The sequence below is a fragment of the Maridesulfovibrio sp. genome (assembly GCF_963677005.1).
GTDB lineage: Bacteria > Desulfobacterota > Desulfovibrionia > Desulfovibrionales > Desulfovibrionaceae > Maridesulfovibrio.
In genome coordinates this window covers 2,595,685-2,653,355 of record NZ_OY781616.1, presented here as the reverse complement: position 1 = coordinate 2,653,355, position 57,671 = coordinate 2,595,685, and the positions used below count along the sequence as shown (strand labels likewise).

The 57,671-nt window shown below is 49.3% G+C and carries 45 protein-coding genes and 1 tRNA gene (2 of these 46 only partly in view); 19 read left to right on the top strand and 27 right to left on the bottom strand.

Annotation, left to right across the window (positions count from 1 at the left end; all coding sequences use genetic code 11):
- The 5 genes in view from ACKU4E_RS11745 to modA (ACKU4E_RS11725) are tightly spaced (at most 9 nt apart) and all read right to left on the bottom strand, a layout consistent with a single transcriptional unit that may run on beyond the window.
- Window positions 1-251: the 5' portion of an ABC transporter permease subunit gene (locus ACKU4E_RS11745; protein ID WP_320171262.1), read on the bottom strand. It extends 421 nt beyond the left edge of the window; 251 of the gene's 672 nt are visible here — the first part of the coding sequence; its start codon is at window positions 249-251; the stop codon falls past the left edge of the window.
- A 9-nt stretch (window positions 252-260) separates the two neighbouring features.
- Window positions 261-980 carry a molybdate ABC transporter substrate-binding protein gene (gene modA, locus ACKU4E_RS11740; protein WP_320171261.1) on the bottom strand — a complete coding sequence of 240 codons (720 nt, stop codon included), beginning with the start codon at window positions 978-980 and terminating at the stop codon, window positions 261-263.
- A complete protein-coding gene (locus ACKU4E_RS11735; protein ID WP_320171260.1) occupies window positions 980-1,684 on the bottom strand; it encodes an ATP-binding cassette domain-containing protein in 705 nt (234 codons plus the stop codon). Before ACKU4E_RS11735 ends, modA (ACKU4E_RS11740) begins: the two co-directional genes overlap by 1 nt.
- The gene (gene modB / locus ACKU4E_RS11730; RefSeq protein WP_320171259.1) at window positions 1,681-2,346 is read right to left on the bottom strand and encodes a molybdate ABC transporter permease subunit; all 666 of its coding nucleotides are present in this window, start codon (window positions 2,344-2,346) and stop codon (window positions 1,681-1,683) included. Before modB ends, ACKU4E_RS11735 begins: the two co-directional genes overlap by 4 nt.
- Entirely contained in the window at window positions 2,346-3,080 is a 735-nt protein-coding gene (modA, locus tag ACKU4E_RS11725) for a molybdate ABC transporter substrate-binding protein (protein WP_320171258.1), read from the bottom strand. The genes modB and modA (ACKU4E_RS11725) overlap by 1 nt, the downstream gene beginning before the upstream one ends.
- Before the next feature lie 165 nt (window positions 3,081-3,245).
- Between modA (ACKU4E_RS11725) and ACKU4E_RS11720 the strand changes: the two genes are divergently transcribed.
- The 4 genes from ACKU4E_RS11720 (at window position 3,246) to ACKU4E_RS11705 (ending at window position 6,549) form a co-directional block, all read left to right on the top strand.
- Window positions 3,246-4,292, top strand: a complete 1,047-nt coding sequence (locus ACKU4E_RS11720; protein ID WP_320171257.1) for a TOBE domain-containing protein — start codon at window positions 3,246-3,248, stop codon at window positions 4,290-4,292.
- A 152-nt stretch (window positions 4,293-4,444) separates the two neighbouring features.
- Window positions 4,445-4,960 (top strand): thiol peroxidase, encoded by a 516-nt coding sequence (gene tpx / locus ACKU4E_RS11715; RefSeq protein ID WP_320171256.1) that lies wholly within the window; start codon window positions 4,445-4,447, stop codon window positions 4,958-4,960.
- Window positions 4,961-5,376: 416 nt separating this feature from the next.
- A complete protein-coding gene (locus tag ACKU4E_RS11710) occupies window positions 5,377-5,694 on the top strand; it encodes a DUF190 domain-containing protein (protein ID WP_320171255.1) in 318 nt (105 codons plus the stop codon).
- A gap of 129 nt (window positions 5,695-5,823) precedes the next feature.
- The gene (locus ACKU4E_RS11705; RefSeq protein WP_320171254.1) at window positions 5,824-6,549 is read left to right on the top strand and encodes a DUF554 domain-containing protein; all 726 of its coding nucleotides are present in this window, start codon (window positions 5,824-5,826) and stop codon (window positions 6,547-6,549) included.
- A 188-nt stretch (window positions 6,550-6,737) separates the two neighbouring features.
- Here ACKU4E_RS11705 and ACKU4E_RS11700 read toward each other — a convergent pair whose 3' ends face one another.
- Window positions 6,738-7,949 (bottom strand): glycosyltransferase family 2 protein, encoded by a 1,212-nt coding sequence (locus ACKU4E_RS11700; RefSeq protein WP_320171253.1) that lies wholly within the window; start codon window positions 7,947-7,949, stop codon window positions 6,738-6,740.
- Window positions 7,950-8,122: 173 nt separating this feature from the next.
- On the opposite strand from ACKU4E_RS11700, the gene ACKU4E_RS11695 reads away from it, so the two are divergent.
- Window positions 8,123-8,199 (top strand) — tRNA-Asp (locus ACKU4E_RS11695).
- Window positions 8,200-8,480: 281 nt separating this feature from the next.
- Entirely contained in the window at window positions 8,481-9,437 is a 957-nt protein-coding gene (locus ACKU4E_RS11690; RefSeq protein ID WP_320171252.1) for a hypothetical protein, read from the top strand.
- Window positions 9,438-9,905: 468 nt separating this feature from the next.
- Here the strand turns inward: ACKU4E_RS11690 and ACKU4E_RS11685 are convergent, their stop codons facing one another.
- Window positions 9,906-10,874, bottom strand: coding sequence for a GlxA family transcriptional regulator (locus ACKU4E_RS11685; RefSeq protein WP_320171251.1), 969 nt, complete (start codon window positions 10,872-10,874; stop codon window positions 9,906-9,908).
- A 158-nt stretch (window positions 10,875-11,032) separates the two neighbouring features.
- Between ACKU4E_RS11685 and ACKU4E_RS11680 the strand changes: the two genes are divergently transcribed.
- On the top strand, window positions 11,033-11,587 hold the full coding sequence (locus ACKU4E_RS11680) for a cysteine hydrolase family protein (RefSeq protein ID WP_320171250.1): 555 nt from the start codon (window positions 11,033-11,035) through the stop codon (window positions 11,585-11,587).
- 91 nt (window positions 11,588-11,678) lie between these two features.
- On the opposite strand, the gene ACKU4E_RS11675 is transcribed toward ACKU4E_RS11680, so the two are convergent.
- Window positions 11,679-12,455 carry an IclR family transcriptional regulator C-terminal domain-containing protein gene (locus ACKU4E_RS11675; protein ID WP_320171249.1) on the bottom strand — a complete coding sequence of 259 codons (777 nt, stop codon included), beginning with the start codon at window positions 12,453-12,455 and terminating at the stop codon, window positions 11,679-11,681.
- Between the two features lie 423 nt (window positions 12,456-12,878).
- On the opposite strand from ACKU4E_RS11675, the gene dctP reads away from it, so the two are divergent.
- Genes dctP through ACKU4E_RS11655 form a run of 4 tightly spaced genes read left to right on the top strand, consistent with a single transcriptional unit; the run spans window position 12,879 to window position 16,551 of the window.
- Window positions 12,879-13,898: a TRAP transporter substrate-binding protein DctP gene (gene dctP, locus ACKU4E_RS11670; protein ID WP_320171248.1), complete on the top strand. Its 1,020-nt coding sequence runs from the start codon at window positions 12,879-12,881 to the stop codon at window positions 13,896-13,898.
- 2 nt (window positions 13,899-13,900) lie between these two features.
- The gene (locus tag ACKU4E_RS11665; protein ID WP_320171247.1) at window positions 13,901-14,401 is read left to right on the top strand and encodes a TRAP transporter small permease subunit; all 501 of its coding nucleotides are present in this window, start codon (window positions 13,901-13,903) and stop codon (window positions 14,399-14,401) included.
- On the top strand, window positions 14,398-15,681 hold the full coding sequence (locus ACKU4E_RS11660; RefSeq protein WP_320171246.1) for a TRAP transporter large permease: 1,284 nt from the start codon (window positions 14,398-14,400) through the stop codon (window positions 15,679-15,681). Before ACKU4E_RS11665 ends, ACKU4E_RS11660 begins: the two co-directional genes overlap by 4 nt.
- Window positions 15,682-15,699: 18 nt before the next feature.
- Window positions 15,700-16,551 carry a M15 family metallopeptidase gene (locus ACKU4E_RS11655; protein WP_320171245.1) on the top strand — a complete coding sequence of 284 codons (852 nt, stop codon included), beginning with the start codon at window positions 15,700-15,702 and terminating at the stop codon, window positions 16,549-16,551.
- Between the two features lie 102 nt (window positions 16,552-16,653).
- Here ACKU4E_RS11655 and ACKU4E_RS11650 read toward each other — a convergent pair whose 3' ends face one another.
- Both ACKU4E_RS11650 and ACKU4E_RS11645 read right to left on the bottom strand, forming a co-directional pair.
- A complete protein-coding gene (locus ACKU4E_RS11650) occupies window positions 16,654-18,348 on the bottom strand; it encodes a hypothetical protein (protein WP_320171244.1) in 1,695 nt (564 codons plus the stop codon).
- 129 nt (window positions 18,349-18,477) lie between these two features.
- Window positions 18,478-20,943 (bottom strand): hypothetical protein, encoded by a 2,466-nt coding sequence (locus tag ACKU4E_RS11645; RefSeq protein WP_320171243.1) that lies wholly within the window; start codon window positions 20,941-20,943, stop codon window positions 18,478-18,480.
- Window positions 20,944-21,266: 323 nt separating this feature from the next.
- Here ACKU4E_RS11645 and ACKU4E_RS11640 point away from each other — a divergent pair, with 323 nt between their 5' ends.
- On the top strand, window positions 21,267-21,953 hold the full coding sequence (locus ACKU4E_RS11640; protein WP_320171242.1) for a Crp/Fnr family transcriptional regulator: 687 nt from the start codon (window positions 21,267-21,269) through the stop codon (window positions 21,951-21,953).
- A gap of 44 nt (window positions 21,954-21,997) precedes the next feature.
- A complete protein-coding gene (locus ACKU4E_RS11635) occupies window positions 21,998-23,086 on the top strand; it encodes a tRNA-dihydrouridine synthase family protein (protein ID WP_320171241.1) in 1,089 nt (362 codons plus the stop codon).
- A gap of 208 nt (window positions 23,087-23,294) precedes the next feature.
- On the opposite strand, the gene arsB is transcribed toward ACKU4E_RS11635, so the two are convergent.
- From arsB to ACKU4E_RS11610, 5 genes are all read right to left on the bottom strand, one after another.
- The gene (gene arsB, locus ACKU4E_RS11630; RefSeq protein WP_320171240.1) at window positions 23,295-24,353 is read right to left on the bottom strand and encodes an ACR3 family arsenite efflux transporter; all 1,059 of its coding nucleotides are present in this window, start codon (window positions 24,351-24,353) and stop codon (window positions 23,295-23,297) included.
- Window positions 24,354-24,701: 348 nt separating this feature from the next.
- On the bottom strand, window positions 24,702-25,049 hold the full coding sequence (locus tag ACKU4E_RS11625; RefSeq protein WP_320171239.1) for a metalloregulator ArsR/SmtB family transcription factor: 348 nt from the start codon (window positions 25,047-25,049) through the stop codon (window positions 24,702-24,704).
- A 116-nt stretch (window positions 25,050-25,165) separates the two neighbouring features.
- Window positions 25,166-27,001 (bottom strand): diguanylate cyclase domain-containing protein, encoded by a 1,836-nt coding sequence (locus tag ACKU4E_RS11620; RefSeq protein WP_320171238.1) that lies wholly within the window; start codon window positions 26,999-27,001, stop codon window positions 25,166-25,168.
- Between the two features lie 265 nt (window positions 27,002-27,266).
- Complete coding sequence (locus ACKU4E_RS11615) at window positions 27,267-27,890, bottom strand: response regulator transcription factor (RefSeq protein ID WP_320171237.1); 624 nt, start codon at window positions 27,888-27,890, stop codon at window positions 27,267-27,269.
- Window positions 27,880-29,820: a sensor histidine kinase gene (locus tag ACKU4E_RS11610; protein ID WP_320171236.1), complete on the bottom strand. Its 1,941-nt coding sequence runs from the start codon at window positions 29,818-29,820 to the stop codon at window positions 27,880-27,882. The genes ACKU4E_RS11615 and ACKU4E_RS11610 overlap by 11 nt, the downstream gene beginning before the upstream one ends.
- Window positions 29,821-30,099: 279 nt before the next feature.
- Here ACKU4E_RS11610 and ACKU4E_RS11605 point away from each other — a divergent pair, with 279 nt between their 5' ends.
- Window positions 30,100-30,714, top strand: coding sequence for a C40 family peptidase (locus tag ACKU4E_RS11605; RefSeq protein WP_320171235.1), 615 nt, complete (start codon window positions 30,100-30,102; stop codon window positions 30,712-30,714).
- A 21-nt stretch (window positions 30,715-30,735) separates the two neighbouring features.
- Here the strand turns inward: ACKU4E_RS11605 and ACKU4E_RS11600 are convergent, their stop codons facing one another.
- The 8 genes from ACKU4E_RS11600 to ACKU4E_RS11565 form a co-directional block, all read right to left on the bottom strand.
- Window positions 30,736-31,941, bottom strand: a complete 1,206-nt coding sequence (locus ACKU4E_RS11600; protein ID WP_320171234.1) for a tetratricopeptide repeat protein — start codon at window positions 31,939-31,941, stop codon at window positions 30,736-30,738.
- 30 nt (window positions 31,942-31,971) lie between these two features.
- Complete coding sequence (locus ACKU4E_RS11595) at window positions 31,972-33,309, bottom strand: hypothetical protein (RefSeq protein ID WP_320171233.1); 1,338 nt, start codon at window positions 33,307-33,309, stop codon at window positions 31,972-31,974.
- 33 nt (window positions 33,310-33,342) lie between these two features.
- Window positions 33,343-34,485: a hypothetical protein gene (locus ACKU4E_RS11590; RefSeq protein ID WP_320171232.1), complete on the bottom strand. Its 1,143-nt coding sequence runs from the start codon at window positions 34,483-34,485 to the stop codon at window positions 33,343-33,345.
- Between the two features lie 74 nt (window positions 34,486-34,559).
- Window positions 34,560-36,593, bottom strand: coding sequence for an AsmA family protein (locus tag ACKU4E_RS11585; RefSeq protein ID WP_320171231.1), 2,034 nt, complete (start codon window positions 36,591-36,593; stop codon window positions 34,560-34,562).
- A 119-nt stretch (window positions 36,594-36,712) separates the two neighbouring features.
- Window positions 36,713-37,057, bottom strand: coding sequence for a hypothetical protein (locus ACKU4E_RS11580; RefSeq protein WP_320171230.1), 345 nt, complete (start codon window positions 37,055-37,057; stop codon window positions 36,713-36,715).
- 35 nt (window positions 37,058-37,092) lie between these two features.
- The gene (locus ACKU4E_RS11575) at window positions 37,093-37,455 is read right to left on the bottom strand and encodes a DUF805 domain-containing protein (protein WP_320171229.1); all 363 of its coding nucleotides are present in this window, start codon (window positions 37,453-37,455) and stop codon (window positions 37,093-37,095) included.
- A gap of 158 nt (window positions 37,456-37,613) precedes the next feature.
- Window positions 37,614-37,994 carry a septal ring lytic transglycosylase RlpA family protein gene (locus ACKU4E_RS11570; RefSeq protein ID WP_320171228.1) on the bottom strand — a complete coding sequence of 127 codons (381 nt, stop codon included), beginning with the start codon at window positions 37,992-37,994 and terminating at the stop codon, window positions 37,614-37,616.
- A gap of 422 nt (window positions 37,995-38,416) precedes the next feature.
- Complete coding sequence (locus ACKU4E_RS11565) at window positions 38,417-39,085, bottom strand: hypothetical protein (RefSeq protein WP_320171227.1); 669 nt, start codon at window positions 39,083-39,085, stop codon at window positions 38,417-38,419.
- Window positions 39,086-39,594: 509 nt separating this feature from the next.
- Here ACKU4E_RS11565 and ACKU4E_RS11560 point away from each other — a divergent pair.
- Genes ACKU4E_RS11560 through ACKU4E_RS11540 form a run of 5 tightly spaced genes read left to right on the top strand, consistent with a single transcriptional unit; the run spans window position 39,595 to window position 50,297 of the window.
- Window positions 39,595-44,442: a DUF4347 domain-containing protein gene (locus tag ACKU4E_RS11560; RefSeq protein ID WP_320171226.1), complete on the top strand. Its 4,848-nt coding sequence runs from the start codon at window positions 39,595-39,597 to the stop codon at window positions 44,440-44,442.
- Between the two features lie 46 nt (window positions 44,443-44,488).
- Window positions 44,489-45,991: a TolC family protein gene (locus tag ACKU4E_RS11555; protein ID WP_320171225.1), complete on the top strand. Its 1,503-nt coding sequence runs from the start codon at window positions 44,489-44,491 to the stop codon at window positions 45,989-45,991.
- A gap of 1 nt (window position 45,992) precedes the next feature.
- Window positions 45,993-46,748, top strand: a complete 756-nt coding sequence (locus tag ACKU4E_RS11550) for an efflux RND transporter periplasmic adaptor subunit (RefSeq protein ID WP_320171224.1) — start codon at window positions 45,993-45,995, stop codon at window positions 46,746-46,748.
- Window positions 46,749-46,790: 42 nt separating this feature from the next.
- Complete coding sequence (locus ACKU4E_RS11545; RefSeq protein ID WP_320171223.1) at window positions 46,791-48,146, top strand: HlyD family efflux transporter periplasmic adaptor subunit; 1,356 nt, start codon at window positions 46,791-46,793, stop codon at window positions 48,144-48,146.
- A gap of 12 nt (window positions 48,147-48,158) precedes the next feature.
- The gene (locus ACKU4E_RS11540) at window positions 48,159-50,297 is read left to right on the top strand and encodes a site-2 protease family protein (RefSeq protein ID WP_320171222.1); all 2,139 of its coding nucleotides are present in this window, start codon (window positions 48,159-48,161) and stop codon (window positions 50,295-50,297) included.
- Between the two features lie 67 nt (window positions 50,298-50,364).
- On the opposite strand, the gene ACKU4E_RS11535 is transcribed toward ACKU4E_RS11540, so the two are convergent.
- The 4 genes from ACKU4E_RS11535 to ACKU4E_RS11520 form a co-directional block, all read right to left on the bottom strand.
- Window positions 50,365-51,081 carry a response regulator transcription factor gene (locus ACKU4E_RS11535; protein WP_320171221.1) on the bottom strand — a complete coding sequence of 239 codons (717 nt, stop codon included), beginning with the start codon at window positions 51,079-51,081 and terminating at the stop codon, window positions 50,365-50,367.
- A 12-nt stretch (window positions 51,082-51,093) separates the two neighbouring features.
- Window positions 51,094-53,406, bottom strand: a complete 2,313-nt coding sequence (locus ACKU4E_RS11530; RefSeq protein WP_320171220.1) for a transporter substrate-binding domain-containing protein — start codon at window positions 53,404-53,406, stop codon at window positions 51,094-51,096.
- 272 nt (window positions 53,407-53,678) lie between these two features.
- Window positions 53,679-56,966 (bottom strand): response regulator, encoded by a 3,288-nt coding sequence (locus ACKU4E_RS11525; RefSeq protein WP_320171219.1) that lies wholly within the window; start codon window positions 56,964-56,966, stop codon window positions 53,679-53,681.
- A 63-nt stretch (window positions 56,967-57,029) separates the two neighbouring features.
- Window positions 57,030-57,671: the 3' portion of a hypothetical protein gene (locus ACKU4E_RS11520; RefSeq protein ID WP_320171218.1), read on the bottom strand. It continues 303 nt past the right edge of the window; only the last 642 of its 945 coding nucleotides appear in the window; its start codon lies off the right edge, out of view; the stop codon is at window positions 57,030-57,032.

Here is a 57,671-nt window from a genome sequence, read left to right as displayed (position 1 = left end):
AGTGCCGAGGCCGGTCCGTTGCGTCCCAGCAGGAGCAGCAGTACGAACCCTGTGGCTACCGGCGGAAACACCAGTGGCAGTGTTACAGCCGTATCTACCAGATTGTGCAGCAGTCCCCTTTTTCTGGCCAGCCAGAAGGCCAGCGGGACCCCTGCCAGCAGCTGCAGGGTTCCCGATGCGGCCAGAACTTTTGCAGAAAGGGTTAGGGGAGTAAGTGTTGCACTGTCCGTAAGGATCGCTGCTAAATCCATTTCATTCGCCTACATCCCATGAGCTGCGACAATTTTGCGGGCAGCGTCTGTTTTCAGAAAGTCCATGAACTGGACGCATTCTTCAGGATGTGTGGACTGGGACATCTGTTCCACTATAATGGTTATGGGCGTGTATGCCGATTCGTCCACAACCACGAATCCACCGATTGAATTTTTGATTTTGCGGGCATGGGTCATGTTGATAAAAGCGTAGTCCACTTCTCCTGCGACAACGTAGGAAGCCGACTGCGGTACCGTGGCAACCATGAGCAATTTCGGTTCTACCTTATCAAACACACCCTTGGTGTGCAGGTACTGCATGGCAGCTTTGCCGTAGATGGCCCGTTTGGTGTCAGGGAGAGCTATGCGTTTAACATCGGCTGCAAGCAGATCGTCAACACCGGTAAACTTGCTTCCTTTCGGAAATGCGATAACAAGTTTGCCCCGGCCAACTTTCTGCTGTGCGCAACAGTCCAGTTTCGACTTGTCGAGAAAACTCTTGTCGCCCAGGACCATGTCCACGGTTCCGCTGTTTTTGGCCTGTGCGGTTACACGGGCCATGTTGCCGTATATCCGTTCAACCTCATTACCGGTTTTTGCTGTATATGCATCGGCAATCTTGTCTACCAGCGAACGGTAACCGGCGCCGGAGGCAATGACTATTTTTGCCTGTGCTGCTGCGGGGATGCTTAATGCCAGCAGAAGCAGCAGCAAGATTATTTTTTTCATTACATGTTCTCCACGAGTTCAAGATGCGGCTTTTGATGGTTGGAATTGCAGAACCTGTTCTTCTGGCGTTCCAGCCACTGCGGTGAAGGCTTGCCGTTTTCCATTACGAATATTGAGTCGGCCAGATAGAAGGCTTCCTCAAGGTCATGTGTCACGTGTATTATGGGGATATTCAGTTCGCTTTTCAGGTCCAGGAGTTCTTTGCGAAGGCCTTCTCTGGTTGCTATGTCCAGAGCGGAAAAGGGCTCATCAAGCAGCAGCAGTACCGGTTCCCGTGCCAGAGCCTGGCAGAATGCCGCTCTCTGGCGTTCTCCGCCGGAGATGTTGGCAGGCTTGCTTTCCGCAATGTGGGATATCCCGAATTTCTGCAGCAGGCCGGAAACACATTCCGGGTCCACTGCCGCAAAAGCAACGTTCTTGCGGACGTTGAGGTGGGGGAACAGGGTGTACTCCTGGAATACCAAACCCAGCCCTCTTTTGCGCGGGGGGAGGAACTGCTTGCTATCCGTATCACACCAGACGGTGTCTTTCAGGGAGATGAAGCCGGAGTCTGGCTTGTCAAGACCGGCGATGATGCGTACCAGGGTACTTTTGCCGGCTCCGGAAGGTCCTACAATCGCGGTAAGAGTTCCCGGTTTACATGCAAGGGAGACGTCCAACGCAAAGTTGGGCAGCTGTTTCCTGATCTTGAGGGTCAGGGTCATGATCTTCTCCTGCTTACTTTATTGAGATGATTGATTGCAAGAAGAGCCATAAAGCTGACCGGAATTATTGACAGGGACATATACAAAGCGTCATCATAACGCATGGCCTCTACTGCTTCGTAGATCGCGATGGATGCCACTTTGGTCGACCCGGGTATGCTTCCCCCGACCATCAAGATAACCCCGAATTCTCCGAGGCTGTGGGCGAAGACCAGCATTCCCGAAGCCGCCAGGCCCGGAAGGCTGTTGGGCAGCACAACCCTGAAAAACGCAGCCGCTGGACTAAGGCCCAGCACGGCGGCGTTTTCAAGCAGTCGGATGTCCAGCTTCTCAAAGGCGGCCCTCATGGGCTGCACAGCGAAAGGCAGATTGTAAATCATAGAGGCGAGCAGGATGCCGGAAAAACTGAAAACCATACGCTCTCCGGTAAGGTCTTTCCATAGTCCTCCCATCGGTCCTTGGGGACCCATCACGACGAGTAGTCCGAAACCAAGGACCGTGGGAGGAAGCACCATTGGGAGAGACACAACAGCATCAATCAAACTCTTGCCTCTGAAGTCAAAGAAGGCCAGCAAGTAGGCTGTTGGTGCGGCCACCACCGGAATAAAAAGAGTAGTGGCCACAGCCAGTTTTGCTGATATATAGAGAGGATAAAAGTCCATTAGTCATAACCGTATTTTTTCTTGATAGCCTGGACTGCAGGGCTGCTCAGGAATTTTACGAATTTCGCTGCGGCTTCCTTGTGTTCGGAAGATTTGAGTACACAGGCAGCCTGGATAACCGGAGGAGCTTCGGTGACAACACTGAAGCTGCCGCTTTTGCCCTTGGGTGTGAACATGGAAGAGTAGGCACAGAAACCGGCGTCAGCTGCGCCGCTGGATGCGAACTGGAATACCTGTGCGATGGACTGGGCGTATACCAGTTCAGACTGCATTTTATCCCACAGGCCGACTTTCTTGAGAGCCGTCATTGCGGCTGTTCCGTAAGGAGCTGTTTCCGTATTGGCAATGGCTATTTTGTGCAGTTTTCCGCTTTCAAGGGCTTTTACCCAGCCGCTACCGGCGCTTTTGTGGTTAAGGGACCAGAAAACAACCTTTCCTTTGGCATATACGAAGGGTTTTTCTGCCAGTCCGTCCTTGAACAGCTTCTGGGGGCGGCGCTCGTCTGCTGCAAGAAAAACATCAAACGGCGCACCGTTGGTGATCTGCCCGTAAAGTTTTCCGGTAGAAGTATAGGTTGCTTCTGCTTCAAGGCCGGTTGCTTTTTTGAATGCGGGAATGATTTCCTTCATTGCGGGCATGAAGTTTGCGGCCTGTGCGACCATGAGATCGGCAGCCTTGGCGGAAAGGGGCAGCGCCAGAAGCAATACCAGAATCAGTAAGGGAATGCGTTTCATTTTTATCTCCATTTTCAAATTGAGGTCTTCCTGAATTGGCTTTATCAGTGTCTTATCCTTAAGCGAGGATGAGTCTCTCCTTCAAACCGGTCACGTATTTTTTGAAAAACGTGACTATCGGGAGGGATATTCAGGAGTTGGCATCTTACGGGACAGTAGGACATTATGAGTAGTGAAAGTAAACTTTCTCCATCGGAAGTATTTGATGTTCCAGGGAATATCCGGCATCTGGACACTCGTGAACTTGCCGCGCTGGAAGAGGAATTCCGGCTGTGGCGGGACAAGGTCACGCGTGCCGATTATGTCAGATCCCGTACCAGAGTTTTCTGTCTTTTTCTGATCCTTAGACATACCGGCGCCAAACTCGGCGAAATTATCGGCCAGGATGAGCGTAAAAATATTGATCTTTCCAGAGCGGTGATTTTATTGGGCCGCGAAGGACAGCAGCGGGAAGTGCCTCTGCCTCAGTCTGTTTGCCGTGAGTTGCGGCTTCTTATCAACGGCCCCAGCGGGGCAGGAATAGAAGGGCAGATTTTTCAGCTTGATCCGGGATATGTGCGCCGTATTTTTTATGACAGGGCAGCTGCCTGCGGATTTGAACGGCAGTTGGGGGCTCCGAGTGTGTTGCGCAAGTCCAGAGCGGTTGAACTCCTGCGCAGCGGAGTTCCGCTTGGGGTTGTGCGCAAGGTGCTTGGGCACTCCTCTACCGACCTTGCGGGATTTTATCAGGAATGGTCGGCCAGTGACGTCAAGAATATCGTTCGGCGCATGGCTCTTGAAGAAAGTGCGCTCAAGACCAGTGCGCGTAATACTTTTGTCGGGCACGTCACCCACGTGCGCAGGGACGGCGTTCTGGCGGATGTTGAATTCGTAACGGCTGACGGTTTGACAATAGATTCTGTTATTACGCTTGAAAGTCTCTACCGGCTGGATCTTGAATCCGGTTCGCCGGTCTCGGCAACCATCAAGGCCCCGCTGGTGGGAATAAAGCCTTTGAAAGAGAAATGCACTCTGGCGCGAAACACTATTCCGGCCACAATTACCTCCATAAAAAGGACGGAGGTTCTGGCCGAGGTGGTGGGAGAATCGGACAGCGGAGTTCCCATGTGTGCCCTCGTGACCTCGTGGAGTATTGACGAAAAGGGTTTGCGCGAAGGGGATAGGGCCGAGTTCTGTTTCAAGGCCTTATCCGTGGTCCTTTATTCCGTGTGACGCCTTTTTGTTTCATGTAGGCCCAGTGCGCAGGGGCTTGGAATTCAATAGGAGTTGCTTCGTGGGATTATAATTTCAGATCATCGTTGTCGGAAGTTTTTCCCTGTGCTATATATCTATCAAATTCTGCATAAATAAATGGAGTATTAATCATGAAAGAAAGAACAGGTGTAATAACTTTCCAGGGCAACCCTCTTACTCTGGTTGGCGATGAAATCAAAGTCGGCGCAAAGGCTCCGGACTTTACTGTCGTGGATAACGGTCTGGCTCCGAAAAAACTGTCTGATTTTGCCGGGAATGTGCTTATTCTCAGCACGGTTCCTTCGCTTGATACCCCTGTCTGCGACATGGAAACACGCCGGTTCAATACCGAGGCTTCCAAGCTTGATGCAGGCATCAAAATTCTGACCGTATCCATGGACCTGCCTTTTGCTCAGGCCCGCTGGTGCGGAGCAGCCGGGGTTGAAGCGGTTCAGACCCTTTCCGACCACATGTCCGGTTCCCTGGGCGAAGGCTATGGAGTTCTTATCAAGGAGCTTCGCCTGCTCAGCCGCGCACTTTTTGTCGTGGATAAAACCGGTACGGTACAGTATGTCCAGTATGTAAAGGAAATAACCGAAGAACCCGATTACGATGCAGTGCTCGCCGCTGCCGCGAAACTTGTTTAATCCGGTCCGGAAGTATAATCCGGTGCAGGACTGTTGAAGTGTTCAAGTCCATGCGGCTTTGATCTCTCGGTAGTTTCAACAGCCTGGTTCCGAAAGGTAGATCTGAGGCCCTTTCCGTATAGCGGAAGGGGCCTTTTTCATGCAGAATAAAAGGTTGCAGCCGACATTTTCACTCCTCTCTGAACACGCGCAAGCCTGCTGCCTAAGTTCCTCATGCGAATGCGGATTTTTATTTGTTTCAGTGACGCAGGTCATTGTACCGCCCGGTTCTCCGGGATTAGATATAACACATCAAACAGCACTACGTTCCAGTCTAATCACTCACGTATCAGCCGACCGGCACATTGACGGACTCATAATCGGAACGCAACACGCCTACCCGCCGGCATGACACAAACCATAACAGGTATTATTGAATGGAAGGATATCTTGTAATATTTTTTACCCAGCAGAATCGGACGCACGAAGATGTTTCCGTGGCCAACTGGATACTCAAGGCCGCAAGAGACCTTGGTGTCCGCGGAGCAACGCTGTTTTCCGGTAAAGAAGGTTTCGGACACGACGGCCGTCTTCATACGGATAACTATTTTGACCTTCAGGACCCGCCGGTACAGGTGGCAATGGCTTTGACTCATGAGGAATGCGATAAGCTTATGGCCATCCTGAAAGAAGGCGGCCTGCGCGTTTTCTACACTAAATCGGCAATAGAATTCGGCTTCGTATCAGAAGATTGAAGATCTGATCTTCCCACCCCGGCAAGGCAGAAACCGGCCTGAACCGATGCTCTAATGCACCGGCTCTCCGGCTTTTTGCCTTACGCCCGCCAAACATCAGGGCTTCCCGGCCCTTGAAAGGAAAAATAAATGATAGGTCCGTACGTAAACGGCGCCGCCCTGATTGTGGGAAGCGTCGCCGGGGCTCTTTTGGGCCCTCGTCTCAATGAAAATATCCGTAACCGGATGCCCATGGTCTTCGGTTGTTCGTCAATGGGGCTCGGAGTAGCCATGATCATCAAGGTCAAATACCTTGCGCCGGTGGTACTGGCGCTGGTGATAGGATCAATGTTCGGTGAAATGATCCGGCTGGAAAACGGAATCCAGACCATAGCCAACAAAAGCAGGGGATGGGTGGAAAAGATAACCCGCCCATCGGATAACATAAGCAAGGAAGAGTTTATCGACAAGTTTGTTGCTCTGCTGGTTCTCTTCTGTATAAGCGGAACCGGGGTTTACGGCTCCATGAGCGAAGGTATGACCGGGGACCCCACCCTGCTTATCGTCAAATCCATTCTGGACCTGTTCACGGCTCCGATCTTCGCTTCGACCATGGGCTTCACGGTCGGGATACTCGTTATCCCGCAGTTTCTGGTGCAAGCATCACTATACGCCGCATCTACATTGATCCTGCCGCTTACCACCCCGGATATGCTTTCCGACTTCTCCGCCTGCGGTGGACTCATAATGCTTGCCACCGGGTTCAGAATCTGCGGGATCAAACAGTTTCCGGTCGGCAACATGATCCCCGCACTTTTATTCGTCATGCCGCTGTCCTGGCTCTGGTCAGAACACCTGTTCAAGCTCCTTTCCTAGTACGGTTCTTCGTAACATCAGCAAATCAATTTTCATTTTGCCCACGTATGGCTTAATGTAAATGGAGAGCGATGATTTTTACAGCAGAACAGAAAAAACAGAAATGTCCCGCATGCTCTATGCTTGCGGGACATTCCTGTTTTATCGGCTGCGCGAAGAAATCTTCGACCTCTGAATCAGGACAGTCTTCAGCTGTTGCTTGAAATCCAGCCTTCATAGATGGCGGCAAGTTCGCGATCATTTTTCGTTCCGGCCCATTCAAGTACGTTTACCGCCTGCTCGTGCAGTTTTTCCGGGGCGGACAGGGCTCGATTTATTGCAGTATATTTAGTTTCGGCAAATGCGGCCCAGTCATCTTTGCCGATTTCCCCGGCAATTTTTCCGAGCCGCTCCAACCTGCAAGGATCAGGAAAAATAACCGTGCCGTAAAATAAGCTTTCCGCAGCTTCATCTTGTCTCCCTTCCTCCAGAAGCAGGGAAAACAGCTTGTCGTAACCGTCTTCCCATAGGGGATATTCTTCAAGAGCGGACCTAAGTTCGTCTACGTCGTCAATTTTTCCTGTAGGGTCGTCCGGAGCCCGCATGATCATTTCCAGCCAGGGCGTGAGTTCGCACCGGAAACCGTCCTCCTGTGCGATTCGATGCAGATCGGGAACAAAGCATCCTGCGCAACGTTTATTGATAAGGGTCATGTTTTCCTTGTCAAAGCGGTTGCGTCCCGGAGTCTTGCTGGCCCAGTGGAGTACTGTGCTGCGGTTTTCCTGAACCAGACGTCCTCCCGCACGGCGCAGTCGGCAGCAAAGGTCCATGTCCTCAAATCCATTGGCGTATCCAGGGAAAAAACCGCCCATCTCACGGAACAGGGCCGCCGGGATCATCAGCGCCGCACCGCTCAAAGCCTGAAAGCGGCGGTTCCGGCGCACAACCGGATGGTTGCCGGGAAACATGAAGTAGGGGTGGCAGACTCCAAGACTGCCTGCGTAACCGATCCCAAGGCACTGCACCCGTTTATTGTCTGGAAACAGACAGAGCGGGCTGACTGCAGCCACACCGGGATCTTTTCTGAAAATTTCAAGGAGAGGTTCGACCCAGCCGGAGGTGAGCAGGGTGTCGTTGTTCAGAAAAAAAAGGAGTTCCCCTTCGGCGTTATCCGCCCCGAGATTACAGGCAGGACCGAAGTTGATATTCTTTTCCACCCGTACATAGCGAAACCGCTCTCCGAAAAGTTTTTCGCCCAAAGCCGGGCATTCCGAAAGAGTTGCATCCGTAGAACCGTTATCCACGACAAGCACTTCATAAAAATTTCCTCTGGTGAACTTCTGGATGCTTTCAAGGCATGCGGAGGTCATTTCCCAAAGGTTCAAGACGGGTATGATTATGGACAGGTAAGGCTTTCTCATGATTTTCTTATAGTATAAGAAGTGGGGATGGAGAGCAAATTCGAGGCTTTTGAGCAGATTCAGGCAATATTATTTTTGTGTATTAATATTATAATTGCGAACTGTGAGTGTATTATCTAAAAGCTACTTCACCCAATGCTTTTCAGGTTTTATAAACTCTGAAGCATACCTGCGGAGCCGTAGTTAAGTTGGTTATAACGCCGGCCTGTCACGCCGGAGGCCGAGGGTTCGAGTCCCTTCGGCTCCGCCACTTTTCATGAGAAAGCCATCAATCGAAAGATTGATGGCTTTTTCTGTTTTTGTGCCGGTAAAATCAACCGGACACATCCAGCGAAATGATATTTATTTAGGATGTAATTTAAGTATGTTAGAGAAAATACTGTTTGAAAGTCTTGATCGGTTAGTTTTATCCTGCTGAACTTGTCAGGAAAATATATTGTGTCAATGTGGACATATATTGAGCCGACTGTACTTGTCGTCCCTCTACGCTTTATTCTCAACGAGAAAGGGCTTTTCTTCAAGGGGTGAACAATGGATACTACAATCGGTGATTTAATCAGATTCAATGAGTTCCTGGATTCAACAATGGATCCAGAAAATCTGGATGAAGAATTTATTACTTTAAGACAATCCGAGCTGGAGGGTATTTCCAAGAATTCCGATGCTGAATATTTTCCTTTTATTGCCTTAAGCTATGCGAAATTAATGGAGTTGACCGTTTTGTTGGCTGGAAAGTATGCGGATAATTGCCAAATCATGGATTTTGGAAATATTGTGGTAAACCCCAGACACATAGACGTCTGCATCTTAAATTCCCGATTAATAAGAGAAGATTACGGAGTTACTGGCAGTATTCCGCTTTGGTTCAAGAAACAAGTGCATAAGTGTACAGGTAGCCAATACTCCGAAGATCTGGGAAGAATGGTTGTTAATCCATCTTTGCTATCTAATTTTGTTGAAGAAGGTATATTGCTGAGAATAGTAAAAAAAGAAAGACATAGAAGATTAAGCGACCAGTTCCGGTGGTACATTTCAGATGATGCTCAGTCAGCTTTTTCAAAATATGTTGAGGAGGCTAAACTCAAAGCACACAAACCGGTAAAATTGCTTGGCTGCGGCGGGCGTGAAATGGTCAAGGGGCTCGATGTTGCGTCATGGCTTGCCAGCAGCACGGTCTTGAACATAGTAAAAGGCAGCTTGAGAACCGATCTTATGAGTGTCTTGCGTAAAGCAATGTCGAATGATTACCTGAAATCAATTAACAGTAAATTTGAAAAGGCACATATTTCTCTAAACTATATAAATATGGGAAGAAAAAATTTTGCTAATTACCCATATGATGAAGGGGTGCCCATAGCAGAGTGGGATGATATCAATCACACCTTGTGCCATTTCACACTGGATGGTTATGGCATGATTCAGTCAGAATTAGATAAAAGCCTTTCCAATCCTTGTTATAAGAGCCGTTTTTTGAACGGTGTGATGTAGAGTAGACCCGTTCAATTTATAGTCCATTCGTGCTCACCACTTTTCCCAAAAGGATGTCAATCGATTTGGCTGGTATCCTTTTGGTGCTATCTCATTTGTGCTAGTGTTACTTGGAAAAAGTACAGCATGAAGGCATGAATGTTTTTTCAAACCATATTTTGCCTTATGAATTTTCCAGCTTTTTAGCCAAGACATTAAGATAAGTTGAAAGATCAATGCGTCCCTGATGATTTAGTTTTTCAACATCAACAAAAATATCTACCCCTGATTCGGTATAGCGTATTGCTCCTCTGTCTTGTGATTCCTTCCGGGGTTTTTCATCTAAAGCCAATATGGCATAAGGACGGATGCTTCTTCTTATTCCTTTGACGGAGATAGGAGAGCGTTCTGTTTTAGATTTCAGGCGAGAGGTGAACCATGAGAAAGTACCCTTAGATATCCAAAAACATCTAGGGATTACAAAGGGGATTATCTCTTTTGGCTGCCAGCGTGCAAACCGAATCGTTGCCGATAAGCTGAGGGTGTCGCTCCCATGATTCGTTTAAACAGCTTCCGGAATGTGCTGTAATCTCCGTATCCAACGGCTGAGGCAACATCTTCCACGCTGAGGTTGGTGGTTTCCAGGAGTCTTTGTGCGGCTTCAATCCTGACTTGCTGAAGGTACTGGGTCGGAGTGTGCCCGGTGGCGGCGCGGAATCGTCTCAGGAAGGTTCGTTCTCCAAGGAGTGCTGCATCCGCCATCTCCTTGACATACAGTGCCGTTGCATAGTTCTTTTCAATCCACTCCTGTGCATCGAGAATAGCAGTGTCTCCGTGGTTCTTCTGAAATCCCCCCAATCCGTATGGAGTCTGGAGTTCCCTGTGCGGGTCCATGAGCATTATCTTGGCGCATTGCAGTGAAATTTTCCGGCCTGCATGGCGTGTGATCAGATGAAGAGCAAGATCCATCCAGGCGGAAATTCCCCCGGCACAAATGTAGTCGCCTCCATCCACGATCAATCTCTCTATGTGCAGATTCACCAGCGGATATCTGGTGCGGAACTGCTCGGCTAGTTTCCAATGAGTTGTGGCTTCGCGCCCATCAAGGACTCCTGTTTCGGCCAATAGAAATGACCCTGCACACACGGATGTAATCAGCGTGCCGGCTGAGTGCTGCTGCCGGAGCCAATCGGTAATCTCCCGGTCGGCGGCTACACCGTCAACGGTGCCCAGAAGCGGGGGGAGTATTATAATGTCCTGCTGTGCATCAGAAATAGAGGCTGCTGGGGTTATGCGGGTACCTGCATATGTTTCAACGGGTTTAGAATCCGCGGACAGCACTTGATAATTGAATGCGGGCGAGCCGTTAAGATTGTTGGCCATGCACAGAATTTCTTCAATCCCGTACACCGCCGAGTGCAGACATCCAGGCACGGCAAGAATGGAAATGTTGATCACAGACGGCTCCTTGTTGTGTCGTATTTTGCCCTTTGATTGTCTAATCCGCCACTTATTTTTCATTCATCCTTTTTTATCTTCATATCAGCAAAAGGACATGGCCGAGGCTTTAAATGTCTGGTCTTTGGGTTGCTGAACCTAACAATCAGGAGAACATCATGGAAAAAACTGCATTGATCATTGTTGATATCCAGAATGACTATTTCCCCGGCGGAGCCTTCGAGCAGGAAGGAGCGGAAGCCGCAGCTGAAAAAGCATCTAAAATTCTTGATACTTTCAGGAAGAAGGGGATGCCCGTTATTCACATCCGGCATGAAACTCTTAATCCTGCAACCGGATTTTTCCTTCCGGGAACAGATGGCGCCGGGATTCACCAAAGTGTCATTCCTAATGATGATGAGACTGTCATTCTCAAGAACTATCCCAACAGTTTCAGGAAAACTAATCTTGAAACAACACTGCGCGGATTAGATGTGGGAAAGGTCGTGATCATCGGTATGATGACCTTGATGTGCATCGATGCCACAGCTAGGGCTGCATGCGATCTTGGATTTGAGGTCACTGTTCTGCATGACGCGTGTGCAACTCGGGCGTTGGAATTCAATGGGGTGAAAGTCCCGGCCGATCATGTTCAGGCCGCATTTTTGGCTGCACTCAGTCTCAGTTATGCAAAGGTGGAAACGGTCGATGTTTTTGTGGGAAGAGTGGAATGACATCAAAGACAATCTGGTCAAATAGATATGTGTTTTTAATCCGCTGACAACTTCGTAAAATCCCGGCAAGTTAATTTGCCGGGTGCAGCAATTACAGTTGTGCCCCGATCCTTCCTGCTGTCTCAAGCACAACGGGAGCTATTTCCGCTGCAGCCTTTTCTTCCGACCATTCGGAAAGGCTGGCGGAAATGTAGACCGATGCGCGCGGTTTTCCGTCCCTGCCCAGCACCGGCGCGGAAACCGCAATCTCACCGACCAGTTGTTCCTGCATGGATATACAGAATCCCTTTTCGCGAATCTTCGCTATTTCACGCATATTGGCGTCAATGTCCGTGATTGTGTACGGAGTAATCGATGACCTGTCGGACCTGTTAAGGATATCCAGCACTTCTGAATCCTCCAGACATGAAAGAAAAGCCCTCCCGCCGCAAAAGGCAGGTACACGGCGTCCGGGCAGGGTCCCCTCGAAAAGCAGCAGCCTTTGCGGCAGACGAATCAGATAGATTATGGAAGTATCGTAAAGGGTGCCGAGATAGGCTGAGTTGCCGGTCCGTTCCCGGGCCTCCAGCAGAAAGGGCGTGGCAACCTCGACCAGCCTTTCGCCACGCAGAAAATTATATCCCAGACTCATGGCCTTGGGGCTTAGCCGGACCTGACGGGTTTTTTCGTCCTTGGAAATATAGCCCAGGGTTTCCCATGTATACAGGAATCTTTGCACCGCACTCTTGTTGAGCCCGGTAATCCTGACCATATCGGTAAGACTCAACCTCCGATGTCCGTCGTCAAAGGCCTCAAGCACACGCACAGCCTTTTCAAGCGAAGACACGAACAGCGGGCTGTCCTCTCTGTTTTTTTTCTCGTCGCTCATATACGCTATCATGTAACCCCTCTTTGTAATTTGTTCCACTACCTTTTTTGTCTGTTGGCGGATTGAAACATCCCAAGTTTTAAACCGTTCTTTTTGGTAGAGCTTATTTCCATTTTTGCGAAAACCGACTTTTTAATATTCGTGCTTCTCAAGTCTGATACCTTTTTTTGTCAAAACTGCTTGACTGGTATGAGGCTCCCGCCTAAGATGAATTTAAATACTAAGTATTGTATTACAATACTGACAACGAACTTGATATGTGTCTATGTTGTGTATGCAATACTGAGCCGTTGCGTTTCGGCGTTGAAACGCTTTTGATTTTTCAGTCCCCTTGCTGCATACAGGCTGCAAAAGGGCAGGCGGCTGAGTTTAAATCCCAATGCAAATTCTGTTACCCATAACCACTAACCAAAAGAGGACCCCATGAAACGTTCCGCATTACTCGGTCTTATTCTGGCACTGCTTCTCGCTGTTCCCGGCAGCGCTCTCGCTGCTACAAGCATCAAGATGAGCTACAACGGACCGCCCAGCGACAAGGACAACGCTGTTCACTATTTTGCTACCAAATTCAAAGCACTGGTCGAAAAAGCTACTGACAATCAGGTTGAGATCAAGCTTTTCCCCAATAGTCAGTTGGGTAATGAAGAACAGCGCATGGAACAGGTCATGAGCGGCCCGGTCATCAACGTTGCTTCTTACGGCGGCCTGCAGACCGTTTTTCCAGAAATGTTCGCCACCAACATTCCTTTCCTGTTCGATAACTACAAATCCGCTCACATCTTCTTTGACGGAAGCGAGTTCATGAATAAAGCCAAGGCGGAACTGAAATCCCGTACCGGCATCGCGCTTCTGGACGTAATTGAAGAAGGTGGATTCCTCGCTTTTACCTGTGATAAGCCCATTCATTCCCCCGCAGACTTCAAGGGGCTCAAATTCAGGGCTATGGACGCAAGTCAGGTCGCCATGTACGAGGCTTTCGGCGCATCCGGAACTCCGATTCCCTGGACCGAAGTCTACCTCGCACTCAAGACCGGGGTTGCTGACGGACAGATGAACCCCCCGACCTACATAATCATGGGCAGCCTTTATGAAGTCCAGAAACACCTCACCCTTGCAAACGTCCAGTATTCCGACCAGTTCCTGCTCATGAACGGGGAGCTCCTCGATTCCCTCACTCCCGCACAGCAGAAGGCCGTCACGGACAGTGCCAGAAAGGCCAACATGGAAACCCGCGAATTCGTGGAGTCCCAGGTTGATACCCGCGTTAAATTCCTGGAAAGCAAGGGCATGACCAGCTACACCCCCACCGCCGAAGAATCCGCTGAATTCAAGAAACTCGGCAGCCCTTCATACATCAACTGGCTGAAGGATCAGGTTGACCAGTCCTGGATCGACCTCGTCATCAAGGACGCCCGCAAAGCCAACGCCGAAGGGGCAAAATAGATATGTCGACTGTCTCCGGCTTTTGCCAGAAAGCCTCTGACATCCTTGAGCGCCTCTGCCTGTTCGGGGCCGGGGCGCTCCTCGTGATAAACATGCTGGATGTCATGCTCGGTGTTTTCGGGCGATTCTACCGCCCGCCCATGTGGACTACGGATCTGGCCAAGATAACTCTGGTCTGGATAGTCATGCTGGGAGCGGCTCCGGCCCTCAAGAGGGGAGAACACATGGCCATCCGCATCATTGTGGACAGACTGCCCGGAACTCCTCGAATGATCGTGACTTTCATCCGGCGGGCCGTGTTCATAGGAATTCTTATCTTCATGGTCATCTACGGCTACAACTATGCCTACAAGCTGCGTCTTTTCACCATCATGACCCTGGGCATCAAGAAAAGCGTTCCGCTCATGTCCATTCCGGTGGGTATGGGGCTGATGCTGATCCAGTACGGGCTGCAGCAGTTCATTCCCGTACGGAAAATAAACAGTGAGGAGGAGAACAGATGACCATTATCCTGCTGCTCGTATTCTTCACGATGCTTATTTTCGGACTGCCGCTTTTCGCGTCCATGCTGGTTACTTCCATAAGCGGTTTCTTATACATCGGGGATTTCTCCCTGCTGCGCATTATGGTCCAGCAGTTTTACGGCGGGATGGAACCTTTTTCGCTTCTGGCCATCCCTTACTTCATTCTGGTCGGAGAGCTTATGGGCTCGGCCGGTCTTACCGAACGTCTGCTGCGCTTTGCCGAGGCTCTGGTAGGGCATCTGAAAGGCGGACTCGGTTATGTAACCGTTGTTGCCAGTATCATTTTCGCAGGTGTTAACGGCTCAGCTGCCGCCGATGCCTCGGCCGTGGGCTCAATCATGATCCCGGCAATGAAAAAAGGCGGATATCCCGCTTCCTATGCCGCAGGTCTTACCGCGGGAAGCTCGCTCATCGGACCCATCATTCCGCCAAGCATCTTCATGATCCTGTTCGGGGCCATGACAAAGACAAACGTCGGAGCCCTGTTCATAGCGGGAGTTATGCCGGGACTTCTCCTCGGGATCGCGTTCATGCTCATGCACAGAGTCAGCGCCGCACGGCTTGACCTGCCTATCGTGAACTCGGAATTTTCCTTTTCCAAACTTCTTTCTGCCACCGGCGGGGCCATAACTTCACTGGTTGCTCCGGGCATTATCATCGGCGGTATCCTGTTCGGCTTCATGACACCCACCGAGTCCGGCGCGGTAGCAAGTCTCTATGTCCTTGTTGTCGGCTTTGTCTGGACTCGTCAGCTCAGTTGGAAAGCGGTCTGCAAGGCTCTCGGAAACACTGTGCGCCTGACAAGCGTAATCTTCGTTGTCATCGGCGCGGCAACAATTGTCGGCTGGATTCTTTCCTCGGAACAGGTTCCCCAGAAGTTGGCCCCGATTGTGCTTGAATACGCGAAAACGCCTTCAATGGTACTTCTTTTCATGAGCCTGATCATTTTCGTGGTCGGCATGTTCATGGAGGAAATCGCGGCGCTTGTTCTGCTCACCCCGGTTTTCGCACCGCTGGCTGTTGCAGCCGGGATTGATCCCCTGCATTTCGGGATTGTTATGACCCTGAACATCACTATCGCGCTGATAACTCCGCCCATGGGCGCATGCGTGTACATCGTATCGTCAATCGGGTCGGTTCCGCTGGAAAAAATGTTCAAGCATATCTGGCCGTTCGTGCTTGTCGCTATTGTCTGCCAGCTGATGCTGATATTCTTCCCGGCCATCTCAACATGGCTGCCGAAAATGCTCGGTTACTGATAGGGTAATTTACTGAAAATGATTAATGCCGAATACACATCCGAAGCCTGTTCCAAGGGGATAACAATGCAGCAACGAATGGACCTGCCGGGAATTCCTCCGGCAGCTACACCGAATTGGAGTGACGTCTTCACCATCGAGATAAGGGAAAACGGCGAAAGACTGCTGCCGCTTTCACTGGCCGAAAATCAGATTCTTGTACGCCCGGCTTATTATTCCGCAGGCATAGAGAAGGCTTTGCCGGACTGCTATGCCCGTGACGAGATCCGCAGGATGCTGCTTGCGGCCAATTCCCTGCTGCCCAAGGGATTGCGGCTTGTGATCCTCGATGCCTGGCGCAGCAAGGAAACGCAGACGGCGCTGTTCGATGCCTGCCGTAATGCGCTTGAAAAGGCGTACCCGGACTTTGATGCCGGGCGGATAAAGAAAATGACCGAAGAATTCGTGGCACCGCCGAGTCTGAACAGCACTCGGCCTTCTCCGCACTCCACCGGGGGAGCGGTAGACCTGACCATCGCTTCTGTCGACGGTGTCCCGCTGGCCATGGGTGCTCCTTTTGATTATCCCGGTCCGGTTTCAAATACGCGTTATTTTGAAGAGCGGATTGAAAAGGGAGAGAAGCTCTTGGAAGAGGAACAGGAAGCCCTCTACAACCGGCGTCTTCTTTATGACGTCATGATTAAGGCCGGTTTTGTAAATTACCACGGCGAATGGTGGCATTTCGAATACGGGACCCAGAGGTGGGGATTCCTTAAAAACAAGCAGTATGCCCTATACGGTCCGCGAATCATAACCCTGAATACATTCGAAGCCCTGATACCGTGCTCGTCCGGAAATGACATAACCGCTCTGGTCACTGCCGGTGGGTAATAGAGTCTTTCTCCCGTAATTATTACGTATTGGAAAGGATACCGATCATGTGGTCGGTATCCTTTTGCTTTGGAATTAAATGTAATAGGCAAGACTCTACAACTACTCACGTTTAAAGAGAAAATCTTTTAATTTACTAAAAGGTCTTATAATATCTGGCCTGAAAAGTTTAATCTGAAGAGCTACCAGCGAAGCAAAAACTGCTCCATACGAATAAATTTCTCCCAAGTATTCTTTTAGATTTGGTGTGATATTTGGAAGAATGAATTTGCATATCATTACATTAAGTGCCCAGAACGAGAAAACCGCAATTAATGACGTAACGAATATTAGCAGCAGAGAAAATTTTGTCCCTGTATTACTGCTGTCCAGCATAATTTGCATCACTCCCCAACACTGCCGAACCCCTTTTTTTTGGGACAATACATTTTGAATTCTTTCACGATGTTCTGGGTTGAATATTGATAACCAGTTCGCCTCTGGGCCCATTTCGTTCTGACCAGAACTAAGCTGCACAATATTAACCGCCATAGTGCTAGATCCGCCATAGACCCATTTGTATTTATTAATTTTTCTTGAACCTAGTTTTAAACTCATCTCTACAAAAGTTACACACAACAACAATATAGATACATACGTATTGATTGTTCCATACATTCCGCAAGGAATAGAGGCTTCTCCTGGTAAGAGCAAATACAGACTATAAAAGCATGAAAAAACAAATATAACGACAAAACATGCTACAAATCCATTGCGCGAAAGGGTCGATGTTTTTTTTCTTAGGAACAGTTCCGTATCATGTCCTGGGCAAATACGATTAATCATAAAATAGTTTGTCCGTAATGAACTTGCAAGCGCAACGCAATCAACACCTTCAAGCAATGCAAACAATTCTTGACCGACACTAAAGTAAGAGAGCACAAGAATGAACGGGAGCAACAAACATGGAATGAACCATGATATCTCAGGAGAAAATTTAGGTATAAAGACACTAGCTGAGGCATTTAAAAGTATAGAATAGGCTGCAGTGGCTCGTGTAACGTTAAGCAAAAAAGCAACACTGCACCAAGGCAAATTTAATTCTGAAGCACAGACTTTATTTGATCGCAGAGATTTAACATGGAAAGTAACTTTTTTTTGACGCAGTACAATATATCCTGTGAATAACAGAACAAAGAATATAAATGAGAAAGCAATTCTGTAATAATTATACTGCAATATGGCTGCCTTGAAAAAGTCAAACGCAACGTATACACCAAAAATGGAAACAAGATTTGGTAAACCTTTTTTCAACATTCCAAGCCAGAGCAATCGTAAAACATATGATGCTGCCAACATTCCTGTAGCAGAGACTCCAAAATGCCAAAAATCACCAGGGATTATTCCCTGCATTCTAAACCAACCACTAATAATGAACACAATGACGCATACAAGCACAAATTCGTAGCGTCCGAAAAGGAATGTTGGTTTCTTTTTACTGAATCCCGCGATAAAAAACATTGGAAATAGGCTGATAATTCCAGGGCTAAAAATGCTGGCTGCGCGAAAAGCCCCTCCTGTTATAAACAGATCTATGTAATCGAAAAACCACCATTGTTTGATCGTATTTTGAACTGCTGATATGTTTGCGTCTGGAATGACTGCGTAAACAACAATAAATTTATAAAAAAAACATATGGCTATAAACAGTATCACAGAATTCCAGAAAGAAATCCTAGCTACTCCCCTTAACCCTTGGGTTAGCAGTATGCTGAGACGTGAATGCCTGATTAATTCTGGCCAACCAATTTCTTCCATAATAAGAGTCCCTTTAATAAATTAAAGCGCACAAAGTATCCCATACATAACGGTTAGATCTCTACATGCTATAGTGAGAGTTTTATGGATAAAATTTAGAGAGTTTTGGGTCACACAACCAAAAACTTTCTATTCAATTCTTAGGTGCAAAAGAGTCGTCAGCGTACTGCGTTCAACATCGGCCAACATTTCCTCAAATAATCTTTCACTCATTGATGCAAACCAGCCCATTGCATCGCTTGCTCCGAGTTGTTGCCATGACATTTCAGACTTTAATTGTTCTTCGCTTTGCAGATAACTTGCCCATGACTGGTCGATAGATGCTATTAAAAAATATCTGATTATTTCTGCATAATAATCTGATTTTTCGCGTAGAAGCTCACACTCAGCGGTTAATACTGAACAAGCCCATTCGTTAAGATCACTAACATTCGGAGAGTTATATGCACTGGAAGGAAAGTTATAACTTTTAGCACCGAGTTCATCATTTATAAAATCTTCAATGTTCTTAATGTCACTCAAACTGGCTTTAGCGTCTTGAGATGAAGGTCTTTCGATTCTTCTAACTACGTTTTTTATTATCCTATCCAATAAAACATCAACACCCTCTGAATCTGCGTCCATAGCCAGCTTTCGTAACACATAGATTCTATTCCGCATGCCATTCAAAATAGAATCCATTTCATACACTTTTTTTCTGTTTTCAAATTTTACTCTGCGCACTTTTTTCTGTACTCGACTCAGGGCTCTGGTAACCGCTCTGCTTTCGAGTCCATTATCATCAATTATTCGCAGTACATTTGTCACACGTGCGCGTTTTAGTAGATCGCACCCATTACTTATATAAAATTGCGATGACCCTGGTTTGCCGTGTCGTCCAGCACGGCCACGAAGTTGTCTGTCACTGCGTGCCTCTTCATTGCGTTGAACGCCAATGACGTGTAGTCCGCCAAGTTTTTCTACTCCTTCTCCTAAACGAATATCAGTACCGCGTCCGGCCATCATTGCCGAGATGGTTACAGCCTTAAGCTGCCCTGCCTGTGCTATAATAGCCGATTCTTCTCTATGATTTTTAGCATCTAAAACTTTGTTGGCTATGCCGCAATTAGCCAAATACATAGATATCCTTTCAGCTGAAGTTCCAGTCTGTGTGTTAATAAGAACAGGCTGTCCTCGGTTGAACCGTTTTTTCACATCTCGCATGAGTGCTGCCAGCAGTTCTTTTTCACTAGCAAAAATTTTGTCCGGCAAGTCTTCACGTGATTTGATAAAGCAGGAGGGAATGCAAACAACCTGTGCACCATAAATTTCTCGCAATTCGTCTTCATACTCCTTTATGGTGCCACTCATGCCAGCCATTTTAGTATATTTCATAAAGTAGTGTTGAATACTGATTCTAGCTACAACCTTACTTTCTGCAGAAGATGAAAATCCATGTCTTAATTCTAGCGCCTGCCTGAGTCCATCAGGAAATTCCTGGTCGTCAAGAATCCGGCCATTCTCATCAAGGGGAAGTATTTGTCCAGATTGGACACTGTAGTTCTCCCCCTCTTTATAAAAATGTTTTGCAACCAGAGTTTTTTCCATGAGAGGTATTAAGCCGCTAAGCATATCTGAAAAAAGGAGCAGCTCTTCTCCTTTTAACTTTTTTCCAATGTACTTAAGGGAAGCAGATTTTATAAGGATTGATTTGTCTTCAAAATTAATGTTGTAGTGATCATCTGGGCGCATATTTTTTACAAGTAAAGCTGCAAATGTATACTTGTCGTTGTGAAATATTTTATGTATTCTCGATGAGAATGTTGCTTTGTTGATATTCTGTTCAGAGTTGTTAATATGGTTTGAAATTGTGTGTAGTGATCCTCCATTGTCAATAAGTATAAAGTCTATTTCATCTAAAATAATAAAATCTAATGAGCGTTGACATACTTGTTCTTTATAAAATTTTAAGTTGTCTTTAAGAAAATCAAAACATAAATTTGTAGCAGACGAATACACTATGTCGTTACGATAAGCTTTTTTTTTGTTTTCATCATCGTAGTTAGAAATAAATACATTGTCGCTATGGTTATTTTCAATAGAACTACCTATAACTGATATGGTAATATTTATTGCCGTATATAATGGCTCCATTAAGAAGGCATCTCGTTTTGCAAGGAATTCATGAGCTGTTACAATATGAATTGAACAGTTAGTTGTTTCTTCAGGGTTACTGTGTATAATATAATGCAAAATGGCAGCAATTGCTGCGGCCAAAGTTTTTCCTTCTCCATTATTCATCTCAATAACATGCCCGTCATACATTGCCAGACTTGCTATTACCTGTGTTTCCTTAGGAGAAAGTCCTAAAATGTCTTTTGATAAGTGACAAACAAAGGCCAGAATATGAGAAAGCACAGCTTCCTTTTGAACCCTTGTCATATTTGTGTATTGTTGTGCTTTACCCCTTCTTATTTTTTCAAGTTGTTCTACGCAATATGAAGCGCTACGCTTAGCTAAGAGCGAACGCTTCTTTAGAACTTCCTTTACGAGTGGAGCATATTTTTTTAAAATTTTATATCCTGGTTCGCGATTACCAAAAAATTTTCCAAACATGCACCATACCTCTGAACATTATGCTTTTACGCATCAAAGCGCGTGACTAATGATCTTTTTGAGATTTTTATGTAGATTAAAAATTTTTCTAATATTAATCATGATTATACCTCTTTTTGTCTTGTCTGTCATTATTTTCACAAAGAGGGAAAGTCGAACTCTTAAAAATTAATTTTTATGTTGGAGTCGAATCTTACCCACAAACTGTTTGATCTTCATGAATTAGTGCTTCATAAGCTTTTAGCAGCTATAAAAGGACAGCCCCAGTTCTTACCCTGCTATTTAGGTTGGGAAATTTATTGAACCCGTAACAGGATTTCATAATGAACGATCAGGAAAAAATTATAGAAACTCTGCGTGAAGACATCAACCTGAAGCACGCCCCGCAGGAAGCCCTTGAAGAACTGGCCGCTAATGCCAAAAGAATATTCTTTGAAAAGGGCTCCTATGTTTTCAGGGCCGGTGATGAATCGGAATTTTTTTACATTGTGGAAAGCGGCCGGGTGGTTCTGTCCAAGGAAGCTCCATCAGGCAAGGTTTTCACTTACCTCATCGCTGTGCGAGGCGTTCCCCTTAACGCCGTAACCTGTTTCAAAGCCAGCCCGCGGCTGTTTTCCGCCCGTGTGGCCGAACCGACTTCCATCATTGCCATTCCCTGCACTGTTTTCCGTTACCGGGTTCTGCGCTGCCCTGAAGTTACGGCCGGAATACTTTCCTGGATGGGAGATATGCTGGACGGTGCATACACCCGTATCCTTGATATAATTGATGAAAGCGCGGAAGTTCGCATTCTGAACGCGCTGACAATGCTTTCCTCGCGCATTGGAAAAGACCTGCCCCTGACCAACAATGACGTTGCAGAAATGACCGGAATATCGCGGGAGACTGCGGCACGGGTAATTTCGCGCCTGCAGGAAGCCGACCTCATATCCAAATCAAGGGGAACAATAGAAATTCTGGACGAGCTGCGGCTCAAGGAACTTTCCACCAGTCCGTTTTTTATTCTCTGAGCCGCGTTTGAAGGCTTGCCCCTTGCGCAACAACAGGATACGCAGTGCTGCATCTCATGACACCCACAACCAGTCTTGCAGCCTCCATGAATAAAACCATTCCTTCCGATTTTTCCCGGCTGGCGGCCCAGCTCAACACCCCCATTGTCATTGGCGGTAAAACCATCCCAAATCGTCTGTGGCTGGCGCCCATGGCCGGCTTGACTCACAGTGCCTTTCGCAAGGTGTTGGGCCATTATGGTTCCTGCGGACTGGCCTTCACTGAAATGTGCAACGCCAAGGCTGTGCCGACAGAGAATCCGCGTGTCTCACCGGTTTTCAGCTGGCAGGAGTGCGAACTTCCCGGTCTGGTCTGTCAATTGGTGGGAGGCACGGCGGAGGAGTTGGTGATTGCCGCAAAACGGGTGGAGCGTGAAGGCTTCTTCGGCGTGGATATCAACATGGGTTGCTCGGCGCGCGGAATGATCAAACGCGAGGCCGGGGCCGCATTGCTCAAGACGCCTGAAAAAGCAGTTTCCATGGTGGAAGCGGTGCGAAAGGCGGTATCCATTCCGGTCTTTGTAAAATTCCGTACCGGCTGGTCTAGGGACATTGCTCCGGCAGTGGCACTGGCCAGAGAGCTTGAGGCTGTCGGCGTGGATTGTCTGGTCTTCCATCCGCGTGTGGCCCCGGACAAACGCACCCGTCCCCCCATCATTGATCACATCCGTTCAATCAAAGAAGCGGTCTCCATTCCAGTTTTTGGCAATGGCAATGTGACCACTCCGCAGCACTGTCAGGATATGCTGGACTCGACCGGCTGCGACGGTGTTTCCGTGGGCCGTATGGCTGTGGCCCGGCCATGGTTGTTTGCCCAATGGACAACCGGCTGCGCGCCCGATGAAAATGTTTTTCAGGAATACGTCCTGCGTATGGCAGACGCTTTGGAGCAGGACTTCGATCCGATCAGGGGAATCAAGCGGTTTCACCTGTTCATGGTCTATTTTGCCGCCAATTTCAGGTTTGGTCACAGTCTGCAGGCGGTCTTTTCCACGGCGAAAACCATGGATGATGTCCGCCGGCTGGCCAAAGAACATATCAGTCCGGGCATGCCCTTGAGCATATCGCCCAATATGAATCTGTATAATTTTTGAGAGATGAAACAGAAGGGCGCTGTCCACAGAAGTGGACAGCGCTGGAAGGGATCAAGTGATTAAACCTACACTGCTTATGCAGAGGTGGGAGTGCTTACGTTATAGGAAATGGAAACACAGCGGCAAAATACCTTGCATAACAACGGATAATCATTAATCCCAAATATTGTTGATCTACAATGGTACAGATTAATTGCCCGTCTTCTGTTTATGCCTCCGCAGCTTCCAGAAAATATTTCTTTTTAAAAAGCAAAGCCACATTGACCAGTGCAATTAGCACAGGAACTTCCACAAGTGGGCCGATAACAGCAGCGAATGCAGCTCCCGAATCAATTCCGAAGACTGCAATGGCAACAGCTATTGCGAGTTCGAAATTGTTCGAAGCTGCGGTAAAGCTCAAAGTGGCAGCCTGTCCGTAGGTCGCATCTGCCTTGTATGAAAGGTAAAAGGAGACCAGAAACATAACCAGAAAATAAATTGTCAGAGGAATTGCGATGCGCAGAACATCAAGAGGCAGCTCTATGACCTTGTCTCCCTTGAGTGAGAACATTACCACAATGGTGAACAGCAGGAATATAAGTGTCAAAGGACTGATGCGGGGGATGAATTCTTTTTCATACCATTCCTTACCCTTTGTTTTGATTCCTGTTAAACGGGTCAGCATGCCGGCTAGGAAGGGAATTCCAAGATAGATGAAAACACTTTTGGCGATCTGGCCGATGGAAATATCCACAACAGTACCTTCAAGCCCGAACCATCCGGGCATGACAGTCAGGAAGACGTATGCATATACGGAGAAGAAGATAACCTGAAATATGGAGTTGAACGCGACAAGTCCCGCACAATACTCGGTGTCCCCCTTGGCTAGATCATTCCAGACAATGACCATGGCTATACAGCGGGCAAGACCGATCATAATCAATCCCACCATGTATTCGTGGTAGCCGGACAAAAAGGAAATTGCCAACGCGAACATCAGCACAGGCCCTATAATCCAGTTCTGTACCAAAGATAGGAGAAGGACTTTATAGTTTTTAAACACCTTCCCAAGTTCTTCATATTTAACTTTTGCAAGCGGCGGGTACAGCATCAGGATAAGCCCGATGGCAATAGGGATGTTCGTGGTCCCAACCTGAAATGAATTTATGACGTTCTTGATTGCAGGGTAAAAATAGCCGCTGCCTACCCCGATGAACATCGCAAGGAATATCCACACGGTCAGGTAGCGGTCCAGAAAAGAAAGTTTTTTAATTGTTGATTCAGACATATCTGCTCCGATTTCATTTAATGATTTATTGCATAACAACAAAGAGGTCTTTCAAGCCCAGGCGGTTATGGGCATATCCGGCGTTCATTTTTTGTTAATTTAAAGTAAATGTATCCGCATATGCAGATATGTCAATTCGTAAAAGTAGATTTTCAGATAAGAGTGACAGCCGTAAGCAGCAATTAAGTTGTCTGCAATAGGTCTTTTGTACAATTTCAATGTACTGCTAATATTGAGTTTTTAAATCTAGGCGAGAAGCTTTTTCGAAGGCAGCTTAAAGGTATGGAGAACTCCGTCAGTTGCGGAAAATCTGTTTGAGTGGTCGGGAAGTTTTTGTGAAATTGATAATCATTGGCAGCTGTCTGCCTTTTTAGTCTTAAGAAAACAATTAAGACGCTGGAAGTCTTCTACTGCCTGAGGAAATTTCTGTAGTTCGTCATGTAATACATCCAGAACACGGGACTGAACGGGATCTTCTATTTCAGCCAACCTGTAATAAACCCACTTCCCTTTTCGTGTGCCGACAACCCATCCTGAATTTTTTAAAAATGACATATGCCGGGAAACCTTGGACTGTGGGAGGTCCAGCGCTTCCATGAGGTCACAGACGCACAATTCTCCGTTCTCAAGAAGACGGATAATCCGCAAACGGGTGGGATCGGAAAGAGCCTTTAAACATTCTGCCAGTTTTTCCATGTGTATAATTTATGCGTATATGCGGATATGTCAACAAAACACCGCTTTAACCCAAAAATGTTTCTGTAAATAAGCCCTCAATGCGGATTCAAAAAAGTTAATCAGTGCGATGAAATTTATTTCTTTGAATGTTTCATATCGTACATCCGTTGGTCGGCTGTACGCAAAAGCTCTTCTGCCGTATCTCCGTTTTCCGGATAAATGGAAAATCCGACACTGGGGCTGCTGGAAATTGTCAGCTCGCCGAGAGTAAAGGGAGATTGAAATGCCGAGTCTATACGTGCAATCAAAGTCTCAACACCCGACTTTCCCTGTATCTCGGGCAAAAGCATAACGAACTCGTCCCCGCCCATTCGAGCCAGGGTGTCCGTTTCCCGCAGCAGCGGCTTCAGCCGGTCTGCAACCATTTTAAGAAGCATATCTCCGATATCATGCCCATAAGTGTCGTTGACCTTTTTAAAGCTGTTCAGATCCATGAAAAGCAGCCCCAACTGATGCTTGGAACGCTTTGCCTGCGCCAGTGACTGCCCCAGTCGTTCCATTAAAAGGTATCGGTTGGGCAGCTCTGTGAGACTGTCGTGATGAGCCATAAAGCGTATGGCTTCTTCCGCGTTCTTGCGCTCGCTGATGTCGGAAATTATGTTGAGAGTTGCAGGTTTGTTGTTCCAAGTGATTAAAACACCAGTAAGTTCAATTGGATATGTGGTGCCGTCTTTTTTGAGAAACTCACTTTCGTAACGATCCGGAGAAGCTTTACCCGCAAGTCTTTTCAGATGGTTTGCCAGAATTGTTTCACGAGCCTCGGGTGCTATGAGAGGTAAAAAAGTTTCCATATTTAATAGTGTGTCCTGATCATAGCCGGTCATTTTGCACATGCTTGGATTTACGTATACCAACCGTTTATCCTGCACCACGACCACCCCTTCGTGAGCATGGTCTGTCAGGGAGCGGAAAGAGTTTTCGTTCTCCGCCAGCTTAAGGTAAAGCCTCTGCAGTTTTTGATTGAACTTTTTTATTTTCTGATAACGGTAGACCAGCAAGAGAACTACCACGCAGACTGCGGCCAGAATTTTCCATAACAAAGAATAATTGTATTGATGCTGGTATGTTACCGGAACCCATTTGCTGTGTATTTTTTTTACCGCATTGGTATCGATACTCCTTACAGCCTTATCCAGGATTCCAAACAGTACCGGATCGTCATTTCTGACAGCGATGCCGAGATCCCAGTTGCGGTTTACTCGCCCTGATATTTTTATGGAAGATGAAAAATAGTTTGAGATTTCATAGGAAATTGTGTCGAGGTTATCTATAAATCCATAAATTATGCCCTTTTCAAGCGCCGCCAGACCATCATGGACTGTTTCAAACTCTACAATTTTCATCTCCGGGTATTCTTTTCTCAGAAATTCTATATAGGCATATCCTTTGGTAAGGCCGATCTGATGGTGGATCACATCAGGCAGGTCTGCAATAAACGGTTTGTCCTTTGTTGTTGCGATAACCAGAGGAATAACAATATATGGCTTCGTAACCTTCAAATACTTTTCCCGTTTGGGTGTAGACATTGCAAGGGCAAGAATATCACATTCCCGTGATCTTGCTTTTTCAAGTGTTTCAGTCCATGTCCTGGTCGGCACGAGTTGGAAGTCTATTCCCCATTTTTGTGAGATCAGTTTGAGATAGTCTGCACTCATGCCTATATGTCTGTCGTTCGAAAGCGCTTCAAAGGGAAGCCAACTGGGATCAATACAGAATTTAATGGTTTTCTTTTGTGCAAGGTATTCCTTTTCTGCCTGAGTCAAACTATAGGGCTGTTCCTGTTTGTTCTGCGCCTCTTTACTGCTGAAGGTCTTTTCAGATGAATTGTTTGTTCCGGGTTGGGCGAAGAGGGCAGAAGCTTGGAGTGTAATGAATAATACGATTATATATATGGATATTTTTTTCTGCATTTATGCATATCCTTGGATGGATTTAATTTGGATAGCAACTGAATCTGACTGAGTCTCTTCTCAAGAATATTTTTGTCAGTAGATAATTATCTATTTGTATTTGTTTATAATATAGTCAGGATGTTTTCAAGGTCATCGTTGCACATGGAAAACATCAACACGCTGCACCTCGTTGTCCAACGCTCATATTTTTCTGTCCAAACTTAGTTTTAACATATTTAAACGGATATCTGCCGGCTGATTACTGTATTTTAGCTAAATCTGATCACGAAACCGAAATCGCGTATTTACGCAATTCCTTTCTCCCGTCCAAATCAAATTTTCTGACCATTCTATTGCAGTAGGTCTCTACGGTACGGCGGCTCAATTCCAGTTTTGCAGCAATTTCGGTGTTCCCGAATCCCTGTCCCATCAGAATGAAAATTTCTCTTTCCCGATCACTCAGCGAGTCTTCCAGCCGCTCCCGGTCTTCGCTTTCCTCCAGACATTGGGCGATATTGGGGCTGAGGTATCTTTTCCCGGAGGAGACTTTGTCTATGGCCTCAAAAAGGATGTTCACGTCTTCCTGCTTGGAAACGTAGCCGAGTGCCCCGCATCGAAATGCACGCTCAATGAGTCCTGAGTCTTCGTGCATTGAGTAGACCAGAGCGGCTATGTCGAGGCGTTCAAGATCGGGGAGCAGGTCAAGACCGCTTCCGTCCTGGAGGGTAAGATCAAGCAGGGCGATATCGAAATTCTGCCCCTCCAGCACTGTCCTGGCCTCGGCCACGGTATTGACTTCTGCCGCTATCCTGTGCTGGCGGGTTCCCAGAAGGATTCCCAGACCTTTTCGAATGGCGGGATGATCGTCGATAAGAATGAACTTCAGGGCGGAGGGATTATCCGTCATTTTCCACCTCGGATTTTGTTTTATTTGATTTAATGCACGGGGCCGTACATTTAACGATTGTGCCGCCTGAGGGGGATCTCCCTATTGTCAATTGCGCCCCTATGACCTTGGCTCTGTGATGCATTATGCTCGTGCCCAGTCCACCGTCTTCTTCATTGTTTGAAATTTCTTTCCCCACGCCGTCGTCGCTTACAGTCAGGGTGATTATTGAGGAACCGCAGCAGTCGAGTTGAACTCGGATATTCTTTGCCTTTGCGTGTTTCGCGGCATTGGTCAAAGCTTCCTGGGCAATACGGTACAAGGTGGTAATGTCTTCGTTCTCACATTTTTTGCAATTACAGGTCTGGTTGAAGGTGATCCTTATCCCTGTGGCCTTTGCTATGCTGCGGGCCAGGGCCTCCAGCGAGGGACCGGATTGCCCGTGTTCGACAGGCCACAGCCCCCGGGCTATCTTGTAGGCATCCTGAGTTGACGTTTTCAATATTTCGGCCAACTCTGCCAATTCATGACCGTCCTTCTCGCCAACCTGCCCATGGGCCATGGCTGTCGCACGCAACCTGGCTCCGGTTAATTGTTGACACAGACTGTCATGCAGCTCATGGCTAAGCTGGCGGCGTTCTTCTTCGCTTATGCTGACAATCTTTTTTTCCAGTCTGTTTCGTTCTTTTATTTCCTTTTGCAGGGATTGGTTTTTCTGCTCCAGTGCAATGGAAAGACGCTCTACAGCGCTGAATGCTTTTGAAAAATGTTTCGATAAGACAAGCGACTGGGAGAGTATGAATAGAAAGACCGCAGGTTCGACCAGATAAACGGACCGGATGATACCCATATGAACCAGAGGATCGTTAATGCCTGCGCTGAACTGGATGACCAGCCCGGTCAGCAGAATTCTAGCGCCGGTTCTTTTTCTCCTCACACACAGGGACACTCGGTGCAGGTAGTACGCGGCATAAAGAAATGTCTGCAGCAGACACACCGCAATAAACCAGTATAGCGGAAGGCCGGGGGCAAAGATAAGCAGAATGGTAAAAATAACGATTCTGGCATCCAACAGGTAAACGGGAAAAGAATGAAACTCATCCGGGTAGATGGTCATCAGAAACCGGTAGAGCAGCGATGCCCAGCACACAAAGCAGGACAGCGAAAATATTTCCATGGAAACCGAATTCCATCCGGGAAGCAGAATGGAGATGACCCAGCCGGAAGAGTTGGATGTGACGCTGTAGCCGACGACCAGCAGACAGTAGAGCCCGAAGTATAAGGGGGCAACGTCTTTTTTCCGCCAAAGATAAAGAACAAGATGATAAACGCCCATGACCAGCATACAGCCGGCAAAAAAAAGCGAAATGGCCCAGTCCCTTGTCTGGGCAGACTCCAGCGGGCCGGGAAGAGCGGCAAGTATGGGTTCACCGATTCCGCCCCTGCGGAAATGGTAGTTGGATACCTGTAAAATCAGGTCGACAGGTTGTCCCGTCAACGGGACTTCCGCCAGTTTCAATGTGCGGGCCGGTGTTTCCGTTGCAGCCGATCGACCCGGAATACCGCTCTGTGCTATCAGCTTGCCGTCAGCCCAGAGTTTATAAGCTTCGTGAATATCGAAAATCCGCAGAGTCAACCGGCCGGATGGCTGATCGGTCAACAGTTTCAGGCGGTAGGTTGCCTGTCCGGTGCTGCCGAGCGTTTTCTCTCCGATACGGTGCCCTCTCCATGTTCCCGGCAGGGAAAAGAAACCGGACATTTCGGGAAGAGACTTCTCTCCGTGGAAATTGTCCGGCGTAAGCAGTCTATCCCAATAAAATTCCCATTCGCCGTTAAGAGCAACTATTTGCCCTCCGGACAGATTCTGTCCGCACAGGTCAAGCACTCCTTGTTTGGCATAAAGTTTCTTGTCAGGATGATCGACAGCACACCCGGCGAGACTCAGCACCATCAATATGATCAAAAAATATAAGATCTGATGGCGGGGCCGCTTTAAAAATTGGGAAAGATAATTTTTCACAACATGATATCCTGAAAGAATTGATAAGTCCTGATCGACCATGTTAATCCGCATGCGACTATACAAATCCCGTGCACAACAGACAACTTCTATGGAAAGGCGAAATTACGTCCGCATTTTGGCGGACAGACACTTGGTGAATCCTGTGATATTCTTGGTCAGTTCCCTTTTCGGGGAATATAGAATTAAAATTGTTTTGGAGATTCCCCAATGAAACACCGGTTTCAGCGTACCATGGACAATCACTGCTCACAGGACAGCAATTCTGTTCTCCTCCAGCCGAATATCACTATACATCCTGCCGTAGTGCCTGTTGTCATAATGCTGTTGCTGCTTGTAACCGGCGGCTGCGCTTCCAAACAGGTCCCCTCGCCGAAAAGCCGGACGTATGATTCAGCAAAAATAGTCTCCGCAACCAAGGTTGGCAGGACATCCAAAGTAAATCGGTCCTCCAAAGGCTCCCGTGTTGTCAGCACAGCACGATCACTGCTCGGTATACCTTACAGATGGGGAGGGCGATCTCCGGAAACCGGCTTCGATTGTTCCGGTTTTATCTGGTACGTGTATAACCGGAACGGCATCAATCTGCCTCGTTCCACATCTGGTTTACTGACTGTAGGACGGCCTGTCGGCAAATCCTCAATCCGTGCCGGAGATATTCTTCTCTACAAGGTCAGCAAAAAGGGAAAATCTCTTCACGCCGCCATTGCAACCGGAAGCGGAACCTTTGTACATTCACCCAGTTCAGGCAAGACTGTGTGCGAAGTGTCCATGTCCGGCCCATACTGGCGCGGACGTCTCATCGAGGCCAGAAGAGTTTTTTAAGTCCGGACGCGCAGTGCAAGGTCAGCCCTCAATAGCGCCGATCATTTTTTTGATTTCAGATATATCCTGCTGCAATTGATCATTTTCAGGATTGTTTCGGGCCATGTTTTCAGCAAGCGACAAGGCTGCTTGATATTCATATAAGGCCTGTTTTTTATCCCCTTTCGCTTCTGAAATTTTACCTATTTTGTAATGGGTCACAACGAGATCGCGCTGAAAATCAAGATTGTCCGGTACAGCTTTCACCAACTGCTCACTGATATTCAGCACCCGTTTATAGGCAGCCTCCGCATCATTTAACTGTCCCAATTGCGCTTGAGCTTCGCCGATGTTTCTATAAATGGACGAGAACTCCCATTGATACGGAATGGTTACCGGGTCGGTACGCAATAGTGAGGTAAGCAGGTCAAGCGCTTCGTTGTATGCTACAATTGAATCGGCCCACTGTCCGACCATATTGTACTGTTCCCCAAGAAGCTTGTAACCGAGGAAAAGCGCTTCCTTACCCTTGTCGGTGTTCATCGAAAGCAGCGCTTTCCGAGCCTCCAATTCGTATGAACGGGCTGCTTCAGCCTTTTCCTTCAGCCCTGCCTTACGGAGCAGACAACCCTGCCTGAACCAGAGCAGACACAGATCCCTGCGGACATCCATATTTTTCGGAGCCATGCCGGACAGTTTTTCACAATATGAAACGCCCTTTTCATAAGCTGCCGCAGCTTTCTCCGCTTTGGCCAGCCAGACATAGAGGTCGCCTATTTTCAGGTTGCCCACGATAATATCCTGCAACACATCAAGGTCTTCCGGGTAGTTTCTGTTAAGTTGTTCCAGGATATTGAGGTTTCGGGCGTATGCGAACCGAGCCTTGCCCCCATTGTCCATACGGACATAGAGGTCTCCGAGCCGTTCATTGATGACAGCCAGATCAAACTGTGCCTGAAGAACAGCGGGATTTTTTTCCGCAAGGGACTTAAAAATTTTTTCCGCAGCCGTATAATTTTCATAGGCATTCTTCAGGTCGCCTTGGGCGAAGGCATCGTTGGCACTACGGCTCAATTCAACGGCCTGTTCTCTGGCCGGTTTTCCGGAATCGCCCCGGGCCGTTGCCGCCATGCCGGACATCAGGCACAGCAGAACAGTCAGGAATAGCAATGAGACCTGCCGTAAACCAGAAAGACTTTCATTTGCAGCAGTAACAGGACCACGGCCGAACATAGTGACAAATTTCAAAACAGCGACTCCTGATAATTGTTGATCCGATTATTTGTAAAGATTTCGAAGCGGCAGTATCCCCGCTCTGCGGGCTCCGTTGATACTGATGTAGGTGACAGCCGAGGGATCGTTTTTATACTCGTTGATAGTCTCGATGGCGCTTTCCTGAGCCTGCCCAAGGTCGGCACTTGCCAGCATGGTCGTCTCTATGGGAATGACCGGAGCGTCCTGTTCCGCACTGTTGGAGACCCCGACCATCATGTGGTCCGGCAGTAGAATCAGGTAGGCATCCAGACCGATCTTTCTGAAAATAGAAGCAAGCAGCACAGATCCGTCAGCACAGTTGGCCTGCGCGCCGCGGGTGGAATCTCCCACAAGGCGTACATGCTGCGCGGCGACCACATCGGATTCCACCGATGTGGTCGTTATGGAACTGTATCTGAATCCGCTATCCTTCAGGACCTTCCAGATCGCTTCAATCTGGAGGGTTACATCCATCTCGTCCCCCTGGTAACCGATAAAAGCGTCCACATATCCTTTATGCAGGGCTTCACTGAGTATCTCGTCGATTATCGGGTCCCCTTCGTTGACGTAGGCTGCGAACATCTCGGACCAGTCCTGAAAATTCTGCTGTCCGTCTGTGTATAATCCGAAGAAACAATCGTTCACGGAACGGACAATAACGGTCTGCGTATGCTCGCCAACCTCTTCGCCGTTGACGAAGACTTTTGCGGTGACATCCTCAGGGTAGGGCTGGCGGATAGAGAGCAGCTTTTCGTACTCGTACCTGAGGTGCGGGCTTATCTCGTATACTTTTTCCGCATCGGGCAGGGTGACAGTCATTTTTGAAGGGCGGATGAGGTCGGTGCTTGTGATCTCTACAGTAACCCGGTCACCGGGATTCTGTGCGCGGATAAATACAGAGGCCATTGCCAGAGGAGATCCGAACGTGTTTTCCTGCCTCTGAACCCCGATATTTTCCGGGTCCAGGGTGGAAAGAGCAATTATGGCGGAGGGAAAAAGCTGATCATCCAGTCCGAAAGCAAGAGCCCACTCTCCGGGGGCAAAGTCCGAATCATCGTTAGCGGGGGCTGATTCATTCTCAGACGTGTTGACGGGAGGGGGCGTGCTTGTTTCAGCCTGCGGGGAAGGCTCTTCCGTGTTTTCGGCAGAGTTGGCAAGATCGGTTCCCGTAAACACTCTGCCAGCTACGGTTTTATGTCCATCTGTCTCCCTTTGGTTGCTGACGTCCCAGCCGGCCATGGCATTGCTTACACAAAACGCTGATAACAGCAGTAAGATCGCCAAAACATGAACCGAAAGGCCGGGTAGACGATTATGGTTTGCAGATTTGCCCGACTGTTGAAGGTTGATGCTGATTCTCATATTACTCTCCGTCAACTTTAGCTCTTTTACTGTCTAGTCATCCGCCATTGAGACAACGGTTTCAACTTTGTCCCTTTGGGCCTGCCTTGCAACGACCACGGCCATTCCCGCCATGAGCGGAAGGTATTCGGCTCTGCCGGCCGAGATGACAAAGTTATCGAAAACAACATTGCCCAAATTGATATTCAATTGTCTCGCAACCGTTCCAACCTGCTTTCCATCCAGCTTCACCTGATAGTTGGAGCCGAGGGTTGCGTTCATGCTGCGCAGTTCCAGCTTACCAATGGTCGTATCCCCGACAAAATGAACATGGTGAAAAATAAACCGTTTTTTGAATCGACCTATTTTCTGCCCTTCTTTAAAGAGGTCATACGTGGGCATGAAATGAAAAATCCGCCTGGTCAGGCTGAACAGTTCCTTTTCTCCGCCGGGCTCTGTTATGGAAAATGTTTTGCAGGGTACCAGAGCCTTGACTTCAAGTTTTTCATTCTCTTCAACGTCAAACAGGGTAAACTCCTGCCCTGTCCAGCTGAAATCCTCATCAAAAATATACAGCTCCTCGTTCCGGTCGATGCCGAGCGTGGTCAGATCGGCTATGCCGGTATCCACGAATTCCTGGACTCTCTGAGCCAGTTCCGGGAGGATGCAGGCGGTGACAAATGTATACCTGATGATATCTTCCAGGCTTTCAGGCTGAGCCTGCGCTTCAAGCCTCCATTTGTCCGCTTCGCCAAATCTTATGAATGAAGGCCTGTCGCTAAAGGCCACGTTGATGCTGCCTTTCCCGAATGTGTCGATGTAGATGTATTCGCCGTCCGCGTTGGGGCCGAAGATAATCACCTTGTTTCGGATGCTTTTTATCTTGCCGATCCATGGTTTTCCGAGAGAGGTTTCCAGTTCCCTGAAGGCCTCGAAAATGGCGTCCAGACCTACTTCTTTCGGGTTGTTAACCATTTTAACGCCATCGTTCATAGAGTTGTATAGACTTGTGCAGGCGAATTGCAGACAGGTGATGGAGGCAATGAGCAAGAGCGTTGCATACGTAACGTACAGAGTCATTTCCGAGTCCGTATCAACGATGAATCCGACATAGAAATAGTAACAGGAGAGTGCAAAACTCCCGAAAGTAGCGGCCCACAATAATGTTTTAATAAGTACTGATTTTAATAAGTTCATGGCTTGTCAGCTTTTGCAGCAGGTTGAATTGTGTTTTCGGGTTGTCCTCTTTCCGGATGCATCGTTATGCAGAATCAGAACAGATCTCCGAACAGGTCTTCTATATCGTCTTTAGATGAATCCTCGGCTTCGTCTTCCGCTTCATCTGCGGAGTCATCATCGTCCATTTTTTTCAGCAGCGAATCCGCCAGAGTATCCAGGCCGACACTTATGCCTGCTGTAACGAGCAGGCCGGTCATTGCCTCCATGTCCATGCCTATGGACGGAGCATCAAGAGCTCCTTTCACTTGCAGGGGCAGAGGAAGATCCTTGACGGTATCCAGAATTTCTCCTTCCAGACCGTCCAGAGATCCGACAACGGTGATCATTGCCTTGTAATCCACTTTGTTGGCAGGAAGGTCGGCCCAGCCGGAACCGTCAGCTTCCACCAGCGGAGAGTCGAACAGCAGGTCCTCATTAACAACATGCCCGTTTTTGAGTTTGGCCGAGGCTGTCAGGCGGGAAAAATTGAAATCGCCTGTTTCGTTGCCTTCTACATCTGCCTTCATAATGCTGTTCCAGCTGTCGCGGATCATTTTGGCAACATCCAGACCAAGAACAGACCCGTCTGTTATTGCAAACGACGCAGTTCCGCTTACTGTTTTCTTGATTTTATCAGCAGTTAACCCCGATCCTGAAAGGTTGTATTCAACCGAGGTCGTACCGCTTATCATTTCCTTGCCGAGCAGATCGTGCAGCAGAGAGCGGGTATCAAGACCCTGCAGTCTGCCGTTTCCTTTCCAGCTTGGAATGTTGCCGGTTGCGTCAAGCCTGGTGTGTGCCTCAAACTGTCCGTCATAGAGATTGAAAAGGGGGGACACAGCAAGCAGTCCGTCATGAGCATCAACGTTGATCCGAATGTCTGTGGCCTTTACGTTCATAGCCTTTAAGCTGCCGATTTTCAGTAGGGCATCCAGAATCAGATTACGAAGAGCGTCCAGATTCGGTTCCTCAGCACGCTTGGCGGAATCAGAATCATCGGTTTTGTCCTCCGAGTCCGATTTTGTTTGCGAGGGCATGTAACGGTCGGCGTCCAGGGCATCTATTTTGGCGTTGATGAATATCTGCGGGGCAGCGAAATCGGTAACTTTTCCTTCGGCTGTAAGTGTGCTGTCATCAAGCTTGACGGTCAGGGTCTTCAATTCGGCGGAATCGCCTGTTCCGGCGAATTGTATTGCAGCTGAAAATCGTTTCAACGCACTGGAATCCGGCATGTCGGGGAGGTCTGCCCCGATTTTTTTAAGCAGGTCCCGCAGTGATGTTTCCGCAAGCTCCATGTTTCCTGAAAATGACGGAGAATCCCCCAGATAATTGGCATGAACCTCTCCTGCAAACTGAAGATCAAGAACTGACAGGGAAAAGTTATTCAGAGCCGCAGTGCCTGCTGCAGTGTCTAACCGGATGTTTCCGGATAGTTTCGGTCGGATATCAAATTTGGGCTGATCCAGCACAAGGTCGAAGCCGAGTTCAAAGGGAATGTCTGCAGTGCCGTGGATTGCACCGAGTTTCAGATTAAGATTGTCGAGTGATGTTTCGGATTGATTCTGCAGGTCCGAGTAAACCATCTTGGCATTGGTTATTTCAACGCCCTGAACAGTAAGCTCTTCAAGGCTCATCGCGGTACCATCTGCATCGGAGGAGGGCGGGGCTGCTGCTTCCTCATTGTTTCCGGCCAGATTTTCCCAATTGGCGAGGCCGTGGGCGTTCCTGATCAGGTGCAGATAGAGCCCGTCCAACAGAACTTTGCCGACAACAATTTTCCCGGACAAAAGCGGCACCAGTTCAAGGGCAACGTTTGCTCTTTTAATGCGGACCATATCGAGATCGGGAAATCCCGGAGCATTACCCAGAGCCACAGCCCCGACGTCAAAGCCGATATGCGGGTAGAAACTCAGTTTGATATCGCCTTCAAATTCCAGATTCCGACCGGTTTTTTCCCGGACCAGCTGAACTATTTCCGTTTTGTATTCATTGGGATCGACTATGACCGTGACGACTAAGACAATGGCGACACAGACGACGGCAAACGCGATACAGACTGCCAGCAGGATTTTGATGTTTTTTTTCATGGCTAGAATCTTTCAATCAGTAGTTGATATGGCTGCCAGAGGGTTGCAGAATACTTCTGCATGGGGCTTATGGATAGAATCGGCCGAAATGCCTGCCCTGAGCGGACAAGATGCTGTGCCTAATCAAACCGCCCGGTTCCATCGGTAAAAAGGGTCAGTGATTCGAAATCGCTGAAATCAAGCTTTGAGAACTCCAGTTCCTGCTTTTCGTCATCAACAAGGGCCAAGTCCAGGTTATTCGGAGTACCGGATATGGATATCTTCAATCCCTCTCCGGGGCTGAGTGTTTCACTGCCAAGCAGATTCTCCCCCCAGGACTGATCATCAGCCGAAGACATATAAACACCGCGTATTTCAAAGTTTGTTTCATTGAAGATCACGATGTCCTTTGCCTGGGCCGTTACAGCCGTAAACAGAGAAAAGACGAATGCCGCCATAAGAATATTCAAAGCTTTCTTCTTCACGATATTATCCTCGTTCACTGCAGGGCTCTGGGGTGTCATCTGGCGGAGTCAATGAGCCTGTTGTTTTTGCTTGGGCAGACATACCAATAGAGCAGCAGCAATGCGCCGATTACAGTAAAGGTCAGCAGAAACCACCAGCCTGAGCGGCCCACATCATGCAATCGCCTCACGCTGACTGCCATGGTGGGCACAACGGTAATAAAAACGACTATATTGGAGACGAGCAGCGAGCGGGTCATGGGGTCGGTGCTTCCGGAAATAGCCGTATCAATGGTGTAGGCAATCATGGAAAGAATCCATGTGAAGAGCGCCCAGTACCAGAACTCCGGTCGGCCGGCGCGGCCTTTGAATGTCGCATATTTCTTCACACACGTCTTAATTGCTTTGAAGAAGTCCATTTTATAAATCTCCTTGGATTTGTGTTTCTGATTATAAAAAATAAAAAAAAGTGTCTGTCCGCCAAAGTGCGGACATGCACCGGCTGATCCGCGGCTATGTATTGCTGACGCGGTCAGCGGATTCTGGTGCTGCTGTATAGGGACATGTTCCCAGGGAACTAGTCGATGACATCGACAGTGACGGGGATAACTCCTGCCGCCGTATTGCCGATAGAACTGAAAGCCGCGCGGGACAGGTCGATAACGCGTCCCTTTGTGAACGGGCCGCGATCATTTATCCGTACGATGACGCTTTTTCCGTTTGCTGTGTTTGTAACCCGTACCCGTGTGCCGAAGGGTAATTTACGGTGTGCGCCGGTCATTGCGTTTTTGTCGTACGGTTCGCCGCTGGCCGTTGATCGCCCTTGAAATTTATCCGCATAGTAGGAGGCCTTGCCTGACTGGCTGTAACTTGAAGTCTTACCGGCCTGTACCGAAGCGGAAGCACAGCCGAAGCAGACCATTGTCAACATGAGAAGAATTGCAGGTAGTATTTTCATAGGAAATCCTTAATGTAATTTTGCTTGCAGAAGGTGCGGAGAGTCGGCCTCAGCGTCTTTTGCAAGGTGTTTTTGCATGTGCTGCAAAAACATAGATTACAGTTGATTTCCTGTCTGTCCGCCAAAAGACGTACAGTGTACTTTTTTACCTTTTCTTTACGTCGTCTAAATGGTGTTAAAATCATTAAATACATCCGCAAGACCGGATTAAGGCTGTGTAATGATCAAAAAAAAGGACCTCATTGGAATAATGAGGCCCTCAGATTGCTGATTAAACTCCAGCCGCTGCGTTGCTGCGAAAAAGCATGGAACTCACGTATGTCTATACACGTTCCTTTCCATGCTTTTTTTTGCGCCTTGCAGCCGGAGTATACTCACCGATTTGGATTTTTTACCAAGCTCAGCTTTTACAGCTTGAGTGGTCATTTATTCCAGAGTGCAGGGTCAAGAGTGTTGAATCTCGTAATTTCCTTCAGGTCTTTATCAACCTTCAGCTGATAGTAGTCCTCCTCGAAAATTCCCCACCGGCATAAGTCTATCGGGGTTACTTCTGAAGCATTAACGCTGCCGACTACTCCGGCGATCTCCAGCCCTGCCGCAACAAGTTCAGAGCAGAAAAATTTACTGAAATCCTCTTTGTTATAAGTTGGACCGTGTGTTTCGAATGGAAGCTGATCAAGCGCATCAAGAGCTGATTTTATAGCCTGCGGGGTGTCGTATCGGACGCGCCTTTTGGCCTTGTCGAAAAGGAAATCATAAAATTTCTCTTGTGCTTCCACATCCATGCACAAATCTTTTCTTAGTGGTAGCCACCAGACGTCTCCTTCATAATCCGTTAATCTGTCGCTCAGGCGCGAAATGGAGACCCCGTTGAAATCGTTTAGCGAGGTAGACTCAATTACCTGGTTAAAATACCGTTTGCCTTTATCCTCAAGTATCTTGGTCTGCAATATCGTGGCGACATGCGAAACGCTGGACAGCGTGGCCATTTTAATAATTTCCGAGAAGTGCCCTTTTCCTCCAAAAGCAATTACGTCCCCTGGTTTCATTTGACCGCGTACATGTTCGTATTTTGCTGTCTTCATTGCCATGAAACTTGCCTCCTTTTAGGTGGTTAACGAAAATTTTCACCATGAATATAATCACAATAACATATTTGGTATTAAATTGATATTCAAGTTCGATAAAGATGGTTTGTTTTTTTGTAACTGTCTGGTCCTATCCGCCGCACGCGACTGTCTTTGATGTAATATTCGTAATATTCGGTAATAAAGCGTCGCGCTCTTGTACCCGGTGCGCGACAGGACTTCTCTTACGGTCGTGGTCTGCTTGATGGTTTTCTTCATGAAAACCGCCATTAACAAGGCTCAAAAGCCTATACGCTCCATCCTATATCGACCCTGCAGACTTTCTTTAGATTCCTCGTTTTCTGTACGTGGTTGTAATTAAATGTAAGTGGCTCTTCCCGCCTCAGCAGGTTATGATGAAATAAAAAGTCGGCATTTCTTAGTGTTGACTTTCTTTTTCCTCCAACGTGTTGAAATGATGCCGATGACCGGACCGTTTCAGCATAAGTGAACCCCGACAAGCGGGAGGACCCATGACTCTAGACATCATGTTGCTGGAAGAAAGAATTGTTCTGGACGGCGCGGCGGTGGATACCGTGGTCGATCAAATAGTCGATATGCAGGCAGCAAACGAGGCTCAGGCTCCAAGCGAGCCGGTAGATACCGGTGCACACGATGCTAATCCGGCTGAAGCCGCAAGCGACGTGCAGGACGCCGGCGCGACTGCCGGGCAGGATGCTGCGCGGTCGGAAGTGGTTGTTATTGACTCCGCAGTTGAAAACAAACAGGCTATTCTTGATTCCGTGTCCGACGATATGACTGTCATCGTTCTTGAGTCCGGACAGGGCCTTTCCGATGTCGGCGACATGCTTGCCGGCATGACCGATATAGATGCTCTGCACATTATTTCTCACGGTGAATCCAATCAGATTACGCTGGGCGGTGAGGTCATCTCCTCCGGCAATCTAGACAATTACGCGGACGAACTGACTTCGTGGCAGGACGTTTTCAGCGCTGATGCCGATATCCTGCTTTATGGCTGCAACGTGGCGGACTCGACCGAGGCCGACATTTTTCTGGACCGCATAGCAGCACTGACCGGCACGGATATCTCGGCCTCGGACGACCCCACCGGTGCCGAGTCCCTTGGCGGCGACTGGACGCTGGAAGTGAAGTCCGGTCCCGTGGAAACAGATGAAATAGTTGTTGCGGACTATACGGGCACTCTGGGTGCGCTGAATATGGATGGCACAGACACGACACTCACGGCATTCAAGGGTCAATCCACGGTTGTAGATTCCGGTTTGACCATCAGTTATCCCGATGGCTCCCCCATTACCAACGCGCGTGTCATTATCTCCGGATACCAGAGTGGAGATACGCTTTCGGCGAGCAGCATAAACGGGATAACCTCAAGCTTCGACTCGGGCAAGGGGGTTCTTAATTTGACGGGAACGGCCTCCGCCGCGCAGTGGCAGGAAGTGCTGCGTACGGTCTCGTTCGCCACCACATCAAATAATTTGGTCACAAACCGGGACGTTACTTTTACACTGGGCAATATGATTTCAATGGAAGTCAACGGTAAGACGCATTATTATGAGCTTGTAGAGTCCTCCACCAATCTTGCTGCTGCACTTAGTGATGCGGAAAGCCGAAACTACTTTGGATTGCATGGCTATCTTGCCACCATTACTTCTGCGGAGGAGAACTCCCTACTGGCTAAGATGTTTAGTCAGATGGCATGGATCGCCGCTACCGATGATCCTAATCAGGGAGTCGGTGCATCAGAAGGAAATTTCTACTGGTTTTCAGGTCCTGAAAGTGGAGAGCAGTTCTGGGCAGGCGGGGTCAATGGAGCTGCTGTCAACAGCCGGTACCAAGACTGGCATACCGGTGAACCGAACAATCTGCCCGGAGAAAATCACGCAGTGTTCTGTGGCGAAGGTTCGGGATTTACTCCCGGATGGTATGATGTATCTGGTGCTACGCATTCGGCGCAGTATATTGTCGAATACGGCGGCATGGGCACTGATCCTGTAGTGACCCTCTCCCATGCGCGAACCATTGACGTCATCGCCAACACGGCTCCGACCACCGGAACGAATACCGGGTTGACCGTGCAGGAAGACGCTTCCGCCACCACTATCGCGGCGGCCAATCTTACCACCACCGACAACGAGCATGGGGCGAGCGAAGTGACCTATACCGTCACCGACGCTCCGGACAAGGGCACGCTTAAGCTGAACGGTGTTGATCTAGGCCAGAACAGCACCTTTACTCAGGCGGATATCGCGAACAACAGGCTGAGCTTCACGCCCACCGCAAACGCTGAAGGCTCGGACAGCTTCTCATTCACCGTGGCCGACTCTCTCGGAGCATCTTCCGGTCCCACGACTTTCAACCTGAGCATTACCCCGGTTAACGACCAGCTCGAAGCCACCCATCTGACCCAGAACAAAATCTATATCGAGGATGCTGCTTCCGTAGCTCTGGATGATATCTTTGTCTCCGATCCCGATACGGCGGAACAGATCACCGCCACCCTGACTCTGGCCGATACGGCGGCGGGCTCCCTTACCGCCAATGACGGGGCCAGCTATACTGCCGGGACCGGGGTCTGGACCATCACCGGAACCGTGACTCAGGTAAACGCTGCGCTAGCCGGGGTGGCCTTTACTCCGGCCGCAAACTATGACGCAGACACAACAATTGCTGTAAATATCAAGGATGGGCTGGAAGGCGGCACGACTGTCAAGACCGGGACAATTACCCTGGACTGCACTCCGGTCAACGACAAGCCCGTCATCACTGCCGGAAACACGGTCAACTATTCGGAAAACGATAACGCCACCCGGATATGCCCGGCCATAACCCTGACCGATGACAGCAGCGGGCTGCAATCAGTAACCGTGACCGTCAGCAATCTGGTCGGCGGGGAAGATACTGTGGACTGGGATCACAGTCTGGAGACCAATATTTCCGCGTCCCAGCAGGTCGATAATCAGGCCGGGACGGCCACCATCACCTTTACGAGCAGGGATAACAGCAACCTTGCCTCGGCGGCTGAGTTTCAGGCGATTCTGCGTTCCATAACCTACGTCAACAGCAGCGACACCCCAACCACCAATGCCCGCACAGTAGCCTACACGGCCACAGACGCCGAAGGGCTTGTTGCTGATCAGGCAACGACCACCATCAATGTGGCTGCCGTAAACGATGTTCCCGAGGCTACAAATCCCGGAGACGCCAAAAGCTATACCGAGGGCGGACAGGCCGTGGTGGTCAGTTCCACCCTTACTCTCGCGGATAAGGACAACACCATTCTTACCGGGGCAAAGGTGTCCATCTCCAATAATGGAGAGGCCGGGGATACACTAAGCTATTCCGACCCCACGTCCAAGATTGAAGCTTCGTACAGCACCGCAAACGGCGGCTACGTGCTGACCCTTACCACCAAAGTGGGACAGCAGGCCACGATTGCGGATTATCAGGAAGCACTGCGGAAGGTGACTTATTCATACACCGGGCAGAATTCCTCCGCCAATGTGCGGACCATTGAATTTCTGGGCATTACCGATTCCGATGGAGGGGCCGGTCCACAGGGGACGGTCTCCGTCAATATCAACGTCACCACCATCAACAACGCTCCTGTGCTGGATGACAGCGGCAGCCCGACCCTTTCCGCCATCGACCACCTGACCCTGAGTCCAGCGGGAAATACGGTAGCCAGCCTGCTCACCGACGGCCAGACTGATTTTGCCACGGATTTGGACAGCAGCAATCTGGGCATTGCCGTCACCGGAGTGAATGATACCGGCGGCAAATGGCAGTATTCCACTGACAATGGAGCAACATGGACTGTTTTCGGTACTGTTTCCGACACTTCCGCCGTGCTCCTTGAAGCAACAGCCAAGGTCCGTTTCCTGGCCACTCCCGGTCAGTACGGCACCCAGCAGATCACTTTCCGGGCCTGGGACAGGACTTCCGGCAGCAACGGTGACAGCGGGGTGGATGTTTCCACCAACGGCGGAACGAGTGCGTTCAGTACCGCCTCGGATACCGCCGGGGTAACTGTGTCCACCAACAACGGTACGATTAACGATCCTGTGCTGGCGGAAACGGCAGTCTCCGAATACACCGAAGAGGGGGCTGCAGTAGCTGTCAACCCCAACCTTACCCTGAGCGATCCCGACAGCAACAACTTAGAGGAAGCTGCGGTATATTTAGGTGATGTGAAAAGTGGAGACGCCCTTAACTTTGAAGACCAAAACGGCATCAGCGGCAGCTATGATGCGGTCACAGGTGTATTGTCCCTGAGCGGTACGGCTTCCGTGGCGGATTATCAGGCTGCCCTCCGGTCCGTTACTTTTTCTTCTTCAAGCAACAATGCCGCAAGTCTCGGCAGCACAAGGACCGTCAGTTTCATAGTCACCGACGGGACAAACGACAGTAATGCTCTTCAGTCCACGGTCAACGTGAACACAAAGCCGGTTCCTGCCCAGCCGGGCAGTTCCGAGGGCGGGGAGGACTCCACCTCAGGGAACACAGAGCCTATCCCGGACCAGATTCGTAACGCATCTTCAGGGGACAATACCCCTGCGACAGAAGGTGATTCTGCAGATTCCGGAGATTCCGGAAATTCCGGCGGGGAATTCGGAGATTACGGTCCTGAAGGCGGCTCCGAAATTTCCATGGACTCAGCACTCGGTGGAAGCGGTGCCGAAGGACAGGGACTCGTTGGCGGTCCCGGCGGAGCCGACGCCGACCTTGGGCAGGTCATTAATGCGCTTGGCGGCGGGGGGCTGATTGATTCGAACAGCGGTCCGGGAAGCCCGGACGCGGACCTTACTCAGGTGGTTCGTGCTCTGCAGATGGCTCCTTCGTCGCTTGGCGGGGGATTCGGTGGACAGGCCGATCCTTTGAGTATCAATACCGGACTGCCGGTGGCAACGGCTGAAGCCTCGTCCGGTCCGGCAGCCGCAAGCCCTTCCGGCGGTGAAGCGGCGCAGGCATCCGGCAGCAACACTGCCGATGGCACCCCCCAGCAGGGAGGCGCCGGATTTGATCAGGATGGTCGTACATCGGGGTCCACCGGACAGCAGAGCCTTCAGGACAATATTCGAATCCTGTCGGTGGCGGTGGAGGGACTGCGTTTTGATTCACAACAGGCAGAGTTCACCGTTGCTTCACTTGAAAAGGCTGTAAACCAGCTTTCAGAAATTGCCCGGACAGGGCAGGTCCGTGAACCCGGTGCCGTGAACGAAGTTTCGGACATGGCCGCCGAACTGACTGAAATTTGCGTACAGTGCGCCCGCAACGGTGAGGATGTGGGTGAACTTCTGGAAAAGCTTGATAAGATCAAGCAGACTCTGGCAAACTAGTTCTTATAGTGTTTCTCATGTGGAATCTGTTTTTTAAGGAGTGAGCATGCGTCCCGGTTTTATCGTTAAATTTGTAATTGCGGCGTTTTTTGTGGCGGTCCCGCTCATGGTTGCGGGGTGTGCTGCAAAGAAGAGTCCCGAGAGCCTGCGGGCACTCAATGCGGGTAAGGATCTTCAGTTTTCTAAATCCAAGGGTCAGGAAAGCATGGCAGAGGACGGAAACAGTACTGCTTCCGCTCCGCAACTCAGTGGTGTCATTACCCTGGATGAGGCCATTGCCTATGCCCTGACCCATAACCTCAACGCGGCAGTTTCCAAGGCCGAAGAAGACGTGCAGCGCGAGATGTCCACCGCTGCCATGATGAAAATGCTGCCGTCCCTTATCGCAAACGTGGAACGCAGCTGGAAATCCAGACACATTCCCAGCAAATCGGTCAACTATTCAACCGGGGAGGAATCCCTTGCTCCGTCTATTTCTTCAGAGCTTGAGACAGCCACCGAAAGCGTGGAACTCTCATGGGACCTTCTGGATCTGGCCATCAACGTGAACCGCTGGCAACAGTCCGGAGACCGGGTAAAGATCAGGGGTTTGCAGCTCAAACGGATCAAGCAGAACCTTGCTTTTGAAGTCACCGGAGCCTACCTGCGGGCTGTTGTGGCCAAGGACGCGGCCAAGCAGGCTGAAAAAGTGATCGGCTACGCCATGCAGCGGCAGGAAATCATCAATACCCAGATGGAAAAAGGACATATCTCCAAGATCGACGGCTTGCAGAGCAGTATAGATATAGCTGAACTGCTCATCCGCCTGACCCGCTATGCTGACGAATACAAGGCTTCCAAGGCGGAGCTGGCTCGGTTGCTGGGTGTTGCTCCGAACACTCCGTTCGAACTGGCAGAGATAGATTTTTCCGCTTTGCCCGGAGAGCTGGTTATGCAGGGTGAAGAGATGAACAAGGAAGCCATGCTCAGCCGTCCGGAACTTTTTGAACTGGATATTGAAGAGCAGATTACTTCCAAGGATGCGGAAATAGCCATCATGCGCATGTTTCCGTCCCTGAGCCCTTTTGTGCGCTACCAGCATGACGCCAACAAATACCTGACCCGCCACGACTGGTTCGTGTCCGGCCTCAAGCTTTCGTGGGACATGCTTTCCATCCCGGAAGCATACGCCGATCAGCAGTCCGCAGCAGCACGTGAACGGCTTGTCCGTAAAAGGCGTATGAACATGGCTATGGCCGTACTTACACAACTCCGGCTGGCGGTAATTGAATATGAAAACTACCTGCGTCAGGTTGAGCAGGCCAAGGAGCTTGAAAAACTGCGCAAGGATCTTGCTGTCGAGGTCCATCAGCAGGTGGAAACCGGAAGACTCAAGGAAAGCACCCTGCTCAATGCTGACCAGCTTTATATTGTTGCCCATCATGCGCGGTTGACCGCAGCAGCCCGGTTGCTGACCGCCCGCCAGCGCATCCTGAACAGCATGGCCGGGACTGGGATGCTTCCGGCAAAGAGGTTGTATCAACTTCACCGGATTTGGAAATTGCCTTGAAATGATTGAATCAAGATCGAATATACATATGAAGATAATGCAGACCGTTGTAATAGCGGTCTGCATTTTGCTGTCAGGCGCATCCTCCATGGCCCGGATGGATCTGGGTGAAGGAATCCCGGTTGTGCTGGCCCCCCGGCACGAATCTGTCCTTTCCGCTGAAATTGATTCGCAGGTTGCGGCAATAGGTAAGGAGTTCGGCCAGAGTTTCAATAAAGGGGCGGTACTGGTCCGTCTTGACGCCGTTCCTGCCGGGCTGGAAGTGCGCAGAGCCCGGACCCTGCTCGAAGAAGCCAGCAAGGAATTAAACATCATGGAGGATCTGTTCAAGACCAAATCCGTATCCATTCTGGAACTTGAAGAATCCCGCTCCCAACAGGTAATAGCAGAAGTTGATCTGGCTATTGCCCGTCAGAAACTTGCCCGCTGCACGGTAAAAGCTCCCTTCACCGGAAGGGTAGTCAAACTGCTGGTCAACGAGCACGAGTGGGTAAAAACAGGCACTCCGCTTGTAGATATTGTGAATGATTCCGTCTTGCTGGCAAAATTTCTGCTCCAGTCTTCCATGTACGGCAAAGTGAAAACCGGGGACAAGGTGACAGTGAATATTCAGGAAACCGGCCAGTCCTACCAGGGACGGATTTCCCATATCGGTGCTGAAGTGGACCCTTCCAGCCGTTCCTTTGAAGTCTTTGCCGAGGTAAAGAACGACGGTTCCCTGCGCGGCGGCATGCGCGGTTCGGTCTTAATGCAATGATGCGGGTTTAATCTAATAAATCGCATAAGTTATAAAATTATAATGAACAACGGAAACGAGAACACTGTAAGCATCCTGAGCATCCTGCAGCAGTTGAGCCTTGAAGGCATGCTCTCCAAGAGCGCGGAAGAACTCACCTTCAGAATGCTGAACCGCACGATTGCCTTGTGCCCATATGATCGGAGCGTTTTTTTTGAGCAGGGCTTTTCGGGATTGAAACTTAAAGGAATCTCCGGGCAGGCCGCAGTCAATAAAACTTCCGAATTGAACGAACTGTGGAACCGTCTGGCTGCCGGATTGCTGGAGCCGCATCGGGGCCGTTTGCTGACAAAAGACGACTTCCCCGAAGGGCTGCACGAAGACTGGAACAGCTATGTACAAAAGAACGCAGGAACAGCGGTGCTCTGGTTTCCGCTTGCGGGCTGGGGAAAGCATGTCGGCGGGTTGTGGTTCGAACGGTGGTCCGGCAGGCAATGGAAAGAGCAGGAACAGCAACTGCTGATTCCGTTGATCATGAGTTATGGCGGCGCATGGGAAAGATTGCATCCGCGCCGTCCTTTTGTGGACAAAGTCCGAGCCCTGACCCGCAGGAAATTCGCCATGTTCGCGATTCTTGCCATCGTACTTGTTTTACTGCTGGTGCGGTTGCCGTTGCGGGTGGTGGCCCCCTGTGAGGTGGTCGCGGAAGATCCCTTTATCGTCTCCGCTCCTCTGGACGGAGTGGTCGGGGAAGTCGCGGTCAATCCCGGAGAAAAGGTTGCCAAGGGGGATCTGCTCTTTGAGTATGACCGCCGAACCGCCTTCGATGAATTGAAAGTCGCCCGCGAGCAGGTGCTGATCATCAAATCCTCATTGGACCGAGTCCGGATGCAGGCTTTTGCCGATCCTCGCGCAAAATCGGAAATAGCCATTCTCGAACACCGTCTTGATCAGGAAAAGGCCCGTTACAAGCTGGCGGAGTACAATGTTTCCATGCTTGAAGTACGGGCCGAGGTTCCGGGGGTGGTAGTCATAGCCGACCCTGAAAAATGGCGTGGCCGTCCGGTTTCCGTTGGCGAGCGGGTCCTATCCATAGTCGCCCCGGACCGGACCAAAGTTCGTATCTGGATTCCAGAGGATGATAACATGACCTTTGATCTCAAGACTCCGGTACGCGTCCTGCTCAATGTCATCCCGGAAGACTCCCTGTCCGGCAGACTCGAATTTGTGGGCAGCGAAGTGGTTACCGGCCCGCAACGCACTGCCAGTGTTCTGGCCGAAGCAAAGTGGAATGAATCTGATCCGAGGGTGAAAATCGGACTCAAGGGAATATCCGTGCTTTACGGGGAAAAGGTCAGTCTGGCCTACTGGCTGTTCAGGAAACCATGGGCTGCATTCAATAAGTTTTCCGGAATCTGATGCGGGGCGTAAATGCAATTGTCCTGTGGAACACAAAACGAGAAAGATGAAAGCGGTCCACTGCCTCGGCTTCGTCCGGACCTCGAAATCGTAGTCAGCCCTTCCGGGATTGACGGAGCGCCGACCTATACCATTTATGATCCGGTAGCGCGGCGTTTTTCCAAGGTAGGCTGGGCCGAGGCCGCAATTTTGGAACAGTTGCGCCACCCGTGCACTCTGGACTCATTGAAGGAACAGCTGCAAAGCACCACTATTCGTCTGTCCGATAAGGAATTGGCGGCATTCATCAGGAAAGCAGACCTTGCCGGACTGACCACTTCTTCGCTGATCATGCCGGTGGAAACACTCATGGCCCGGAGTGCGGCGAGCCGTCCCGGCCTGTTCAACTGGCTGCTCAAGAATTATCTGTACATCCGCATACCTCTGTTGCGTCCGGACCGTTTTCTCTCCGAGTCACTGGGAACCGCCAGGCTGCTTATCTCGAAACCGGCCTTGCTTTTATATCTGCTTCTGGGCCTTGCGGGATTGGCCGGACTGATCCAGAATTTCGCATCCTACCTGAACACCTTCCCTTATTTTTTTAATCTGAACGGGATGTTGTGTTACGGCTTTTCGATTGTGATCCTCAAGGCGATACACGAATTTTCACATGCCTACACTGCCAAGAATTTCGGGATACGTGTGCCGGTGATGGGCATCGCTTTCATCGTCATGTGGCCGGTGGCCTTTTGCGATGTCACCGACGGCTGGAAATTGCGAGACCGCAACCAGCGGGCAAAAATAGCCCTTGCGGGAATCGGTGCAGAACTCGTCATTGCCGGACTGGCCCTGTTCGGCTGGTCCATATCCAGTCCGGGAGTTTTCAATAGTATCTGCTTTGTTGTCTCGTCCACTTCCCTGCTTTCCACACTGATGGTCAACCTGAATCCGGCCATGAGTTTTGACGGTTATTTCATCTTCATGGACATCTGGGGAGTGGATAATCTGCGACCCCGGTCCTTTGCTGTGACCAGGTGGTTTTACCGGAAATATCTATTCGGAATAGAATGGGAATGCCCGGAAAAATATCTGAAACCAAAACGGCTATGGGCTTTCCTCATCTACTCGGTTTATTCATGGCTTTACCGTCTGGTCCTCTATTTTGGTATCGCAGTGCTCATGTACTATAAATTTACCAAAACTCTCGGGCTGTTTCTGTTTGGAGTAGAAGTATGGTGGTTTATCGTCAAGCCGCTTGGGATGGAAATGAAAAATATCATAAAAAACAAAAGTTCAATGCAGCTTACGCGTCCGGGTATGATCATTTTGGGATTTGCGGCTGTTTTCCTGCTCTGGGCGGCAGTTCCCATGAAACGCACTCTTGAAGCCCCGGCGGTGGTTATTGCCGAGGAGATGCAGGTAGTCCATGCCCCTTCCGCCGGGCAGTTGCTTGAGGTCAATGTCGACAAAGGTGATTTTGTCTCAAAAGGGCAGGTGCTGGCGGTCATACAATCCCGCAAGCTGGACACCGCAATATTCGAGATCCGCAGTCAACTGGATGTTCTTCTGATTGAACGGGCCAACCTTGAGTTGAATGAGGAATTCCGCCCGTTGCTGCCGCAGAAGGAAGAGGAAATAACCCAGACAAAATCCAGGCTTGAGGGGCTTGAAAAGGAAAAGAACGAGCAGCGTGTCAAGGCTCGGTTGTCCGGGCAGGTGCTTTGGTGGAACGAGCAGCTGCGCAAGGGCGGCTATATCGGGAAAGACATTTCCATGGGACGCATCGTTGGCAGTGAAAGACTGATCCGGGCGTTTGTTGAAGAAGACCGTCTTTCTTCTGTTCAGGCTGGTGATGATGCAAAATTTTATCCCGCATCCGCAGCAGGATCATTTCCCGGCAGAGTTATGAACATCAGCCCGGCCCGGTCCGAGCATGTGGACCATATCGCCCTGACCTCCTTGTCTCAGGGAATGATTCCCGTGGCCCCGGACGAAAGCGGCCGCATGAGTATGGTTGACAGTTATTACGCTGTTGAAATCAGACCTGACGCGGAGTGTCCTGTCGCAGTCGGCCAAAGCGGAACCGTGCGATTGAACACCAGGCCGGAATCTCTGCTGCTGAACTGGTTGCGCAAGGGATACAGGGGCCTTTTGCGTGAGAGCGGTTTTTGAGACGGAGAATAGACTGATAAAATGGGAAAAATAACAGCACGAAGGAATTGGAACAAGAACACAGAATTCAGTTGAGAATGGCCGGAGCCGAAAAACTATACCCCTGCGAACGGATAGTCTTGATGGGAGGTTCAAGTCCGGTCTGCTCACGAATCTTCTTGCGAAGCCGGGTTACCATAACTGCAAGGGCTCCTGCGCCGTAAAGCTCATCCCCGGCATAATCGAGGTCGGCCATGAGTGTTTCCTTGGTCACGGGAGAACCTTTTTCGGAGATCAGGATACGCAGGAAATTCATCTCTTTCTCGGTCAGCTTGGCTTCATTACCTGCCGGAGGAGTCAGAACCCAAAGCAGGGTGTCCAGTCTCCACTGGGCCGATTGGTTTGAGGGTGCCCCTTCTATCGGGACTTCGGGTCTGCTGCCCAGCCTCTCAACAAGACTGCCCACGGCGGCAGCCAGCTCCCGGCAATCCAGCGGTTTAGTGAAATAATGGTCCGCACCGCACTCATAGCCGCGCATCTTGTCATTGATGGAATCGCGGGCCGTGAGGACTATGATTCCCATATCAGTGCGCTGGCGCAGGGTTTCCACCACCTCGAATCCGGACTTGTCCGGCAGACCGATGTCCACTACAGCCACATCATAATCGCTCCCGATCAAGGCTTCAAAAAATTCAAGGGCCGATCCCGCCCCATGCACCTCGAAATCATTGAGCGAAAGATATTCCATAAGGGTCTCAAGCTGTTCAACATCATCTTCCGCGATAATAATGCTGCCCCTGGGCATGGTGATCATCTCCTAATTAATCTTGAACACAGGTAATTTGACAGTGAAAACCGTACCCTTTCCAAAGCTTGAGGATACCCGTATTTCTCCATCATGCAAAGCAATGATCCTTTTCACCAGATAAAGACCGATACCGACGCCGCGCTTGCTGCCCACATTCTGGGAACGGAAATATTTTTCAAAAACACGTTCCATATCCTCATCCCGAATGCCCATTCCATGATCGCTCACCTCCACGACGATCCGTTGTCCCTGCGCAGAAATCCTTACAGTTACCGGGTGTTCCGCCTCTGAATATTTACAGGCGTTGTCGAGAATATTGATGATTGCGATATTGAGCAGGTCCGGATCGCCGACAACTTCCGGGACATCACCGGTTTGCTGAAAATCAACGGTATGATCAGGGTGGGCATTACGGATATCCCTTACAGCCGAATTGACCAGATGGATTATATCAACCTGCTGCTTTTCAGGCTGCATCCCCGCATTATCAAGACGGATCTTTGCTAATGACTTTTCAAAAATATGCAGGAGCTTACGCGTGGAACTGCGCATCCGTCCCAATTCCTTGCTGATGTCTTTTTTGTCCTCGCGGCTGGATTTTACTTCAAGTAGGTCAAGATTGGACGAAATCACAGCAAGGGGGGAGCGGTACTCATGTGAAATCATGTCAATAAAATTGAGGTTCGCCTTGATGGCCGCACGTTCCGCTTCGAGAGCCTCCTCCGCCCGGAGCTTGGCCTGCCTCAATACGCTGTTCCAGTAAAGGATGCCGGCCAGCAGGACGGCTGCCCCGAAAACGATTTTCCAGATAAGCGCGTAATCCACACCGCGCTCATACTTCACCGCCATCCATTTGTTTATTACTCCGCGGACTTCTTCACTGCTCATTGCGCCGATAATCTTCTGGAAAATACGGTTCAGTTCCGGAGATGAGGTCCGGGTTGCAACCGCATAGGAAGCCTTTATTTTTGTGTGCCCGATAATTTTAAGTTCAGTCAGGAAATTGTTCTGGACTTCATGCGCGGCAATGGGAGAGGTGGCAATCAGTCCGGCATATACGCCGTCCCGGACATCCTTTAAACCGTGCTTTACGGATTCCACTTCCTGTACCGCGATTCCGGGATAGGCCTTTTCCAATTCAGGAATCACGGCGCTGTTTTTCGCGACGGCAAACACCTGTCCTTTTTCAGGCTGGAACTCATCCTGAAAAAGTCTGTCCATCCGGGACACGATCACATAGGGGAAAGAAACATACGGGGTCGTGTAGGTCACACCCTGTTCCGGCGGTTCTTTCAATTCGCACATCATGACCAGATCGCATTTTTTCTGCAAAAGGTCCTCTAACGGTTCAGCCGACCTGACCGGCAGCAGTTTGACTCCCGAACCGAGGCTGTCGTCAGCCAGTCGGATGAAATCGGCGACCATTCCCTTTAGCCGGCCATCGGCGGAAAAAACGCCGAAAGGAGGCTGTCCGCCCCGGACTCCGACGCCCAGATTATGACGAATGCTCAGGAAATCCCGTTCCTGATCCGACAGTTTTATGCGACCGTTTTTATCCAGAGGGTTCCACGCCGCCCCCTGAAGCCATTTGGCTCGAATCCCGACAATCTGTTCCTGCGGGATGCTTTTGAGGACCTTGTTGAAAATGGAAACAAGTTCCGGTTGATCTTTACGCAGACTGTAGCAAAGCGAAGTGGTTTCCCCGGTGGGAAAGGCACTTTCAATGAAACCGGCCATGCCGAGCTTGGCTATGATGTAAAAGGCCGGTTCCCCGGCAATGATAAAATCACTTCGCCCGTTGGCAACACTTTTGATCAGTTCGTAGGTATCCGGTTCCCACACAATTTCAACATCCACCCCAAGCTTTTTGACCTGATTGAGCATATTGATATTGTCGGTCATAACCGCAGCCCGTTTCCCCTCAAGGTCCTTCAGGCTGTGTATTCCACCGGGGGTGTTTTTCCTGACAAGCACGACACTTGAATATTCACAGTATGGTACGGAGAAATTGAAATATCTGGCACGGCTGGGGTGGGGGACAGTGGATGTAAGTCCGTCGATTTTCCTTTGCTCGGCACGCTTGAGAAGTTCAGTCCACTTGCCGAGTTCGAAACGGAATTTCAATTCTGTCTTTTGAGAAATAAGGTCGGTGATATCAATATCAAGACCGCTGCAGGAACCGTCATCATTGCGATGTATAAACGGATCAAAAGATTCATCCACACCCAGAGTCACCACGGGATGTTCTTTTATATAGCGAATTTCGTCCTGGGTCAGTTCAAGAGCTCCGGCCGTGGCGGACTTACAGCCGATGATTCCCAAGATTGCACTGCAAATGATAAATATGACTAAAGACATTCTTGCGAACATCTTTATATATTCCCGCTCACATATAGTTTTGTCAATGATACTAAATTATATCAGCCCGAAATATATGAATAAATAAAATACATCCAGTTGGGGCTTTCGGTTGCTGTAATGAAATTAAATACTGTTTAATATGAACGGGGACAAACTCACGGATTGCAGGCACCATTGCTACCAGCCAATTTCTGGGCCAACCCTATATCCTTATGACGCAGAACAACCCTTGTTTACGCTCTCAAAAGGTCACAACTTTCTTTCAAGTTCTGATAACACTTTGAACCTGCTGGACAATTGGCAAGAACAAAATCAGCTGTAACAATAATTTTTTTCCAGCGGGGGTTCTTGGGAAGAGTCTTCTCATCAAGATATTTATCCAAAGTCTGGGTCCGAAAATAGCCGTCTTTTTCCATATAGACATTCCACAAACCGGACTGTTCCGCCATGTCTGCTTTTGTGGCACCTGTTGACTCCATCCAGCAATCCACTGCCAAGGTCATAACCTGAACAGCCAGCAAACGTTTGTCTTTATCTGCCAGCCAGATTTCTTTTTCACTATCCGCACTAAATTCCTGAACCAGTCTGGAAGATAGATTAGGAAGTCCTGCCGCCTTCCCGGAACCGGACGGACGGACAATCATCAACCCCATTATTTCCTCTTCAATCTCCAAACCCGTAACCCAGAAGGAGACCGCAAGTTCTTTATCTTTGTCAGCCATTATGGTGATGCCATCAAAAACAATTGACTGATCTGCTGCCCCAGCCTGATGGCGCATGTAACCAAGCAGTGTTTCATGTGTTTCTGGCCCGCCCCCAAGCAGCGAGGCCAGCGGCTCACCCAGTATCTCCCCGCCGCTACGTCCGCTGAGTTTCTCGAAAGGCCGGTTGCAAAACGCGATTTCGTTGCTCAGGTTCACACCGATTATCGCGTCATCAATAGAATCAAGGATTTTGGCCAGTCTTGCCTGCATATAGCGCAGTCCGTTTTCGGTCTTTCGGCGTAATTCAAGCTCCCGCTTCAAAGCCAGATTTTCTTCCTGTGCAGTATAGGCTTCTTTCAATTTAAGCTGCATGGCGACACGCGCCCCCAGCTCTTCACGCGAGAAGGGTTTTGTGAGGTAATCGTTGGCCCCGGCGGAAAAGCCTTCAACAATATCTTCAATGCGGTTTTTCACAGTCAGCAAAACAATGGGCATCACCGATGCCGGATATTTTTTACGTAACTCCCGGCAAACAGCATAACCGCTCATGTCCGGCATCATGACATCAAGCAGCAGCATGTCCGGCTCATGCCCGTCTTCAAGCATTTTTAGGGCTGTAGCTCCATTCTGTGCCGTGCAAAAGGAAATCCCGGCTATATTCAATATGGATGCGACCACCTGCAGATTGACCGGTTCATCATCCACCACCAGCACCTGATACTTATTACCTGAAATGGAAATATCGCTTTGCAGGGATTTTGCAGAAACAAGTGCGGGGAGGGCCGTACCATCCACGCTGTCGGCCTGATAAACATCGTCAAAAATAATAGGCAGAGACCCCGGCGAATTTTCTGAAAAAGTACTCTCCGCCAAAGGTAACGAAAAGTAAAAACGACTCCCACAGCCATCATCAGAGCTAACAGCCAGAGTACCGCCATGCAGTTCAACAAGGTGGCGGGTGATTGAAAGACCAAGCCCCAGTCCGCCGACATCGGGTGAACTTCCCTGCTCATATGTATTGAAAATTATTTTCTGGTCCTCGGCGGAGATGCCCGTCCCTGTATCTGTGATCGCAATTTCCACCAGACCTTCATACTCGGCAGCAGAAACAGTGACATGCCCGGAATTGGTAAATTTGAGACTGTTACCAATTAGATTAAACAATATCTGTTCGAGCCTGTCCGGGTCCGCTTTCACGGCAGGAAAATCAGGAGCAATGGCATTAACGAGCGACACATCATTCCCGCGCTTGAGGGTTTCACCAAGAGCAAGGACACGCTGGACCGCAACATGAGGACTGACGGATTCGAGTTGTAAAACTATATCCTTATGTTTCAACCGGGAAAGATCGAGAACGTCGTTGATGAGATTCGCCAACCGTTTCCCGCTATGTACGATAACATCCAAGTGGGCTGCGGCTGTGCCGGATATACTGCCCCTTGTATCGCCTATCAGGGATTCCGCAACTCCGATCATCCCGGCCAGTGGCGTTTTCAACTCATGGGTGGTCCTGGCCAGAAAATCATCTTTCAACCTGTCCAGTTGCAACAGTCGGACGTTGGCTGTTTCCAACTCAACAGAAAGTTTTTCCACCTTTGAGAAAGCACGGGAAAAACGCAGGGCAAGGTAACAGGCATAGGAAAGTACAAAGATAAAAACTCCGAGAAGGCGGAGGGATGCGGAGTTGATAATGTTCAAATCAAAAAGCATCTCATCAAGTTCTGTAAAACCAAGGGCAACATAGCCCAGAAGAAGTATCCAGATCCCTTTTTCCCTGTGGATTACATCCAGCGCAAAACAACCGAACATATAAATTAAAACAATATTGCTGAACAGATAATAAAAGAACGCCACCACATCATATGCATTGGGGGGCGTCAGCATAATATAAACCACATAGGACAGGCCGATTGCCCAGCAGATCCGCTCGATTATTCTTCCATACCTTTTGGGAAATAACCGATGGTAAAACATCAGCATCAGCGGGATGGTTGCCCCGTATGGCAGCATGGATAAATTAATATAAGAATCCCATGGAATAGAAGGCGCAAGCACTGTCATCAAAAAGCCGGAAGAGGGGCTGAAGAGAATGGCTATACACCAGAAAAGGCAAAACAATCCGAAATAAAGATATTCCCTGCTGGATCGGCGCATAGAGAACATGACAAGATAGAGCAGGGCCAGACAGGACAATGCCCCCGCCATACAACCACCAAGCACACGGGGGATGGTATAAAAATTATTAATCTGCCGGGAGGTCCCGATCAGGACATTACCATTCAAACCGCCCTGTATATTATGGTGGTTGGAGACAAGTAAGGCCAGTTGGATAATCCGCTCCGACTGCGGACACTCGGCGATCACATAATGGCGTACGGGGTGTTCTGATTCAGCACTGGTACCGAGTTTTCCGCTGGATTCTATCTTCGAGCCGTTAATCCGTACTTCACAGACCGACATGCCTCCGGCCACAAGTACTGCCATATGCTCCGGCAAAACATCCGGCATGCAAATCCGGAGACGGTAAACCGCATTGCCTTTTGCGCTCAGGGTTTCCCCGGCGACCGTTTGTCCCTGCCACAGTCCGGGCACGTGAAAACGGTCACTTCTTTCGTTGTCACCCCACTGAAACTCCCAATCACCGAAAAGGCGTACGAGCCCATTGCGCTCAAAGTCCCAGGAAGAAAGGTCTACAGTTCCGTCAACGACCCTTGGGGCTTCCTGCTCAGGAACGCAACCTGAAAGAAGCAAAAACATCATGAACACGCAGAATGATTTAAATAAAAAAATAAGTCTTGCATTTCTACGCAGCGGCATGAGTAAATCCCGTAAGCAATAAATTCAGCAGGCTTTAATTTTTCAACTTATGCCCACCATGCTCTACTGTGTCGGAAGAGTCAATTGCAGCTGTGTTTCCTGCTGCCCTTTATCCATCAGGGTAAAAGCCAGCATCATGAAGGAAAATATCTTTTTGGTAAGCAGGTCATGATCATCAACCCAGAACCAGCTGTCCCTGAACTTTACGGAAACAAAAGCACCCTCAGGCTCTTTTTTGCCCGACATGACCATCGCCTTCTTGAACAGTCCTCCATTGCCTGATGCAGGCATTCCGGGAGCTGCCCGGTGCGAAGCAAGGTCGTCTGCAGGCATATCCACCCGTCCTGAAACGGAAGCAAGAACCTGTGCCAGAGAATAAGTCTGCAATATGATTGATTGATCGTCCACTTTGCTTGAGCCAAAACCGATTGCATAGCTGTCGGATTTCGAATCCAAGCCAAGCAATGTTTTCAGCTCCCTGGCCTGTGCGGCGGTCTTAGTATCACCTTTCATCTCTCCTATCTTCAGTCTAAGCAACGGCGTATCGCCTTTATGGCGGGGATCGCGGACAACGTGAAGGGTATTATTTGCCTGCAACTCGGCTATAAGTTTAACAGCGCGAATAAAACGTTCGTCAGCAGCGCGGTAACCGTTTGAACTGAACGTTTCATTCATCAATCCGTTTATGCTCCGCACCCCCAGACT

Bases quoted from the DNA above. Each gene is read 5' to 3' on its own strand.
- ACKU4E_RS11615 (WP_320171237.1), bottom strand. From the start codon at position 27,890: ATGACGGATAATCCCTCCGCCCTGAAGTTCATTCTTATCGACGATCAT.
- ACKU4E_RS11655 (WP_320171245.1), top strand. From the start codon at position 15,700: ATGATTAATGCCGAATACACATCCGAAGCCTGTTCCAAGGGGATAACA.
- ACKU4E_RS11605 (WP_320171235.1), top strand. From the start codon at position 30,100: ATGAAACACCGGTTTCAGCGTACCATGGACAATCACTGCTCACAGGAC.
- modB (WP_320171259.1), bottom strand. From the start codon at position 2,346: ATGGACTTTTATCCTCTCTATATATCAGCAAAACTGGCTGTGGCCACT.
- ACKU4E_RS11675 (WP_320171249.1), bottom strand. From the start codon at position 12,455: ATGAGCGACGAGAAAAAAAACAGAGAGGACAGCCCGCTGTTCGTGTCT.
- ACKU4E_RS11525 (WP_320171219.1), bottom strand. From the start codon at position 56,966: ATGCCGCTGCGTAGAAATGCAAGACTTATTTTTTTATTTAAATCATTC.
- ACKU4E_RS11625 (WP_320171239.1), bottom strand. From the start codon at position 25,049: ATGGAAAAACTGGCAGAATGTTTAAAGGCTCTTTCCGATCCCACCCGT.
- ACKU4E_RS11640 (WP_320171242.1), top strand. From the start codon at position 21,267: ATGAACGATCAGGAAAAAATTATAGAAACTCTGCGTGAAGACATCAAC.
- ACKU4E_RS11720 (WP_320171257.1), top strand. From the start codon at position 3,246: ATGAGTAGTGAAAGTAAACTTTCTCCATCGGAAGTATTTGATGTTCCA.
- ACKU4E_RS11650 (WP_320171244.1), bottom strand. From the start codon at position 18,348: ATGGAAGAAATTGGTTGGCCAGAATTAATCAGGCATTCACGTCTCAGC.
- ACKU4E_RS11590 (WP_320171232.1), bottom strand. From the start codon at position 34,485: ATGAACTTATTAAAATCAGTACTTATTAAAACATTATTGTGGGCCGCT.
- arsB (WP_320171240.1), bottom strand. From the start codon at position 24,353: ATGTCTGAATCAACAATTAAAAAACTTTCTTTTCTGGACCGCTACCTG.
- ACKU4E_RS11705 (WP_320171254.1), top strand. From the start codon at position 5,824: ATGATAGGTCCGTACGTAAACGGCGCCGCCCTGATTGTGGGAAGCGTC.
- tpx (WP_320171256.1), top strand. From the start codon at position 4,445: ATGAAAGAAAGAACAGGTGTAATAACTTTCCAGGGCAACCCTCTTACT.
- ACKU4E_RS11660 (WP_320171246.1), top strand. From the start codon at position 14,398: ATGACCATTATCCTGCTGCTCGTATTCTTCACGATGCTTATTTTCGGA.
- ACKU4E_RS11565 (WP_320171227.1), bottom strand. From the start codon at position 39,085: ATGGCAATGAAGACAGCAAAATACGAACATGTACGCGGTCAAATGAAA.
- ACKU4E_RS11680 (WP_320171250.1), top strand. From the start codon at position 11,033: ATGGAAAAAACTGCATTGATCATTGTTGATATCCAGAATGACTATTTC.
- ACKU4E_RS11570 (WP_320171228.1), bottom strand. From the start codon at position 37,994: ATGAAAATACTACCTGCAATTCTTCTCATGTTGACAATGGTCTGCTTC.
- ACKU4E_RS11610 (WP_320171236.1), bottom strand. From the start codon at position 29,820: ATGGTGCTGAGTCTCGCCGGGTGTGCTGTCGATCATCCTGACAAGAAA.
- ACKU4E_RS11735 (WP_320171260.1), bottom strand. From the start codon at position 1,684: ATGACCCTGACCCTCAAGATCAGGAAACAGCTGCCCAACTTTGCGTTG.
- ACKU4E_RS11585 (WP_320171231.1), bottom strand. From the start codon at position 36,593: ATGAAAAAAAACATCAAAATCCTGCTGGCAGTCTGTATCGCGTTTGCC.
- ACKU4E_RS11595 (WP_320171233.1), bottom strand. From the start codon at position 33,309: ATGAGAATCAGCATCAACCTTCAACAGTCGGGCAAATCTGCAAACCAT.
- ACKU4E_RS11710 (WP_320171255.1), top strand. From the start codon at position 5,377: ATGGAAGGATATCTTGTAATATTTTTTACCCAGCAGAATCGGACGCAC.
- ACKU4E_RS11620 (WP_320171238.1), bottom strand. From the start codon at position 27,001: ATGCAGAAAAAAATATCCATATATATAATCGTATTATTCATTACACTC.
- dctP (WP_320171248.1), top strand. From the start codon at position 12,879: ATGAAACGTTCCGCATTACTCGGTCTTATTCTGGCACTGCTTCTCGCT.
- ACKU4E_RS11535 (WP_320171221.1), bottom strand. From the start codon at position 51,081: ATGCCCAGGGGCAGCATTATTATCGCGGAAGATGATGTTGAACAGCTT.
- ACKU4E_RS11690 (WP_320171252.1), top strand. From the start codon at position 8,481: ATGGATACTACAATCGGTGATTTAATCAGATTCAATGAGTTCCTGGAT.
- ACKU4E_RS11645 (WP_320171243.1), bottom strand. From the start codon at position 20,943: ATGTTTGGAAAATTTTTTGGTAATCGCGAACCAGGATATAAAATTTTA.
- ACKU4E_RS11545 (WP_320171223.1), top strand. From the start codon at position 46,791: ATGAACAACGGAAACGAGAACACTGTAAGCATCCTGAGCATCCTGCAG.
- modA (WP_320171258.1), bottom strand. From the start codon at position 3,080: ATGAAACGCATTCCCTTACTGATTCTGGTATTGCTTCTGGCGCTGCCC.
- ACKU4E_RS11550 (WP_320171224.1), top strand. From the start codon at position 45,993: ATGATTGAATCAAGATCGAATATACATATGAAGATAATGCAGACCGTT.
- ACKU4E_RS11560 (WP_320171226.1), top strand. From the start codon at position 39,595: ATGACTCTAGACATCATGTTGCTGGAAGAAAGAATTGTTCTGGACGGC.
- ACKU4E_RS11665 (WP_320171247.1), top strand. From the start codon at position 13,901: ATGTCGACTGTCTCCGGCTTTTGCCAGAAAGCCTCTGACATCCTTGAG.
- ACKU4E_RS11555 (WP_320171225.1), top strand. From the start codon at position 44,489: ATGCGTCCCGGTTTTATCGTTAAATTTGTAATTGCGGCGTTTTTTGTG.
- ACKU4E_RS11575 (WP_320171229.1), bottom strand. From the start codon at position 37,455: ATGGACTTCTTCAAAGCAATTAAGACGTGTGTGAAGAAATATGCGACA.
- modA (WP_320171261.1), bottom strand. From the start codon at position 980: ATGAAAAAAATAATCTTGCTGCTGCTTCTGCTGGCATTAAGCATCCCC.
- ACKU4E_RS11540 (WP_320171222.1), top strand. From the start codon at position 48,159: ATGCAATTGTCCTGTGGAACACAAAACGAGAAAGATGAAAGCGGTCCA.
- ACKU4E_RS11700 (WP_320171253.1), bottom strand. From the start codon at position 7,949: ATGAGAAAGCCTTACCTGTCCATAATCATACCCGTCTTGAACCTTTGG.